The organism is Actinophytocola gossypii (genome assembly GCF_025165815.1).
Taxonomy (GTDB): domain Bacteria; phylum Actinomycetota; class Actinomycetes; order Mycobacteriales; family Pseudonocardiaceae; genus Actinophytocola; species Actinophytocola gossypii.
Genome location: NZ_JAFFZE010000023.1, coordinates 115,343 through 169,906, shown reverse-complemented (window position 1 = coordinate 169,906; position 54,564 = coordinate 115,343). Strand labels below are relative to the sequence as shown.

General features: G+C 71.4%; 62 protein-coding genes and 1 riboswitch (2 of these 63 only partly in view). Of the genes, 29 read left to right on the top strand and 33 right to left on the bottom strand.

All coding sequences use genetic code 11. The features are described 5' to 3' along the window. Nucleotides 1-163, bottom strand: the start of a protein-coding gene (locus JT362_RS29010) for a PaaI family thioesterase (RefSeq protein ID WP_375546577.1). The gene continues 194 nt to the left of window position 1, outside the view; 163 of the gene's 357 nt are visible here — the first part of the coding sequence; the start codon lies at nt 161-163; its stop codon lies off the left edge, out of view. A 217-nt stretch (nt 164-380) separates the two neighbouring features. Here JT362_RS29010 and polA point away from each other — a divergent pair, with 217 nt between their 5' ends. Genes polA through JT362_RS28990 form a run of 4 tightly spaced genes read left to right on the top strand, consistent with a single transcriptional unit; the run spans nt 381 to nt 4,512 of the window. Then, on the top strand, nt 381-3,035 hold the full coding sequence (gene polA, locus JT362_RS29005) for a DNA polymerase I (RefSeq protein WP_375546576.1): 2,655 nt from the start codon (nt 381-383) through the stop codon (nt 3,033-3,035). Then, a complete protein-coding gene (locus tag JT362_RS29000; RefSeq protein WP_260195018.1) occupies nt 3,022-3,453 on the top strand; it encodes a helix-turn-helix transcriptional regulator in 432 nt (143 codons plus the stop codon). Before polA ends, JT362_RS29000 begins: the two co-directional genes overlap by 14 nt. Nucleotides 3,454-3,486: 33 nt before the next feature. Beyond that, nucleotides 3,487-3,927, top strand: a complete 441-nt coding sequence (locus JT362_RS28995; protein WP_260195017.1) for a VOC family protein — start codon at nt 3,487-3,489, stop codon at nt 3,925-3,927. Nucleotides 3,928-3,969: 42 nt separating this feature from the next. After that, nucleotides 3,970-4,512: a Rossmann-fold NAD(P)-binding domain-containing protein gene (locus JT362_RS28990; protein ID WP_260195016.1), complete on the top strand. Its 543-nt coding sequence runs from the start codon at nt 3,970-3,972 to the stop codon at nt 4,510-4,512. Nucleotides 4,513-4,518: 6 nt separating this feature from the next. On the opposite strand, the gene JT362_RS28985 is transcribed toward JT362_RS28990, so the two are convergent. The 4 genes from JT362_RS28985 to JT362_RS28970 form a co-directional block, all read right to left on the bottom strand. Next, the gene (locus JT362_RS28985) at nt 4,519-5,751 is read right to left on the bottom strand and encodes a sialidase family protein (RefSeq protein ID WP_260195015.1); all 1,233 of its coding nucleotides are present in this window, start codon (nt 5,749-5,751) and stop codon (nt 4,519-4,521) included. Then, nucleotides 5,744-6,238 (bottom strand): SigE family RNA polymerase sigma factor, encoded by a 495-nt coding sequence (locus tag JT362_RS28980; protein ID WP_260195014.1) that lies wholly within the window; start codon nt 6,236-6,238, stop codon nt 5,744-5,746. Before JT362_RS28980 ends, JT362_RS28985 begins: the two co-directional genes overlap by 8 nt. 62 nt (nt 6,239-6,300) lie before the next feature. Beyond that, nucleotides 6,301-7,236, bottom strand: a complete 936-nt coding sequence (locus JT362_RS28975) for a GNAT family N-acetyltransferase (RefSeq protein ID WP_260195013.1) — start codon at nt 7,234-7,236, stop codon at nt 6,301-6,303. Next, entirely contained in the window at nt 7,221-8,090 is an 870-nt protein-coding gene (locus JT362_RS28970) for a class I SAM-dependent methyltransferase (protein ID WP_260195012.1), read from the bottom strand. Before JT362_RS28970 ends, JT362_RS28975 begins: the two co-directional genes overlap by 16 nt. A gap of 230 nt (nt 8,091-8,320) precedes the next feature. Between JT362_RS28970 and rpsA the strand changes: the two genes are divergently transcribed. Then, nucleotides 8,321-9,823: a 30S ribosomal protein S1 gene (gene rpsA, locus JT362_RS28965; protein ID WP_260195011.1), complete on the top strand. Its 1,503-nt coding sequence runs from the start codon at nt 8,321-8,323 to the stop codon at nt 9,821-9,823. A gap of 276 nt (nt 9,824-10,099) precedes the next feature. On the opposite strand, the gene JT362_RS28960 is transcribed toward rpsA, so the two are convergent. Beyond that, nucleotides 10,100-10,324, bottom strand: a complete 225-nt coding sequence (locus JT362_RS28960; RefSeq protein ID WP_260195010.1) for a hypothetical protein — start codon at nt 10,322-10,324, stop codon at nt 10,100-10,102. A 140-nt stretch (nt 10,325-10,464) separates the two neighbouring features. On the opposite strand from JT362_RS28960, the gene coaE reads away from it, so the two are divergent. Further along, nucleotides 10,465-11,658 carry a dephospho-CoA kinase gene (coaE, locus tag JT362_RS28955; RefSeq protein WP_260195009.1) on the top strand — a complete coding sequence of 398 codons (1,194 nt, stop codon included), beginning with the start codon at nt 10,465-10,467 and terminating at the stop codon, nt 11,656-11,658. On the opposite strand, the gene moaA is transcribed toward coaE, so the two are convergent. The 7 genes from moaA to JT362_RS28920 all read right to left on the bottom strand — a co-directional run bounded on the left by moaA (nt 11,655) and on the right by JT362_RS28920 (nt 17,760). Then, the gene (gene moaA, locus JT362_RS28950; protein WP_260195008.1) at nt 11,655-12,680 is read right to left on the bottom strand and encodes a GTP 3',8-cyclase MoaA; all 1,026 of its coding nucleotides are present in this window, start codon (nt 12,678-12,680) and stop codon (nt 11,655-11,657) included. The genes coaE and moaA overlap by 4 nt on opposite strands. A gap of 86 nt (nt 12,681-12,766) precedes the next feature. Beyond that, nucleotides 12,767-13,408 (bottom strand): response regulator, encoded by a 642-nt coding sequence (locus JT362_RS28945; RefSeq protein WP_260195007.1) that lies wholly within the window; start codon nt 13,406-13,408, stop codon nt 12,767-12,769. Further along, nucleotides 13,405-14,697, bottom strand: a complete 1,293-nt coding sequence (locus JT362_RS28940) for a sensor histidine kinase (protein WP_260195006.1) — start codon at nt 14,695-14,697, stop codon at nt 13,405-13,407. Before JT362_RS28940 ends, JT362_RS28945 begins: the two co-directional genes overlap by 4 nt. Nucleotides 14,698-14,838: 141 nt before the next feature. After that, a complete protein-coding gene (locus tag JT362_RS28935; RefSeq protein ID WP_260195005.1) occupies nt 14,839-15,579 on the bottom strand; it encodes an ABC transporter permease in 741 nt (246 codons plus the stop codon). Further along, the gene (locus JT362_RS28930) at nt 15,576-16,490 is read right to left on the bottom strand and encodes an ABC transporter ATP-binding protein (protein ID WP_260195004.1); all 915 of its coding nucleotides are present in this window, start codon (nt 16,488-16,490) and stop codon (nt 15,576-15,578) included. Before JT362_RS28930 ends, JT362_RS28935 begins: the two co-directional genes overlap by 4 nt. Nucleotides 16,491-16,598: 108 nt before the next feature. Beyond that, nucleotides 16,599-17,129 carry a ribonuclease FAU-1 family protein gene (locus JT362_RS28925; RefSeq protein ID WP_260195003.1) on the bottom strand — a complete coding sequence of 177 codons (531 nt, stop codon included), beginning with the start codon at nt 17,127-17,129 and terminating at the stop codon, nt 16,599-16,601. Between the two features lie 118 nt (nt 17,130-17,247). Then, nucleotides 17,248-17,760 carry a ribonuclease FAU-1 family protein gene (locus JT362_RS28920; protein ID WP_260195002.1) on the bottom strand — a complete coding sequence of 171 codons (513 nt, stop codon included), beginning with the start codon at nt 17,758-17,760 and terminating at the stop codon, nt 17,248-17,250. 35 nt (nt 17,761-17,795) lie between these two features. Between JT362_RS28920 and JT362_RS28915 the strand changes: the two genes are divergently transcribed. The 5 genes from JT362_RS28915 to JT362_RS28895 are packed head-to-tail and all read left to right on the top strand — an operon-like array spanning nt 17,796 to nt 23,899. Next, entirely contained in the window at nt 17,796-18,893 is a 1,098-nt protein-coding gene (locus JT362_RS28915; protein ID WP_260195001.1) for a DUF5685 family protein, read from the top strand. A gap of 52 nt (nt 18,894-18,945) precedes the next feature. Next, nucleotides 18,946-21,087: an excinuclease ABC subunit UvrB gene (gene uvrB / locus JT362_RS28910; protein ID WP_260195095.1), complete on the top strand. Its 2,142-nt coding sequence runs from the start codon at nt 18,946-18,948 to the stop codon at nt 21,085-21,087. Nucleotides 21,088-21,118: 31 nt separating this feature from the next. Then, nucleotides 21,119-21,391 (top strand): type II toxin-antitoxin system VapB family antitoxin, encoded by a 273-nt coding sequence (locus JT362_RS28905; RefSeq protein ID WP_260195000.1) that lies wholly within the window; start codon nt 21,119-21,121, stop codon nt 21,389-21,391. Beyond that, nucleotides 21,388-21,780 carry a type II toxin-antitoxin system VapC family toxin gene (locus JT362_RS28900; protein ID WP_260194999.1) on the top strand — a complete coding sequence of 131 codons (393 nt, stop codon included), beginning with the start codon at nt 21,388-21,390 and terminating at the stop codon, nt 21,778-21,780. Before JT362_RS28905 ends, JT362_RS28900 begins: the two co-directional genes overlap by 4 nt. 49 nt (nt 21,781-21,829) lie before the next feature. Next, entirely contained in the window at nt 21,830-23,899 is a 2,070-nt protein-coding gene (locus JT362_RS28895; RefSeq protein WP_260194998.1) for a hypothetical protein, read from the top strand. Between the two features lie 18 nt (nt 23,900-23,917). On the opposite strand, the gene JT362_RS28890 is transcribed toward JT362_RS28895, so the two are convergent. The 3 genes from JT362_RS28890 to JT362_RS28880 form a co-directional block, all read right to left on the bottom strand. Beyond that, entirely contained in the window at nt 23,918-24,538 is a 621-nt protein-coding gene (locus JT362_RS28890; RefSeq protein ID WP_260194997.1) for a TetR/AcrR family transcriptional regulator, read from the bottom strand. Next, a complete protein-coding gene (locus JT362_RS28885; protein ID WP_260194996.1) occupies nt 24,510-26,072 on the bottom strand; it encodes an MFS transporter in 1,563 nt (520 codons plus the stop codon). Before JT362_RS28885 ends, JT362_RS28890 begins: the two co-directional genes overlap by 29 nt. A 166-nt stretch (nt 26,073-26,238) precedes the next feature. After that, nucleotides 26,239-26,406 (bottom strand): hypothetical protein, encoded by a 168-nt coding sequence (locus JT362_RS28880; RefSeq protein ID WP_260194995.1) that lies wholly within the window; start codon nt 26,404-26,406, stop codon nt 26,239-26,241. 173 nt (nt 26,407-26,579) lie between these two features. Between JT362_RS28880 and JT362_RS28875 the strand changes: the two genes are divergently transcribed. The 9 genes from JT362_RS28875 to gcvP all read left to right on the top strand — a co-directional run bounded on the left by JT362_RS28875 (nt 26,580) and on the right by gcvP (nt 36,091). After that, nucleotides 26,580-27,410, top strand: a complete 831-nt coding sequence (locus JT362_RS28875) for a crotonase/enoyl-CoA hydratase family protein (protein ID WP_260194994.1) — start codon at nt 26,580-26,582, stop codon at nt 27,408-27,410. 14 nt (nt 27,411-27,424) lie between these two features. Further along, a complete protein-coding gene (locus tag JT362_RS28870; protein ID WP_260194993.1) occupies nt 27,425-29,119 on the top strand; it encodes an AMP-binding protein in 1,695 nt (564 codons plus the stop codon). 52 nt (nt 29,120-29,171) lie between these two features. Next, nucleotides 29,172-29,810 (top strand): cardiolipin synthase ClsA, encoded by a 639-nt coding sequence (gene clsA / locus JT362_RS28865; RefSeq protein ID WP_260194992.1) that lies wholly within the window; start codon nt 29,172-29,174, stop codon nt 29,808-29,810. Between the two features lie 11 nt (nt 29,811-29,821). Further along, complete coding sequence (gcvH, locus tag JT362_RS28860; protein WP_260194991.1) at nt 29,822-30,205, top strand: glycine cleavage system protein GcvH; 384 nt, start codon at nt 29,822-29,824, stop codon at nt 30,203-30,205. An 81-nt stretch (nt 30,206-30,286) separates the two neighbouring features. After that, on the top strand, nt 30,287-30,733 hold the full coding sequence (garA, locus tag JT362_RS28855; RefSeq protein WP_260194990.1) for a glycogen accumulation regulator GarA: 447 nt from the start codon (nt 30,287-30,289) through the stop codon (nt 30,731-30,733). A gap of 21 nt (nt 30,734-30,754) precedes the next feature. Next, nucleotides 30,755-31,462 (top strand): transcriptional regulator FtsR, encoded by a 708-nt coding sequence (gene ftsR / locus JT362_RS28850; protein WP_260194989.1) that lies wholly within the window; start codon nt 30,755-30,757, stop codon nt 31,460-31,462. A gap of 169 nt (nt 31,463-31,631) precedes the next feature. Beyond that, the gene (locus JT362_RS28845) at nt 31,632-32,105 is read left to right on the top strand and encodes a bifunctional nuclease family protein (protein ID WP_260194988.1); all 474 of its coding nucleotides are present in this window, start codon (nt 31,632-31,634) and stop codon (nt 32,103-32,105) included. Nucleotides 32,106-32,380: 275 nt separating this feature from the next. Continuing rightward, on the top strand, nt 32,381-32,947 hold the full coding sequence (locus JT362_RS28840; RefSeq protein WP_260194987.1) for a MerR family transcriptional regulator: 567 nt from the start codon (nt 32,381-32,383) through the stop codon (nt 32,945-32,947). A 19-nt stretch (nt 32,948-32,966) separates the two neighbouring features. Further along, nucleotides 32,967-33,069: riboswitch (glycine riboswitch) on the top strand. A gap of 148 nt (nt 33,070-33,217) precedes the next feature. After that, nucleotides 33,218-36,091, top strand: a complete 2,874-nt coding sequence (gene gcvP / locus JT362_RS28835; protein ID WP_260194986.1) for an aminomethyl-transferring glycine dehydrogenase — start codon at nt 33,218-33,220, stop codon at nt 36,089-36,091. A 22-nt stretch (nt 36,092-36,113) separates the two neighbouring features. Here the strand turns inward: gcvP and JT362_RS28830 are convergent, their stop codons facing one another. Next, nucleotides 36,114-36,461, bottom strand: a complete 348-nt coding sequence (locus JT362_RS28830; RefSeq protein ID WP_260194985.1) for an ArsR/SmtB family transcription factor — start codon at nt 36,459-36,461, stop codon at nt 36,114-36,116. A gap of 53 nt (nt 36,462-36,514) precedes the next feature. Here JT362_RS28830 and JT362_RS28825 point away from each other — a divergent pair, with 53 nt between their 5' ends. Beyond that, nucleotides 36,515-37,264: an SDR family NAD(P)-dependent oxidoreductase gene (locus JT362_RS28825; RefSeq protein ID WP_260194984.1), complete on the top strand. Its 750-nt coding sequence runs from the start codon at nt 36,515-36,517 to the stop codon at nt 37,262-37,264. Between the two features lie 275 nt (nt 37,265-37,539). On the opposite strand, the gene JT362_RS28820 is transcribed toward JT362_RS28825, so the two are convergent. After that, nucleotides 37,540-37,818, bottom strand: coding sequence for a hypothetical protein (locus JT362_RS28820; protein ID WP_260194983.1), 279 nt, complete (start codon nt 37,816-37,818; stop codon nt 37,540-37,542). 4 nt (nt 37,819-37,822) lie between these two features. Next, a complete protein-coding gene (locus tag JT362_RS28815) occupies nt 37,823-38,116 on the bottom strand; it encodes a hypothetical protein (RefSeq protein WP_260194982.1) in 294 nt (97 codons plus the stop codon). A 119-nt stretch (nt 38,117-38,235) separates the two neighbouring features. On the opposite strand from JT362_RS28815, the gene JT362_RS28810 reads away from it, so the two are divergent. Together JT362_RS28810 and JT362_RS28805 are read left to right on the top strand one after the other, a co-directional pair. After that, nucleotides 38,236-39,036, top strand: a complete 801-nt coding sequence (locus JT362_RS28810; protein WP_260194981.1) for a helix-turn-helix domain-containing protein — start codon at nt 38,236-38,238, stop codon at nt 39,034-39,036. Further along, entirely contained in the window at nt 39,033-39,254 is a 222-nt protein-coding gene (locus tag JT362_RS28805) for a DUF397 domain-containing protein (protein WP_260194980.1), read from the top strand. The genes JT362_RS28810 and JT362_RS28805 overlap by 4 nt, the downstream gene beginning before the upstream one ends. 1 nt (nt 39,255) lies before the next feature. Here the strand turns inward: JT362_RS28805 and JT362_RS28800 are convergent, their stop codons facing one another. The 10 genes from JT362_RS28800 to JT362_RS28755 form a co-directional block, all read right to left on the bottom strand. Beyond that, nucleotides 39,256-40,485 carry a cytochrome P450 gene (locus JT362_RS28800; protein WP_260194979.1) on the bottom strand — a complete coding sequence of 410 codons (1,230 nt, stop codon included), beginning with the start codon at nt 40,483-40,485 and terminating at the stop codon, nt 39,256-39,258. Between the two features lie 100 nt (nt 40,486-40,585). Further along, nucleotides 40,586-41,164 carry an SMI1/KNR4 family protein gene (locus JT362_RS28795; RefSeq protein ID WP_260194978.1) on the bottom strand — a complete coding sequence of 193 codons (579 nt, stop codon included), beginning with the start codon at nt 41,162-41,164 and terminating at the stop codon, nt 40,586-40,588. After that, nucleotides 41,161-41,757, bottom strand: a complete 597-nt coding sequence (locus JT362_RS28790) for an LURP-one-related family protein (protein WP_260194977.1) — start codon at nt 41,755-41,757, stop codon at nt 41,161-41,163. Before JT362_RS28790 ends, JT362_RS28795 begins: the two co-directional genes overlap by 4 nt. Before the next feature lie 60 nt (nt 41,758-41,817). Next, nucleotides 41,818-42,294, bottom strand: coding sequence for a SecDF P1 head subdomain-containing protein (locus JT362_RS28785; RefSeq protein ID WP_260194976.1), 477 nt, complete (start codon nt 42,292-42,294; stop codon nt 41,818-41,820). Continuing rightward, complete coding sequence (locus JT362_RS28780; protein WP_260194975.1) at nt 42,294-43,127, bottom strand: 3-methyladenine DNA glycosylase; 834 nt, start codon at nt 43,125-43,127, stop codon at nt 42,294-42,296. Before JT362_RS28780 ends, JT362_RS28785 begins: the two co-directional genes overlap by 1 nt. Before the next feature lie 22 nt (nt 43,128-43,149). After that, entirely contained in the window at nt 43,150-43,581 is a 432-nt protein-coding gene (locus JT362_RS28775) for a DUF5946 family protein (protein ID WP_260194974.1), read from the bottom strand. Nucleotides 43,582-43,959: 378 nt separating this feature from the next. Then, the gene (locus tag JT362_RS28770; RefSeq protein ID WP_260194973.1) at nt 43,960-45,009 is read right to left on the bottom strand and encodes a hemolysin family protein; all 1,050 of its coding nucleotides are present in this window, start codon (nt 45,007-45,009) and stop codon (nt 43,960-43,962) included. Further along, entirely contained in the window at nt 45,006-46,334 is a 1,329-nt protein-coding gene (locus JT362_RS28765) for a hemolysin family protein (protein ID WP_260194972.1), read from the bottom strand. Before JT362_RS28765 ends, JT362_RS28770 begins: the two co-directional genes overlap by 4 nt. Nucleotides 46,335-46,348: 14 nt before the next feature. Beyond that, entirely contained in the window at nt 46,349-46,912 is a 564-nt protein-coding gene (locus JT362_RS28760; RefSeq protein WP_260194971.1) for a TIGR03086 family metal-binding protein, read from the bottom strand. Nucleotides 46,913-46,927: 15 nt separating this feature from the next. Beyond that, the gene (locus JT362_RS28755) at nt 46,928-47,503 is read right to left on the bottom strand and encodes a TetR/AcrR family transcriptional regulator (RefSeq protein WP_260194970.1); all 576 of its coding nucleotides are present in this window, start codon (nt 47,501-47,503) and stop codon (nt 46,928-46,930) included. A gap of 120 nt (nt 47,504-47,623) precedes the next feature. On the opposite strand from JT362_RS28755, the gene JT362_RS28750 reads away from it, so the two are divergent. Genes JT362_RS28750 through egtD form a run of 4 tightly spaced genes read left to right on the top strand, consistent with a single transcriptional unit; the run spans nt 47,624 to nt 51,947 of the window. Continuing rightward, nucleotides 47,624-48,844, top strand: a complete 1,221-nt coding sequence (locus tag JT362_RS28750; RefSeq protein ID WP_260194969.1) for a glutamate-cysteine ligase family protein — start codon at nt 47,624-47,626, stop codon at nt 48,842-48,844. Further along, nucleotides 48,841-50,193 (top strand): ergothioneine biosynthesis protein EgtB, encoded by a 1,353-nt coding sequence (gene egtB, locus JT362_RS28745; protein WP_260194968.1) that lies wholly within the window; start codon nt 48,841-48,843, stop codon nt 50,191-50,193. The genes JT362_RS28750 and egtB overlap by 4 nt, the downstream gene beginning before the upstream one ends. A gap of 42 nt (nt 50,194-50,235) precedes the next feature. Then, nucleotides 50,236-50,985 (top strand): ergothioneine biosynthesis protein EgtC, encoded by a 750-nt coding sequence (gene egtC, locus JT362_RS28740; protein WP_260194967.1) that lies wholly within the window; start codon nt 50,236-50,238, stop codon nt 50,983-50,985. Further along, nucleotides 50,982-51,947: an L-histidine N(alpha)-methyltransferase gene (egtD, locus tag JT362_RS28735; RefSeq protein WP_260194966.1), complete on the top strand. Its 966-nt coding sequence runs from the start codon at nt 50,982-50,984 to the stop codon at nt 51,945-51,947. Before egtC ends, egtD begins: the two co-directional genes overlap by 4 nt. Here the strand turns inward: egtD and JT362_RS28730 are convergent. From JT362_RS28730 to JT362_RS28715, 4 genes are read right to left on the bottom strand one after another with little or no spacing between them, the layout of a single operon-like run. Continuing rightward, entirely contained in the window at nt 51,922-52,170 is a 249-nt protein-coding gene (locus tag JT362_RS28730) for a hypothetical protein (protein ID WP_260194965.1), read from the bottom strand. The genes egtD and JT362_RS28730 overlap by 26 nt on opposite strands. Nucleotides 52,171-52,189: 19 nt before the next feature. Continuing rightward, on the bottom strand, nt 52,190-52,825 hold the full coding sequence (locus tag JT362_RS28725) for a DUF4232 domain-containing protein (RefSeq protein ID WP_260194964.1): 636 nt from the start codon (nt 52,823-52,825) through the stop codon (nt 52,190-52,192). Between the two features lie 17 nt (nt 52,826-52,842). Then, nucleotides 52,843-53,034, bottom strand: a complete 192-nt coding sequence (locus JT362_RS28720) for a DUF397 domain-containing protein (protein ID WP_260194963.1) — start codon at nt 53,032-53,034, stop codon at nt 52,843-52,845. A gap of 14 nt (nt 53,035-53,048) precedes the next feature. Further along, nucleotides 53,049-53,885, bottom strand: a complete 837-nt coding sequence (locus JT362_RS28715) for a helix-turn-helix domain-containing protein (RefSeq protein ID WP_260194962.1) — start codon at nt 53,883-53,885, stop codon at nt 53,049-53,051. A gap of 110 nt (nt 53,886-53,995) precedes the next feature. Here JT362_RS28715 and JT362_RS28710 point away from each other — a divergent pair, with 110 nt between their 5' ends. Together JT362_RS28710 and JT362_RS28705 are read left to right on the top strand one after the other, a co-directional pair. Beyond that, nucleotides 53,996-54,382: a hypothetical protein gene (locus JT362_RS28710; protein WP_260194961.1), complete on the top strand. Its 387-nt coding sequence runs from the start codon at nt 53,996-53,998 to the stop codon at nt 54,380-54,382. Beyond that, nucleotides 54,379-54,564, top strand: the 5' portion of a protein-coding gene (locus tag JT362_RS28705) for a hypothetical protein (RefSeq protein WP_260194960.1). Its footprint extends 69 nt past the window's final position; only the first 186 of its 255 coding nucleotides appear in the window; the start codon lies at nt 54,379-54,381; its stop codon lies beyond the right edge, outside the window. The genes JT362_RS28710 and JT362_RS28705 overlap by 4 nt, the downstream gene beginning before the upstream one ends.

The window sequence follows — 54,564 nt, the reverse complement described above, 5'->3', positions numbered from 1 at the left end:
CCCGGTCCTCGCCGGCGTTCAGCGCCGCGGCGATCGAGCCGGCGGTCTCCGCGAGGGTCGCGTTCGCACCGCCGTGCAGCAGGCCGTACGGCTGTAGGTTCCCGGCCACCGGCATGGTGGCGACCACCCGTTTGGGGTCCCACTCGGTGATCTCGATGCCCATCCGCGCCGGCAGCCACTGGTCGGCCAGGTCGTGGCGGATCCCGGGCATACCCGGGGGGAACGTACTCTCGGGGGTACTCGACACACTGTCTCCTCGGCCGGTGCTCGTCACCAGTGTCGGTGCTCCACCCTAGACTCGCCCTGTGCCTGAGACGCCCGACACTCGAAACGCTTCCACCGGCCATGAGCAGCGGCTACTGCTCATCGACGGCCACTCCATGGCCTACCGGGCCTTCTACGCCCTCAAGGAAGCGAACCTGGTCACCAAGACCGGGCAGCACACCGAGGCTGTCTACGGCTTCACGTCGATGCTCATCAACCTGCTGCGCGACGAGCGGCCGACCCACCTCGCGGTCTGCTTCGACGTCTCCCGCAAGACCTTCCGCAGTGAGACCTACGCCGAGTACAAGGCCAACCGCGGCCCGTCCCCGGACGAGTTCAAGGGCCAGATCAGCCTGATCGAGGACGTCCTCGACGTGCTGGCCATCACCAAGCTCGCGTACGAGGGCTACGAGGCCGACGACCTGATCGCCACCCTCACCACGCTGGCCACCGCGGAGGGTTTCTCGGTGGTCATCTGCACCGGCGACCGGGACGCGTTCCAGCTGGTCGACGAGCACGTCACGGTCATCTACCCGACCCGGGGCGTGTCCGAGGTGAAGCGGATGGACCCGGCGGCGGTGCTGGAGAAGACCGGTGTCGCCGCGAACCGGTACGCCGACTTCGCCGCGCTGCGCGGCGACCCGTCGGACAACCTGCCCAAGATCCCCGGGGTGGGGGAGAAGACCGTGGCCAAGTGGATCAACCAGTTCGGCTCGCTGAACGAGCTGGTCGACCGGGTCGACGAGGTCAAGGGCAAGGCGGGCGACGCGCTCCGCGAGAACGTCGCCAACGTCCTGATGAACCGCCAGCTCACCGAGCTGGTGCGGGACGTGCCGCTCGGCGTCCAGCCGGACGACCTCGCGGTCCGGACGTGGGACCGGGACGCGGTGCACCGGCTGTTCGACGAGCTGGAGTTCCGCGTGCTGCGCGACCGGCTGTTCGCCGACCTCAGCACCGCCGAACCGGAGGCCGAGCACGGCTTCGAGGTCACCGGCGGCGCGCTGGAGCCCGGTGCGGTGGCGGCCTGGCTGCGCGAGCACGCCCCCGCCGGCACGCGCGTCGGCCTGTCCTTCCGGGACGTCTCCACCGGCGTCGCGGGGGAGTCGGTGGAGCTGCGGTCGGTCGCGTTCTCGCTGGCCGACGGGACCGGCGCGTTCGTCGACGTCACCCAGGTCACCGAGGACGACGAGAACGCCCTGGCCGCCTGGCTCGCCGACCCCGAGGTGCCCAAGCTCGCCTACGACGTCAAGCGGTCGCTGCACGCGCTGCGCCACCGCGGCTGGACGCTCGGCGGCCTGGTCACCGACACCCACCTGGCCGCCTACCTGGTGCGCCCGGGGCAGCGCTCGTTCGCGCTCGACGACCTCGTGCTGCGGTACCTCAAGCGGGAGCTGCGGGTCGAGCAGCAGCCGGAGGAGCGGCAGCTGTCCCTGCTGGACGGCGAGGACGGCGACGCGGCCCAGGTCGCCGAGGCCGAGATCGTGCGGGCGCGGGCCATCGCCGAGCTGGCCGACGCGCTGGACACCGCGCTGGACAACACCGGCGGGTCGTCGCTGCTGGCCGAGATCGAGCTGCCGCTGCTGGCTGTGCTGGCCGAGCTGGAGGCCGTCGGCATCGCGGTCGACACCGCGAAGCTGGCCTCGCTGGAGGCGCACTTCGGCGCCCGGGTGAAGAACGCCGAGCAGGAGGCGTTCGCGGTCATCGGCAAGGAGATCAACCTCGGCTCGCCCAAGCAGCTCCAGGTGGTGCTGTTCGACGAGCTGAAGATGCCGAAGACCAAGCGCACCAAGACCGGCTACACCACCGACGCCGACTCGCTCAAGACCCTGCACGAGGAGACCGAGCACCCGTTCCTGGCGCACCTGCTCGACCACCGCGACGCCAGCCGGCTCAAGGTCACCGTCGAGGGCCTGATCAAGTCGGTGTCCGACGACGACCGGATCCACACCACCTACAGCCAGACCATCGCGGCCACCGGCCGGCTGTCGTCCACCGAGCCGAACCTGCAGAACGTGCCGATCCGCACCGACGAGGGCCGCACGATCCGCGACACGTTCGTCGTCGGCGACGGCTACGCCGACCTGATGACCGCGGACTACAGCCAGATCGAGATGCGGATCATGGCGCACCTGTCGGCGGACGAGGCGCTGATCGAGGCGTTCCAGTCCGGGTTCGACTTCCACGCCGCCACCGCCGCGCGGGTGTTCTCCGTCGAGCCGACCGAGGTCACCGGCGGGCAGCGGGCCAAGATCAAGGCGATGAACTACGGCCTGGCCTACGGGCTGTCCGCGTACGGGCTGTCCCAGCAGCTGCGGATCTCCACCGACGAGGCCAAGGGCCTGATGGAGGAGTACTTCGCCCGGTTCGGCGGCGTGCGCGACTACCTGCACGAGGTCGTCGCGCAGGCCCGCAAGGACGGCTACACGTCCACGATCTTCGGCCGCCGCCGCTACCTGCCCGACCTCACCAGCGACAACCGGCAGCGGCGCGAGATGGCCGAGCGGATGGCGCTGAACGCGCCGATCCAGGGCAGCGCGGCGGACATCATCAAGGTCGCCATGCTCAACGTCGACCGCGAGCTCAAGGCCGCCGGCCTGCGCACCAGGATGCTGCTCCAGGTGCACGACGAACTCGTGCTCGAGGTCGCCGACGGCGAGCGGGAGGCGGCGGAGGCGTTGGTGCGCAAGGGAATGGGCGGCGCGTACGAACTGGACGTGCCGCTGGACGTGTCGGTCGGCTTCGGCCACTCCTGGAACGATGCCGCCCACTGAGGTCCACCTGCGGCGAGCGCGCGACCTGATGGACGCGCGCTACGCCGAGCCGCTCGACCTCGACGCCCTCGCGGCCGCCGCCGGGTTCTCGCGCTACCACTTCGCCCGCGAGTTCCGGGCGGCGTTCGGCGAGACCCCCGGCGGCTACCTGACCCGCAGACGGGTCGAGCGGGCCAAGGACCTGCTCGCCTCGGCGAACCTGACGGTGACCGAGATCTGCGTGGTCGTCGGCTTCTCCAGCCTCGGGTCGTTCTCCCGGCGGTTCCGCGAGCTGGTCGGCTGCGCGCCGAGCGAGTACCGGCGGCGGGTGGTCGCGCGGGGCGGCCCGCCGCGGATCCCCGGCTGCATCGCGATGGCCTGGTCCCGCCCGGTGCCCCCAGCAATCGCGGACAAGCGTTCCGGCGAGCCGGGCTCGTAGGTTGGTGTCCCCACACCGAACAGGGAGGACACCGTGATCACCAGACTCAGCCACCACACCGTCTACGTGCTCGACCAGGACCGCGCCAAGGAGTTCTACATCGACAAGCTCGGCTTCGAGCTGCGCAACGACGTCAGCATGGCGGGCGACGGCTTCGAGGGCGCCGGCCAGGGCTTCCGCTGGCTCACCGTCAGCCCGCCCGAGCAGCCGGACGTCGAGTTCGTCCTCGCCGACTGCCGGATGGGCCACTCGCCGGAGAACGCCGACGAGATCCGGGCGCTCGTCGCCAAGGGCGCGCTCGGGACCGGCGTGCTCGCCACCGACGACTGCCACAAGACCTACCGGGAGCTCAGCGAGCGCGGCGTGGTGTTCCTGTCCGAGCCGGCCGAGCGGCCGTACGGGATCGAGGCCACCTTCCGCGACGACTCGGGGAACTGGTACAGCCTGTCGCAGAGCGTGAATCCCGGCGAATAGGACGCGAGACCGGTAGTCTGGACTCCGACTATCGGAGGTCGGATGACCGGACAGCGAGCCCTCATCCTCGGCGGTACCGGAATGCTGGCGGGTTGTGCCGAGACCCTCGTCGCCGACGGTTGGCACGTCGTGCTGCCCAGCCGCCGCCCCACCCCCGTCGGCGACGGCAACGGTGAGCGTCGCGCGGCCGTCTGGGTCAAGGCCGACTGGTTCGATCCGGTCGCGCTGGCCCGGGACGCCGGCGCGGCCCTCGGCGGCCCCGCCGACCTGCTGGTGGCCTGGGTGCACCGCGAGATGCGCGCGGCCGTGCTGCGCGCGGTGGCGCCGCTGCTGTCGCCCGGCGCGCCGGTGGTCGAGGTGCACGGCAGCGCGTCCGCCAACCCGGTCGGCGGCTGCCCGGAGCCGGTGCTCGCCGACCACCCGACCCAACAGGTCGTGCTCGGCTTCGTCCGGCACGCCGGCCGCACCCGCTGGCTCAACCACCAGGAGATCGCCGACGGCGTGCTCGACGGCGTCCGTCGCGCCCTGGCCGGCAGGTCCCCCTCGGTGCACCAGGTCGGCGAGTTCCGCCCGGTGCACCGCTGAGCCGGCTCACTCCAGCGGGATCTCGTACCGCCGCCACTCCAGCCCGTCGGTGGACAACTCGTACCCCCGCTCGGTGATCGCGATGTACCCCAGCCGACTCCAGCTCACCACGGCGCCCCGGGGTTCGCGCGGCACCATCGTGCGTCCGCCGTCGGCGCTGGTGTAGGCCTCGTCCGGCGCGCTGACGATCAGGGTGCCGTCCGCCGCCGCGATGAGGGTGCCGAAGTAGCCGGCGAGGTCCTTGTGTTTGCTGCGGGACCAGGTCTGCTCCCAGGTCCGGCCGCCGTCGTCGCTGCGGTAGATGCCGAGCAGGCCGGGCTCCCCGGAGCCGGCTTCGGCATGCACCGAGGCGTACAGGACGCCGTCGCGAGATACGACCCACCACTGGCCCCGCTCGGTCGCCGGAAAGATCACCGGGCTGGTCGTCCACGTCCGGCCGTCGTCGGCGCTCACCGCCAGCGCCCACCCCTCGGCGCCGGGCGGCTGGCCGACGACCCACCAGTAGCCGTCGGCCGTGGGGACCGCGCCGGGAACCACGTTCCGCAACGGTGGGGGATCGGCGAGGACCGCCGAGGTGCCGGAGCCCGGGCGCACGACGGCGAAGGTCGAGGTGCGGCAGTCCCAGGGCCGAGGGCAGCCGGGTTGTAACTCGGCCCCTTCGGGAATCGCCGGCACGACGTCGGTCACCGTCGCCGGCACCGGCACGTGCCGCCAGGTGCGCCCGCCGTCGTCGCTGTACATGCGGGTCTTCTCGGGGCCACCGATGCCGAAGGTGTCCCAGTCGAGGGCTATCTCGTCCGGTCCCAGCACCATGAAATGCGTCAGGTGGCCGAGCTCCGCCGCCGGTTCGGGCTTCGGGATGGTCCCGATCTCCTCCCAGGTGGTGAGGTCGTCGGAGGCGAGCAGGGTGGCCTCGTTGGGTGGTTTCCCGTCCGGACTGAGGGCGCGTACGGCGTATCCGTGGCCGCCGTCGGTGAACCGCACCCGGTTGATGAACGGGACACTGGAGGATCCGCCGACGGTCGGTGGGGACGTGCCGGTCGGCGGTATCGGCTCGAGCTGGCGCAGGACCGGCACCGCCACGCTGACGACCACCACCGCCACGATCGCGCCGATCACGGTGCGTCGGCGGATGCGCCGATCACGGTGCCGCCGCGCCACGCTGTCGACGTCCGGCATCGGCATGGCGGCGCGCAGCTCGTCGCGCAGGGCCGCGAGCCCGCGGTCGAGGTCAGGCATGGTCCACCTCCGATTCCCGAAGCTGCTCGGCGAGTGCGGCCCTGGCCCGGGACAGCCGGGACTTCACCGTCCCGACCGGGACGTCCAGGATCGACGCGACCTCGTCGACGGGCAGGTCCGCCAGGTAGTGCAGGACGACCGCGGCCTGGTGCTCGCGGCCGAGCGCGCGGATCGCGGCGTGCAGGTCGAGGTGCTCGCCGGTCGGTTCCGGCGGCGGGTCGGGGTCGGCGTGGCCGCGGCGCAGGATCCGGTCGAGCATCGCGCGGCGGCGCCACCGCCGGCGGGCGAGGTTGACGACCACCGTGCGGATCCACGCCTCCGGGCTGTCCGCGCGCAGCACCCGGTGCCGCCGCCCGTAGGCCACGACGAACGCCTCCTGGGTGATCTCCTCCGCCTCGCCAAGGTCGCCGGTCAGCGCGTACGCGGTCAGCACCAGGCTGCGGTAGCTACCCTGGTAGAGGCCCGCGAACCAGTCCCCAGTCGTCACTGCTCGCTCCCGTCCGGCTCGACTCACCACACAAGAGTCACGAGCCCGCCGCCAGGTTCCACTCAGCGCAGCGCGCCCGCCGGCCGCAGCTCCCAGAGCGTCCACAGTGGACGGTAACCCTGCCTGGCCCAGAACACCGACGCCAGCGGGTTCGGCGGGTTGTAGTACAGGAACGTGCCGGTCGCGCCGGCCGCCGCCAGCTCCCGGTGCGCGACCGCCGCCAGCGCGCGCCCGATCCCCGCGCCGCGCGCCTCGGCCAGCACCGACACGCAGTTCACGTACCCCCACCGCCCCGCCGGCAGCCGGGCCCCGGCGGCCGAGCCGGGTTGCACGTCCAGCAGCCGGCAGTGCGCGAGCCCGACCACCACCCCGTCCCGCTCGGCGAGCCACACCGGGTCGCCCCGCTCCAGGTTCCTGGCCAGCGTGGCCCGCTTGACCGCCCGCGCGTCCGGGCGCGCGATCGCGGCGCCCACCAGCGCGGAGTACGCCAGCTCGGCCAGCTCCAGCTCGAGCACCACCTCGAGGTCCCGCCCGGTCGCCCGCCGCACCGCGAGCCCGTCGGGTCCGCCGGGCGGTGCCGGCTCCCGCCGCACCGCGAGGGCCGTCAGCGGCGTGAACCCGTGCGCCAGCAACGCCCGGACCGCCTCGGCGTCCCGGCTCGGCCAGATCACCAGGCAGGCGGAGTCGGGCCCGGGCGTCACCCGGTCGAGGACCCGGCGCCACTCGCGCAGCAAGGCGTCCATGCCAACGCCGCCCGCGGCGCCCAGCAGCGGGTGCAGCTCCCACACGTCCAGCGCCGACCACAGGCTGGGCGCGCTCCCCGGCTCGCACCGCTCCCGCACGAGCACGCCGGCCACCCGGTCCCCGTCCGCCAGCGCGGCGGTCAGCACGTCACCGTCCGGCGGCGACTCGGCCGGCGGCAGCTCCGGATCCAGCCGCTCGAACCGCCCCGCCTGGGCCGTCAGCAAAGCCCCCGAGGTGCTCACGGGACGCGGCACCGGAAGATCACCGTGCCGGGGAACAGCGCGCCGCGCAGCGGGCTCCACTGGCCCCACGTCTCGGTGAGCCCGTCCGGCCACTCCGGCTCCACCAGGTCGACGATCGCCAGCCCGGCGCCGGTCAGCGCGCGCACGAAGTCACCGAGCGTGCGGTGGTACTCCACATAGGTCGCCCGGCCGTCCGCGTCGACCTCGACGTACGGCGTGCGGTCGAAGTACGAGCCGGTCACCCGCAGCCCGTTCGGCCCTGGATCGTCCGGGAAGATCCAGCGCATCGGGTGCGTCACCGCGAACACCCACGACCCGCCCGGCCGCAGCACCCGCGCCACCTCGCCGAACACCGCGTCCAACGACGACACGAACGGCACCGCGCCGAACGCCGAGCAGGCGACGTCGAACGACCCGTCCGCGAACGGCAGCCGCTCGGCGTTGGCCCGCACCAGCGGCACCTCGATCCCGGTCGCCTCACCCGCCGCGGCCGCGTAGCGCAGCATCCCGGCCGACAGGTCCAGCCCGACCACCCGCGCACCCTCGGCCGCCAGCCACCGCGCGCACGGCGCCGACCCGCAGCCGACCTCGAGCACGTCGCGCCCGGCGACGTCGCCGAGCAGGCGCGCGTCGGCCTCGCGCAGCGCCTCCGGGCACCACACGAAGTCGGCCACGCCGAGGAACTCGCCGTGCTCGGCGTGGTAGTCGTCGGCGTCGGCGTCCCACCACGCGCTGTTGGCCGCGACCGACTCCGCCGACGACGCCGGCCGCCGCTCGCTGCCCACCGTGCCCAGCAGCTGTTCCGCCGTGCGGACCGGTGGTGTGTCCGGCTGACCGGATGATGACCCGGATGATGACAGCGACATGCGTTCCCCCTCGTGCGCGTGCGTGCTGATCCGCGACCCAGGTTTGCCCGGCCGACGTGCGGCCACGTAGGATACCGAGGCGCAGTGGTGTAGCGCTGCCGTCTGTCCATCGTGCTGGGAATCAGGGTCGGTCGCGCGGCGTTCTATGCCGTAGCGCACGAGCACGCATTACAGACAACTGCAGACACTGCCCATCTTCTCAACCAATCCGTACCGGAGCCACCTAGCCAATGTCCACCGACACCACCACTGTCCCGGCTGACACTGCGCCAAAGCAGCAGCAGATCGCCATCAACGACGTCGGGACGGGTGAGGACTTCCTCGCCGCCATCGACAAGACCATCAAGTATTTCAACGATGGCGACATCGTCGAGGGCACCATCGTGAAGGTCGATCGGGACGAGGTCCTGCTCGACATCGGCTACAAGACCGAGGGGGTCATCCCCTCTCGTGAGTTGTCGATCAAGCATGACGTCGATCCCAACGAGGTCGTCCAGGTCGGTGATGAGGTCGAGGCCCTGGTTCTCCAGAAGGAGGACAAGGAGGGCCGGCTGATCCTGTCCAAGAAGCGCGCTCAGTACGAGCGGGCGTGGGGCACGATCGAGGCGCTCAAGGAGAGCGACGAGCCGGTCAAGGGCACGGTCATCGAGGTCGTCAAGGGCGGCCTGATCCTGGACATCGGCCTGCGCGGCTTCCTGCCGGCGTCGCTGGTCGAGATGCGCCGCGTGCGCGACCTGCAGCCGTACGTGGGCCGCGAGCTCGAGGCGAAGATCATCGAGCTGGACAAGAACCGCAACAACGTGGTCCTGTCCCGCCGCGCCTGGCTGGAGCAGACCCAGTCCGAGGTGCGCAGCGAGTTCCTCAACCAGCTGCAGCGCGGCCAGGTCCGCAAGGGCGTCGTGTCCTCGATCGTCAACTTCGGCGCGTTCGTGGACCTCGGCGGCGTCGACGGTCTGGTGCACGTCTCGGAGCTGTCCTGGAAGCACATCGACCACCCGTCCGAGGTCGTCGAGGTGGGCCAGGAGGTCACCGTCGAGGTGCTCGACGTCGACATGGAGCGCGAGCGCGTGTCCCTGTCGCTGAAGGCCACCCAGGAAGACCCGTGGCGCCAGTTCGCCCGGACCCACGCGATCGGCCAGATCGTGCCGGGCAAGGTCACCAAGCTGGTGCCGTTCGGCGCGTTCGTCCGGGTGGACGAGGGCATCGAGGGCCTGGTGCACATCTCCGAGCTGGCCGAGCGCCACGTGGAGATCCCGGAGCAGGTCGTGCAGGTCGGCAACGACGTGATGGTCAAGGTCATCGACATCGACCTGGAGCGTCGCCGCATCTCGCTGTCGCTGAAGCAGGCGAACGAGGGCTTCACCACGGAGACCGAGTTCGACCCGACCCAGTACGGCATGGCCGCCGAGTACGACGCCGAGGGGAACTACATCTACCCCGAGGGCTTCGACCCGGACACCCAGGAGTGGCAGGAAGGCTTCGACAAGCAGCGCGAGGAGTGGGAGCGCCAGTACGCCGAGGCGCACACCCGCTACGAGCAGCACATGAAGCAGGTCGCCAAGGCCGCCGAAGCTGAGGCGAACGCCGAGGCCGAGGGCGTCCCCGAGGCCGGCGAGGCAGCCAGCGACTACTCGTCGTCCGGCGGCGGTGACACCCAGAAGAAGACCGGTGGCACCCTCGCCAGCGACGAGCAACTCGCCGCCCTCCGCGAGAAGCTCTCCGGCGGCATCTGAGTTCCACCCCGAGTTCGAGGGCCCCGCCGTCACCGGCGGGGCCCTCGCCATGTCCACACCCCCCGCGAGTCGTACGTTCTCGTCCCGCGAGTCGTACGTTCCCGTCCGGCGAGTCGTACGTTCCCGTTGCGCGAGTCGTACGTTCCCGGAAGGTACGACTCGCGGGACCGGAAGGTACGACTCGCGGGACCGGAAGGTACGACTCGCGGGTCCGGAAGGTACGACTCGCGGGCTTCGCGAGTCCTACGTTGCCGCGCGTGGCGGGGGGTCGGGGCGTCAGCTGATGGCGGGCGCCCAGGCGCGGTCGGCGGCCGCGGCGGCTGCGCGGCGGCGGAGGCCGGCCAGGCTGTGCTTCGCCGTCGGTACGAGGATCGTTGTCCACCAGTTGCGGCGGTACTCCGCCAACGCCTCCGCGACGGCGCGGTACTCCAGGCAGTGCCGTAGCCCGGGCGCGCCTAGCCGGTGCCTCCCCGGGCCCTGCTGCCTGCCGCGTCGTCGCATGGTTCCTCCATGTGGGTGACGGTTGGCGGTCACGGTAAGGGATCGACCAGCCGATTCCGCGTAACCCGGCACGCGTGTCACCAGCGCCCGCGTAACAGGTTGGCCACGGCCCCAGGAGATCAACCTGCCAGAATGACCACATGCTGCGCGTAGGCCTGACCGGCGGAATCGGCTCCGGAAAATCCACTGTGTCCGGTCGGCTCGCCGAGCACGGGGCCGTCGTCATCGACGCGGACCGGATCGCGCGGGAGGTCGTCGAGCCCGGCACCCCCGGCCTCGCCCAACTGGCCGACGCCTTCGGCTCCGGCATCCTCGACCGGTCCGGCTCACTCGATCGGGCCGCCCTCGCCACCGTCGTGTTCGCCGACGACGCCGCCCGCCAACGCCTCAACGGCATCGTGCACCCGCTGATCGGGGAGCGCACCGCCGAGCTGATGAACGCCGCCCCCGCCGACGCCATCGTCGTGCACGACGTCCCGCTGCTCGTCGAGAACGGCCTCGCCCCGGCCTACCACCTGGTCATCGTCGTCGACGCACCGGTCGACACCCGCGTCGAGCGGGTCACCCGGGACCGCGGCATGTCCGAGGCCGACACCCGCGCCCGGATCGCCGCCCAGGCCACCGAGCAAGCCCGCCGCGCCGTCGCCGACGTCTGGCTCGACAACGGCGGCCCGGTCGACCAGGTGCTCGCCGACGTCGACGCGCTCTGGGCCGACCGGCTCGTCCGCTACGAGGCCAACATCCGCCTCGGCCAGTACAACCGCTCCGGCGGCCCCCGCCTCGTCCCGCCCGACCCCACCTGGCCCACCCAGGCCGACCGCCTCGCCGCCCGGGTCCGCACCGCGATCGGCGACCTCGACGCCCGCGTCGACCACATCGGCTCCACCGCCGTCCCCGGCCTGCCCGCCAAGGACGTCGTCGACCTGCAGCTCACCGTCGACTCCATGGACCAGGCCGACAACCTCGCCGACGCCCTCGCCCAGGCCGGCTTCCCCCGCCACCCGCGCATCGACCGGGACAACCCCAAGCCCTACGCGCCCGACCCCGCCCAGTGGCCCAAGCGCCTGCACCTGTCGGCCGACCCCGGCCGGCTCGTCAACCTGCACGTCCGGGCCGAGGGCAGTCCCGGTTGGCGGCTCGCCCTGCTGATCCCGGCCTGGCTCCGCGCCGACGAGTCCGCCCGCGCCGAGTACCGCGCCCTCAAGGAACACCTGGCCGACCGGTTCGGCGCCGACGACGACATCGACCGCTACGTCGAGGCCAAGGAGCCCTGGTTCGACCAGGCCGCCACCCGCGCCGAAGACTGGGCGCAGCGCACCGGCTGGACGCCCTAACCGCCCCGGGTGTGCATCTCCAGGTGGGGGTTCGACCGCAGCGCGTCCACCGGCACGAACGGCATCCGGTCCCGCTCCGCCAGCCGGTCGACCGCGCCCTGATCGGTCCGCGCCGACCAGATCCCGCCGATCAGCTCGCGCAGCTCGTCGAACGACGCGCCGTCACGCAGCGGGTCGCGCAGGTTCGTGCCCTCCATCGCGTACAGGCACCGGAACCACATGCCGTCCGCGGTCAGCCGGCTGCGGTCACAGGTCGCGCAGAACGGCTGCGTGGTCGACGAGACGATCCCGAACGTCGTCCCGTCCGGCAGCGCGAACCGGTCCGCCGGCGCGGCGTCGGTGTTCCGCAGCGGAGTGATCTCGCCGTAGTGGTCGCGCAGCGTGGCCAGCATGTCCGCCCGCGACAGCACCAGGTCCGGTGACCACGTGGTGGCCCCGCCGACGTCCATGTACTCGATGAACCGCACCTCGGCCGGCACCGTCCGGCCGTACTCGATCAGGTCGACCAGCTCGTCGTCGTTCACCCCGCGCATCGCCACCGTGTCGATCTTGGTGCCGGTGAAGCCGGCCGGCGCGACCGACGCGATCCCGGCCAGCACCCGAGGGTGCGTGCTCCGCTGGGACAGCGTCTTGGACCGGTCCGCCCGCAGCGTGTCCAGGCTGACCGTGACCCGGCCGAGCCCGGCCGCCCGCAACGCCGCAACGTGGTCGGCGAGCAGCACCCCGTTGGTGGTCATCGCCAGGTCACGCAGCCCCGGCTTGCCGGCCAGCATGCCGACCAGCGTCGGCACGTCGTGGCGCAGCAGCGGCTCGCCACCGGTGATCCGCACCTTGTCCACGCCTAGCGACATGAACACGTCGACCAGCGCGGAGATCTCCTCGAAGCTCAGCAGGTCCTTGCGGGGCAGCCAGACGTACTCCGCCTCCGGCATGCAGTACCGGCACCGCAGGTTGCACCTGTCGGTGACCGAGATCCGCAGGTTCCGCAACGGCCGGCGGAAGCGGTCCAAGGTGGCTGACACGCCGCCCAACGTATACAAAAGACCGGAATGCCGCCACAAAGCGATAAGCGCGCTTTATCAGCGGGTCAACGAAATGTATCCCCAGGTCAGCGCCGTGGCGTCAGGTAACCGCGCTCGAACGCGGTGGCCACCGCGGCCGCGCGGTCGTTGACCCCGAGCTTGGCGTACACGTGCAGCAGGTGGGTCTTCACCGTCGCCTCGCTGATGAACAGCCGCTCGGCCGCCTCCCGGTTCGTCGAGCCGCGCGCGATCAGTTCCAGCACCTCCAGCTCCCGCTGCGACAACGGCTCGGCCGCCGGCTTGCGCATCTGCCCCATCAGCCGGGTCGCGACCGCGGGGGAGAGCGCCGCCTGCCCGCGCGCCGCCGCGCGCACCGCCCGCACCAGCTCCTCCCGCGGCGCGTCCTTCAGCATGAACCCGGTCGCGCCGGCCTCGATCGCCGGCAGCACGTCGCTGTCGGTGTCGTAGGTCGTCAGCACCAGCACCCGGGACTCGACCCCGCGCCGGCTCAACTCCCTGATCGCGGTCACCCCGTCGACCTCGGGCATCCGCAGATCCATCAGGATCACGTCCGGCCGCAACCGCTCGCCGACCGCGATCGCCTCGGCCCCGTCCGCGGCCTCCCCGACCACCTCGAACAGCGGATCGGCGGCGAACATCCCCCGCAACCCGTCCCGCACGATCGGGTGATCATCGACGATCAGCACCCTGACCGGCGTCTCGCTCATGTCGCACCTTCCGCCGGGATCGCCGGCACCGTCGCGGACACCGCGGTTCCGGCGCCCGGCTCGGACTCGATCTCCAGCCGGCCGGCCAGCCGCCGGACCCGCTGCCGCATGCCGGTCAGCCCGAACCCGCCCGCCCCGCCCGTCGCGGTGCCGTTGATCCGCCCGCCGTTCGGCTCGAACCCGACGCCGTCGTCGCGTACGTCGAGGGTCACCAGGTCCTCCATGTACGACAGGGTGAGGCCGACGCGACTCGCCCGCGCGTGCTTGGCGATGTTGGCCAGCGCCTCCTGCGCGGTCCGCAGCAGCGTGACCTCGACCTCCGGGTGCATCGGCCGGGCGTCGCCGGTCGTGGTGAGCACCGCCGGCACGTCGTGCACGGCCGCCCACTTCCGCGCGATCTCGCCGATCGCCTCCGGCAGCCGGGCCGTCTCCAGGGCCGCCGGCTCCACGGCGTGCACCGTACGCCGCGCCTCGGCGAGGCTCTCCCTGGCCAGCGTCGACGCGGTGTCGACGTGCCGCTGCCAGACGTCCGACCGGTCGCGCACCTGCTCCGCGGCCTGCAGCTGGGTGAGGATTCCGGCGAGTCCCTGGGCCAGCGTGTCGTGGATCTCCCTGGCCATCCGCTGCCGCTCGTCGAGCACCCCCGCCTCGCGGGCCTGCACGAGCAGTTGTGCGTGCAGGCCCGCGTTCTCCTCCAGCGCGGCCGCCAGCTTGACGTTGGCCTTGTGCAGCTCGGCGAGCGCCTGCTTCTGCCGGTCGTTGCGGTGCTCGGACATCTCGGCGAAGTAGAAGAACGAGCTGGCCAAAACCGACGTGACCGCGCCGACGGCCAGCCAGGCCCCCCACATGTTCTCGACGCTGACGTTGACGACTCCGCCCAGGTACCCCTGCGACGTGACCATCGCCGTGCCGACCACGCCGACGTAGCGCCAGCGGCCGTCCAGGTACTGGAACGCCTGGGGGTAGCCGACGAAGGCGAGGAAGCCGAACCATGGCGCGATGGCCACCAGGCTGCCGATCAGCACCAGCAGACCCGTGTAGTACAGGCCCATCAGCGGGCGATTCGAGTGCCACTCCGGATGGAGCGTGTGGAACCAGAACAGCCAGAGCGCGACCACGATCGAGAGACCGAGCACCGCCGGCAGGTGCACCGGCGCGTCCCAGATCGGCTGCAGCAACGTGATGACGACGCTGACCGTCAGCAGGACGTACGGAAGTGCCTTGAAGACCGCGGTCTCCTTGCGCTCCCAGCGGTCGAACTCCGCCCGCAGCTCGGCCTCGATGCTCATGGCAGTTCCGCCTCGCCGGATTTTTCCCTGTTGGTCGCGTTGGGGAGTGCGGGTTCGGCCTGGTCGCGCACTTGTGGCTGGGTTGCGTCACGTTCCCCTGAGGTGACGGTTGCGGAGGTTGACAGAAAGTGCCTCACGACCCTATTCCCAGCGGAAGTACCGTGCGGCCAGGGCGCCGGCCACGATCGTCCACCCCAGCATGACGGCGACGTGCAGCAGTTGCGGCCAGTGACCGGCTGTGGCGTCCTGCAATGATTGCACGCCCGCGCCGAGCGGCGTGAAGTCGCTGATCCGCCGCAGCACCTCCGGCATCTGCTCCCTCGGCAGCCACAGCCCGGCGAAGAACACCACCGGGAAGAACAGGATCGAACCGATGGCCGCCGCGCCCTTGGCGGTCGGCGCCAGCGAGCCGATCAGCAGGCCCAGGGTCAGCATCGCCAGCAGGCACAGCACGTACATCAGCAGGTAGACGGCAAGGTTGTCGGGCAGCGCGACGTCGAACCCGAGCCGGGCGACGGCGAGGATCAGCAGCGCCGAGCCGACCGACAGGGTCACCGCCATGGCCAGCTGCGCGCCGAGCAGCGCCGACGGCCGCACCGGCGTGGTCGCCATCCGGCGCAGGATGCCCTTCTCCCGGTAGGCGGCGAACAGCTGCGGCAGCATGTTGAGCGAGAGCAGGCCGACCGCCATGGTGATGACGATCGGCGCGTACAGGTCGATGACCCGCAGCCCGCCGATGTCCGGGTTCGGCTCCCGGAACGGGGGCACGAACCCCAGGATGACCAGCAGCAGCGACGGGAAGGCGAGCACGAAGAACACCGCGGTCGGTTCCCGGAAGAACAGCTTCGTCTCGGTCGCGGTGAGCCGGTACAGGACGTTCACGATGTCTCCTCGAGGGTGCGGCCGGTCAGGGCGACGAAGGCGTCGTCCAGCGTGGTCTGCTCGACCCGCAGGTCGGCGGCGATGACCTGGTTCCTGGCGAGCACGGTGGTGACCGCGTGCAGCACGTTCCCGGTGCCGGTCACCACCAGCTGCGTGCCGGCCCGCTCGACGCCGGTCACCTCGGGCAGCTCGGTCAGCAGCGCGTGGTCGAGCGGGGCCGAGGGCTTGAACCGGAGCCGCTGCGTGTCGTTCACGGTGGCGACGAGTCCCGCCGGGCTGTCGACCGCGACGACCCGGCCCGCGTCGATCAGCGCGAGCCGGTCGCAGAGCCGTTCCGCCTCTTCCATGAAGTGCGTGACCAGCAGGACCGTCACCCCGCGATCGCGGATGCTCTCGATCAGCTCCCAGGTGTCGCGGCGGGCCTGCGGGTCCAGGCCCGTGGTCAGCTCGTCGAGCACGGCCACCTCGGGGTCGCCGACCAGCGCCAGCGCGATCGACAGCCGCTGCTTCTGCCCGCCGGAGAGCCGGCGGAACTGGGTGCCGAGTTTGTCCTCCAGGCGGAGCATCTCGATCAGCCGTCGCCAGTCGGCCGGGGCGCGGTAGAAGGAGCTGTAGAGCTCCATCACCTCGCGCACCGTGAGCTTCTCCGGCAGCTCGCTGGCCTGCAGCTGGGCGCCGAGCCGTTGGGTGAGTTCGCCGCGGTCACGCTGCGGGTCGATGCCGCACACCCGGATCGAGCCGCCGTCCGGCCGGCGCAGACCCTCGACGCACTCGACGGTCGTGGTCTTGCCGGCGCCGTTCGGGCCCAGGATGCCGAAGATCTCCCCGGGTTCCACCGCGAACGACACGCCGCCGACGGCGGTGTGTGTCCCGTACCGTTTGACGAGGTCGGTCACCTCGATGATTGCCATGCCCCGAGCCTGCCGCCGGCCGGGGTGCCGGCGAATCGACTGGCCGGACAGGGTTCGCCACGGCTCCGGTGGGGCCGTGAATCAGCCGATCGGTTGACCCCCGGTCGGCTATCGGGCTCCGTACGGCGGCCAGACGTCGAAGATGTGCTTGTGCGCGAGCCAGGCGGACAGGTCGTGGCGCAGCCGGCTGAACTCCTCGAGCGTCTTGTGCACCGTGCAGAGCGCCAGGTCGGCGTCCCCGACGAGCAGCACCCGGCCGGCGACGGCGGCGGCGAACTCCTCGCAGCGCACGATCCGCGCCGTGGTGCCACCGGGCGCGGCGAGACCGAGCAGCAGGTCGGTGGTCTTCCAGTAGCGGCCGTCGCTGCTCGCCCGCACCGCGGTCAGCACGCTGGGGTTGGGCTTGGCGTGGCGGGACCGGGGGCGCTGGTGGGTGAGCCGAAGGTTCAGCTCGGGCAACAGCCAGGTGACCTCGGCGTCGTGGAACGGGTCCTCCGGGGTCGGGCACTCGGTGCGCAGTCCCCAGCGCTCGACGCGGCACGTGCGCAGGCGCCGGGTGGTGCCGGTGGAGACGTAGTTCCGCGACGACGTGAAGGTGTCGACGATGTCGACGAGTTGGGGGTTCAGCGCCGTGCCCACGCGTCCGAAGAGTAGTCGCCGACGTGCGTTGTGTGAGGGCTGGGTTCGATTCGTTATGTCACGAATCGTGTGCGCAGCGGTACCGATCAGGTCAACAAACCCCCCGATCAGCTGTTACCTATTGACGCACGTCGGTCCAGGTCAACGTGACCTTGAACACGGCCGCGATCCACGCCTCCACGTCGTACCCGGCGGCGGCGATCCCGTCGACCGCCGCGAACGTCCGCTCGAACGCGCGCCGCGCGGCGGCGTCGTCGATCAGCCCGGCCGAGCGGGCCTCGAGCACCTCGTCGGTGTCGAGCACCCGCAGGTCCACCCGGTCGCGCACGAGCACGTCCAGGTAGAGGTCGACGCTGCGCCAGACCGCCCCGGTCTCGATGTCGGCGACGTCGATGTACACGTCGTGATCGAGCGTCTGGCCGGGGTGCGCGGCCCAGCGGCCGACCTTGAGCCCGAGCTCCGGCAGCAGCCACGTGCGGAAGTAGGCGATGTTCGGGTGCCCGTCGAGCGGCCGCGCCAGGTACAGGCCGAAGTCGGTGCGTCGGTAGTGGTCGACGGCCCGGACGAAGCCCTTGGGATCGGTGTTGGTCATGCCGTCGACGTCGTAGAGCTCGATCTTGGGCGAATGCACCCGCCCAGCCTGTCACGTCGCTAGCCTTGCCCCTCGTGTTCGGGATCATCAGGCCATGTCGGCACCGGCTGTCGGAGCGGCTGCGGACGTCGTGGTGGGCACACCTGTGCGGGCTGTGTCTGACCCTGCGCGACGACCACGGCCAGTTCGCCCGCGCGGCGACCAACTACGACGGGCTGATCATCTCGGCCCTGGTCGAGGCGCAGTCGCCGGCCGGCTCGCCGAGGCGGGTGGCCGGCCCCTGCCCGCTGCGCGGCATGCGCACCGCCCCGGTGTCGGTCGGCGAGGGAGCCCGGCTGGCCGCCGCCGCGTCCCTGGTCCTGGCGTCGGCGAAGGTCCGTGACCACGTCGACGACCGCGACGGCGTGTTCGGCCGCCGGCCGGTCGCGGGGGCCGCGCGGGTGGTGGCGGACCGCTGGGCGCGCCAGGGTGGCGTCTCGGCGCACTCGGTCGGCTTCGACACCACGCCGCTGGTGGACGCGGTCGGCCGGCAGGCCTCGGTCGAGTCCTCGGTGGGTCCCGGCGACTCGGTGCTGGTGGTGACCGAGCCGACGGAGTCGGCGACTTCGGCGGCGTGCGCGCACACCGCGGTGCTGGCCGGACGCCCTGGCAACGTCGAGCCGCTGGGTGAGGTCGGCCGGCTGTTCGGGCGGGTCGTGCACCTGGTGGACGCCGTCGAGGACCTGGCGGAGGACACCGGCACCGGCGCGTGGAACCCGCTGACCGCGACCGGGACCACGCTCACCGAAGCCCGCCGGCTCTGCGACGACGCGGTGCTCGGCGTGCGGCTCGCGTTGCGGGAGTGCGTGTTCACCGACGCCGCGCTCGTGCACGCGCTGCTGGTGCACGAACTGGAACAGGCGGTGGTCCGGGCGTTCGCGCACGCAGGTAGCCGGAAGCGGGGCCGGTCCGCGGGCCGGGAGGTCCGGGACGGTGACGGCGGCTGCCTGTGGCTGCCCAGGTTCCGGATCCCGGCACGCGAACGGAACGCGGCGGCCGGCTGCGGGATCGCGATGTGGCAGTGCTGCACCTGCCAGTTCTGCTGCCGCGACCCGTTCCCCGGGCCGTGGTCCGGCAGGCCCCGCGAGTCGTGCGGCGACTGCTGCGAGTGCTGTGACTGTTGCGACTGCTGACCTGGGCGAACGCGTTCTGTCGGTGGTCGGGCGTAGCCTCGTGTCCGTGGCAATGGTGACGGCGAACTCCGAGTTCCGGCCCATCGGTGACATCCCCCGCACCGAGGGCAGGTTCCGCATGGTCAGCGACTACGACCCGGCCGGCGACCAGCCGGCGGCGATCGACGAGCTCGAGCGGCGGATCAAGGCAGGCGAGAAGGACGTCGTGCTGCTCGGCGCCACCGGCACCGGCAAGTCCGCGACCACCGCCTGGCTGATCGAGCGGCTGCAGCGGCCGACGCTGCTGATCGCGCCGAACAAGACCCTCGCCGCCCAGCTGGCCAACGAGCTGCGCGGGTTCTTCCCGCACAACGCGGTCGAGTACTTCGTCAGCTACTACGACTACTACCAGCCAGAGGCATACGTCCCGCAGACCGACACCTACATCGAGAAGGACTCCTCGATCAACGAGGACGTCGAGCGGCTGCGGCACTCGTCCACCTGGAGCCTGCTGTCCCGGCGGGACGTGATCGTGGTCGCGTCGGTGTCCTGCATCTACGGCCTCGGCAGCCCGCAGGAGTACCTCGACCGCACGATCGCCCTGCAGGTCGGTCAGGAGGTCGAGCGGGACACGCTGCTGCGCGCGCTGGTCGACACCCAGTACACCCGCAACGACGTGGCGTTCAGCCGAGGCACGTTCCGGGTGCGCGGCGACACGGTGGAGATCATCCCGGCCTACGAGGAACTGGCGGTCCGGATCGAGTTCTTCGGCGACGAGGTCGAGGCGCTGTACTACCTGCACCCGCTCACCGGCGAGATCGTCAAGCAGGTCGACACCCTGCGCATCTCGCCGGCCACCCACTACGTCGCCGGTCCGGAGCGGATGGAACGCGCGATCGGCGGCATCGAGTCCGAGCTGGAACAGCAGCTGGCGAAGCTGGAGAAGCAGGGCAAGCTGCTGGAGGCGCAGCGGCTGCGCATGCGCACCAGCTACGACATCGAGATGATGCGCCAGGTCGGGTTCTGTTCGGGCATCGAGAACTACTCCCGGCACATCGACTGGCGCGACGCCGGCACCGCGCCGGCGACGCTGCTCGACTACTTCCCCGAGGACTTCCTGCTGGTCATCGACGAGTCGCACGTGACGGTGCCCCAGGTCGGCGGCATGTACGAGGGCGACATGTCGCGGAAGCGGACGCTCGTCGACCACGGCTTCCGCCTGCCGTCCGCGATGGACAACCGCCCGCTGACCTGGGAGGAGTTCCAGGACCGCATCGGCCAGACGGTGTACCTGTCGGCGACGCCCGGCCCGTACGAGATGGGCCAGACCGGCGGCGAGTTCGTCGAGCAGGTCATCCGCCCGACCGGACTGGTCGACCCCGAGGTCATCGTCAAGCCCACCGAGGGTCAGATCGACGACCTGGTGCACGAGATCCGCGTCCGCGCCGAGCGCGACGAGCGCGTCCTGGTCACCACACTGACCAAGAAGATGGCCGAGGACCTCACCGACTACCTGCTTGAGCTGGGCATCCGCGTCCGCTACCTGCACTCCGAAGTCGATACCCTGCGTCGCGTCGAGCTCCTGCGCCAGCTCCGCCTCGGCGAGTTCGATGTGCTGGTCGGCATCAACCTGCTGCGCGAGGGTCTCGACCTGCCCGAGGTCTCCCTGGTGGCGATCCTCGATGCCGACAAGGAGGGCTTCCTCCGCTCCGGCACGAGCCTGGTGCAGACGATCGGCCGCGCCGCCCGGAACGTGTCGGGCCAGGTCCACATGTACGCCGACCGCATCACCGACTCCATGCGGCACGCCATCGACGAGACGAACCGCAGGCGCGCCAAGCAGATCGCGTACAACGAGGAACGCGGCCTCGATCCGCAGCCGCTGCGCAAGAAGATCGCCGACATCCTCGACCGCGTCTACGACGAGGCGGGCGACTCCGACACCGAGGCCGTCCCCGTGGGCGGTTCCGGCCGCAACGCCTCCCGCGGCCGCCGCGCAGCGGGGGAACCGGGCGGCCGCTCGTCCGGCGTGTACGTCAAGGAGAACGTCGGCGCCATGGCCCGCTCCGAACTGGCCGACCTGGTCCAACAGCTCACCGACCAGATGATGAATGCCGCCCGCGACCTCCAGTTCGAACTCGCCGCCCGCCTCCGCGACGAGATCGCCGACCTCAAGAAGGAACTCCGCGGCATGGACGCGGCCGGAGTGAAGTAGCGGATTACACCATCTTGGGTAGAATTACACCATGGCGATGAACATCAAGGACCCGGAGGCCGAACGGCTGGCCACCGAGGTCGCGGCACTGACCGGCGAGAGCAAGACCGCCGCGGTGCGCTCGGCCCTCCAGGAACGTCACGACCGCCTCGTCGCGGAACGCGATGCCAAGAAGAGGGGCGACGAGTTCGTCCGCTTCCTCCGCGAGGAGATCTGGCCGCACATTCCGCCGGAGGTTCGTGGCAAGCCGATAACCAAGGCCGAACGCGAGGAGATCCTCGGCTACGGGCCGGACGGCGTATGATTCTCGATACCTCCGCGATCGTCGCGGCAATGGTTGACGAACCGGACAGCGAGCGCGTTCAGAAAGCGATCGGCGAAGCCGCCGTGTGCCGGATCGGATCTCCGACACTCGTCGAGACGACGATGGTGCTCACCGGGAAGGTCGGAGACTTCGGTCGGTCGTTACTGGCGAATTTCCTCCAGTCGCGGAGGGTGGACATCCTCTCGTTCGGCGACGCCCACTGGCACGTCGCGCAGAGCGCCTTCGCCCGGTACGGGAAGGGCCGCCATCCTGCGGCGCTGAACTTCGGGGACTGCCTTACGTATGCGACCGCCTACGTCGCGGGCGAACCGCTGTTGTGCCTCGGTAAGGACTTCGTGCAGACCGACCTGGAACTCGTTCGCACCTGACCTGCCGGTTCGACGCGTGCCGCCTGGTGCGGTCGGCTAGAAATAGCGCATGGTGTCGTACTCGCGGAACACGCCGGCCACCAGGACGGCGCCGGCCGCCGCGGCGGTCGTGGTGGTCGCCGCGTTCCTGGTCGGGGCCGGGGCGGTGGGGGCCTCGTCGGTGCTGACCTCGGCGTGGCTCCGGGTTCTGCTGGCGGTGGTGCTGGTCGTGGCCGGCTGGGCGGTGACCCGCGCGGGGCGGTACCCCGACGACCCGCTGCCGCTGGCCCTCGGTCACCGGCTCGTGCTCGGCGTCGGCACGTCGTTCGCCGTGCTCGGGGCGTACCTTCTCGGGCTCGCACTGCTCACCGCGGCGGTGCCGTCGTCGCCGGTGGCCGTGGTTCTGCTGGTGTACGGCGTTCCCGCGGTCGCGTTGCTCGCCGCGGTGTCGACCGGGACGCGGGCGTGGGCGGCCGGCGCGGGCGCGATCCTGCCGATGCTGGCGGTGCTGCTGCTCGTGACCGCCGAGGTCGACGCCGGCACGGTGTCGGTCACGATGCTGGTGGTGGCCGTGTTGCTGGTGGCGATCGTGGTGCGTGCGCCCGCCGCGTCGCCGTGGTCGCGGGTCGCGTCGGCGGCGTCGGCGATGGCGGCGTCCTTCGCGTTCGGGTCCGGTGCGTCACCGTTCGGCTCGCTGGGCACCACGCAACTCGGCGGCGCGGCCGGTGACGGTGCGAGCGGCGGCCTGACCGGCGGCGCGCAGGCCGTCGTGGTCGCGGGGGCGCTGGCGGTGGCCGTGGTGGTGCTGGTGCTGGCGGTGCCACGGCGTGACCTGGCGGCCGGCGTGCTGGCGGCGTCGCTGTTCACCGTGCCGCCGGTGCTGCTGCTGACCGACCCCATGTCCGAGTGGTCCACCGCTACCCAGGTCGCCCTGGTCGCGGTCCCGACGGCGACCGCCCTGGTGGCCCTGGCGGCGATCCGGTCGTACCGGTTCCGCCGCGCACTCGCCGCGACCGTACGAGCCGCGCCGACACAACGGCCGGGCCAGGACCCGTCCGACACCGCGCACCCCGCCACCGACGCCGGCCCGGCGGACACCGTGCGCTCGGCCACCGACGCCGACCCGGCCGACGCCGCGCGTCCGCCCACAACAACCGACGTCGGCCACCCACCCCCCATCCCCTCCGACGCGGCCTCCGCCGCCGCCTGTGCGGTGGTCGTCGCGGCCGCCGCGGTGGCGTTCGTCGTGGTGGCGTTGCCCGTGTTCGGGTGGGAGGCGCGGCTGCAGGGGGTGGTCACGCTGCTCGTGCTGGTCGGCGCGAGCGCGCTCGCGTACTGGCTCCCGCGCGGCACTCCTGGCGCGGCGGCGGCGGTCGTCGCCTTGCTGGGGTTGGCGCTGACGTCGCCGTGGATCCGGCTGCTCACCGGCGGGCGGATCGAGCTGAATACCACCGATCGCGTGCTCACCGGCGTCGTGGACCTCGTCGTGGCCGGTGTGCTCGCCTGGCTGCTCGTTCGGCGGCATCCTCGGCCCGGCGTGTACGCGGCGGCGGCCTACGTGCTCGCCGCTTCGGCCGCCGCCTGTCTCGGCTCGCTGCTGTTCGACCCCGGTCACTTCCCCAGCGAGTGGGCGCTGGTCGCGGTGCTCACGCTCCCGCTGCTCCTGCTCGCGATCCCGGCCGCCGTGGTCGCGTTCGGGCCGCACGCCGCGATCGGGCAGGCGGTCGGCGCCGTCGCCATCGCCGCCGCCGGGTTCCTCCCGATGAAGGTCATGGTCGGCGAGTTCGGCGGCGGCGCCCACGGGTACGCGCTGCAGCTGTCCCTCTCACCGCTGACGCCGACCGACTGGCTGATGACCTCCACCGCCCTGCGTGACGTCACCGGCCCCGCGCTGGTCGCGGTGATCGCCACGGTGCTGGTGGCGTTCGTGCTGGTGGCGTCGCTGGCCAGGCGGCCGTCGGCGCCGCTCGCGGCCGCGGTCGCGCTGCTGCTCCTGTCGGCGGTGCAGGCGTCGATGCTGACCGCCCTCGCGGAGTGGTCGGCCGACGAGGCCGAGGTGCTGGGCTGGGCGCTCGGCGCCGGGGCGCTCGTCGCCGCACTGACGGCGGTCGCCGCGGCCCGCACCGCTACCCGACCCTGACCGCGGCCTGCCGCATCCCTACAGCATGATCCCCGACTCGAGTTGGTCGAGTGCCGCGTTGATGTGCGCGACGAAGTCGCCTTCCTGGTGCTTGTACCAGTCGAGCACGGCGATGAGCAGCACCCCGAACAGGGCGCCGACCGCGTTCCGGACCTCCGCGTCGGTCGGCTCGCGGCCGACGCGTTCGGCGCTCAGTGCCGTCATCGTGTCCAGGCCCGCGGTGATGTTGGTCAGCGACGCCGCCCACAGCTCGCGCACCGACAGGGTCAGCAGGCCGCGCCCGCGCTCGGTGTCCAGCTGGGACTCCGTGAGCTCGTGGAACGACTCGATCAGCGCCCGGCGCCAGGCCTCCACCAGGCTCAGCTCCGGCGGCTGCACGCGGAACGCGGCGAAGATCATCGGGTCGACCAGGTCGGTGGTGACCAGCTCCTCCTTGGTGGGGAAGTACCGGAACACCGTGCTCGCCGACACCTCCGCGGCCTCGGCGATCTGCTCGACCGTCGTCGCCGCGTAGCCCTGCTCGCGGAACAGGCGGATCGCGTGCTGCTGGATGGCGGCCTTGGTCCTGGCCTTCTTCCGCTCACGCAACCCGCCCGTCTTCCGCACCTGTTCAGCGCTGGGTTGGGAAGCCGACCTCATGGTCCGATTCTGCGTGCTCGGCCTCCACCGCGGCGACCCGGGGGGCACGCGCCGGCAGGAACAGCAACGTCAACACCACCCCGACCACGGCCACCGCCGCCGACACCCACAGCATCCGGTCCAGCCCGTCCACGAACGCGCTCCGCACGTCGAGCAGCAGCTGCGCCGAACCGAGCCGGTCGGCCGCGGCGACGCCGGCGTACACGCTCTCCCGAACGGCGTCGGCCGCCCGCCCCGGCAGCCCGGTGAGGTCGAGCCCGTCGGCGTAGCCCGCGTTCAGCACGCTGCCGAGGATCGCCGCGGACAGCGGGCTGCCGAGCTTCTGCACGGCCTGCATCAGCGCGGAGGCCACCCCGGAGCGTTCGGCGTCGATCGTGGCCAGCGCCGCCGACGACGCGGTCGCCAGCGCGAGACCCGCGCCGAGCCCGCCGAGCGCGATCCAGGCCGCCGCCAGCCCGTAGCCGCTGGTCGCCGACGTGGCGGTGGCCAGGACGAGCGCGGCCCCGAGGATCGCGAAACCCGCGGTGACCGTGACCTTCGCGCCCAGCCGGTCGGCCACCCGGTCCGCCAGCCCGGCCCCGACCATCATCCCGCCGAGCAGCGGCAGCAGCCGGATCCCGCTGCCCATCGCGTCGGTGCCGAGCACGGCCTGGAAGTACTGCGGCGTGGCGAACATCAGCCCGAAGAAGGCGAAGATCCCCAGCCCGGCGAGGATCGTCCCCCAGGTGAACCTGGCCGAGGCGAACAGCGAGAGGTCGACGAGCGTGCGGCCGGGGGAGCGGCGGCCCAGCGCGCGCTCCCAGAGCCCGAAGGCCACCAGCAGCGCAAGTCCGCCGAGCATGCCGCCGAGCGCCCCGGCCGACCCCCAGCCGTCCTGCCCGGCCTTGACCAGCCCGAACGTCAGCACGCCGAGCCCGATGCTCGACGTGGCCACGCCGACCGGGTCCAGCGCCGGGCGGGTCTCGCTGCGCGACTCCGGCAGCAGCACGATCACCGCGACCAGCGCGAGCGCGATGATCGGCAGGTTCATCAGGAAGACCCAGCCCCACCAGAAGTTCGACAGCAGCCAGCCGCCGACGATCGGCCCGAGCGGCAGGGCGACGAAGTTGGCGGTGGCCCAGATGCCGACCGCGCGCGGCCGTTCCTCGGGCGTGAACATCACCGTGAGCCCGCTGAGCACGAGCGGCACGACCAGCGCCGCCCCGAACCCGAGCACCGCCTGCGCGGCGATGAACATCCCGGGTGACGTCGACGCGGCGGCCAGCACCGATCCGCCCGCGTACACGACGAGCGCGACCAGCAGCATCCGCTTCCGCCCGAACCGGTCGCCGAGCAGCCCGCCGGGCAGGACGCCCGCGGCGAGCACGAGCGTGTAGGCGGAGACGAACCACTGCAACTCGGCGGCGGTTGCGTCCAGCGCGGACGCGAGCGTCGGCAACGCGACGCTGAGGATCGTCGCGGGCAACGCGACGGCGAGAACGACGAGGCTGAGCGCGCCGAGCGCCCACCACCGCCGCGGATCCGATCCAGACATGAAGGCTTACCCCCATTCGCTAGTGAACTAGAAAATGAGAGTAGACCGTCAGTTTGAAGTTGACTAGCGTGACCGCCCTTACAAATCGGACTCGCGGGACGGGAAGGTACGACTCGCGCAACGGGAAGGTACGACTCGCGGGACGGGAAGGTACGACTCGCGGGGGTCAGTCGGCTCGGTAGCGGTGTCTGGTGGGGGGCTTCGGGGGTTCGGGGGTGGTGGGGGTGGCGGATGGGGTTGTTGACGGGGGTGGGGTGTGCGGGTCCGTCCGCTGGGCCATCTCGCGCAGCAGTTCGTCGAAGATCGGCGTCGACATCACGTTGTCGTGAGTCATGCGCCCCTCCTTGTCCGTGGGAAACGGACGGTAACGCCCGCTCGCGCCCAGACTGCCAAACCGGCACCGCCACGAACGGGCGAACTCTTCGGAGCCGTGGGACATACTGCGCGTGAGAACCCGTCGGTCCGTGGAGTGGCCTGACGGACACCGTGTGGGTGAGGATGGGGCGCATGACCGCAATGGACGATCTTGTCTCACTCCGCGTCGACGTCGCGGACGGCGTCGCCGAGGTGACCCTCCTCGGGCCGGGGAAGGGCAACGCCATGGGGCCGGACTTCTGGCGGGAGCTTCCGCTGGTCTTCCGCGCCCTCGACGCCGACCCGGCCGTGCGCGCGGTCGTCCTCACCGGCAGCGGTCCGCACTTCTCCTACGGCCTCGACCTCCCGGCCATGGCCCCCACCTGGGCACCCCTGCTCGCCGACCGAGCCCTCGCCCGCCCGCGCACCGACTTCCTGGACAAGATCCGCGACCTGCAGAACTCCGTCAGCAGCCTCGCGGAATGCCGCAAACCGGTCATCGCCGCGATCGCCGGCTGGTGCATCGGCGGCGCGCTCGACGTCGTCGCCGCGGCCGACATCCGGCTGGCCAGCGCCGACGCGAAGTTCAGCCTCCGCGAGGTCAAGGTCGCGATCGTCGCCGACCTCGGCAGCCTGCACCGGCTCGCCGGGGTCGTCGGTGAGGGGCACCTCCGCGAGCTGGCCCTCACCGGCCGGGACATCGACGCCGCCCGGGCCGAACGCATCGGGCTCGTCAACGACGTCCACCCCGACCGGGACGCCGTGCTCGCCGCCGCCCGCGCGCTGGCCGCCGAGATCGCGGCCAACCCGCCGCTGGTCGTGCAGGGCGTCAAGGACGTACTCGGCCAGCAGCGCGAGCAGCGCGTCGCGGAAGGTCTGCGCTACGTGGCGACGTGGAACGCGGCGTTCCTCCCCAGCGAGGACGTCGGCGAGGCCATCCAGGCGTTCGTCGAGCGCCGCGCACCGAAGTTCCAGGGCGAGTGAGGAGTCAGAACACCGTGACCAGCGCGACCGACACGTTCCGGGCAGCCAGGGACTTCCTGCTCGAGCACCGCGAGGACTACCTGCGGGCCAGCGCGGAGTTCGAGTGGCCCAACCTCACCGAGTTCAACTGGGCGCTCGACTGGTTCGACGTCGTCGCCGCCCAGGAGCCGACCGCGAGCCGGCCCGCGCTGTGGATCGTCGAGGAGGACGGGACCGAGGCGCGCTGGACCTTCGCCGACCTGTCCCGGCGCTCCAGCCAGGTCGCCAACTGGCTGCGCACCAACGGGGTCCGCCGCGGCGACCGGCTGATCCTGATGCTCGGCAACCAGGGCGAGCTGTGGGAGACGATCCTCGCCGCGATGAAGCTCGGCGTCGTGCTGATCCCGGCGTCCACCCTGCTCGGCCCGGCGGACCTGCGCGACCGCGTCGACCGCGGCCGGGCCGCGCACGTCGTGGTGCGCGACCAGGACGCGCCGAAGTTCGCCGACGTGCCGGGCGGGTACACGAAGATCGCGGTCGGGTCACGGGTGGACGGCTGGCTGTCCTTCGCCGACTCCGACGGCGCCGCCGCCGACTTCGTCCCCGACGGCACCACCAACGCCGACGACACCCTGCTGCTCTACTTCACCTCCGGCACCACCGCCCAGCCCAAGCTGGTCCGGCACACGCACGTCTCCTACCCGGTCGGCCATCTGTCCACCATGTACTGGATCGGCCTCGAACCCGGCGACGTGCACCTCAACATCTCCTCGCCCGGCTGGGCGAAACACGCGTGGAGCAACGTGTTCGCCCCCTGGAACGCGGAGGCGACCGTCTTCATCCACAACTACACCCGCTTCGACGCCGTCGCGCTGATGTCCCAGATGGACCGCTGCGGGGTGACCTCGTTCTGCGCGCCGCCGACCGTCTGGCGGATGCTGATCCAGGCCGACCTCGCCCAGCTGCGCACCCCGCCGGCGAAGGTCGTCGGCGCGGGGGAGCCGCTCAACCCCGAGGTGATCGAGCGGGTTTCCGAGGCATGGAAGGTCACGATCCGGGACGGTTTCGGGCAGACCGAGACCTCGGTGCAGGTGGCGAACACCCCAGGCCAGCCGGTCAAGCCGGGCTCGATGGGCCGCGCCCTGCCCGGGTTCGGCATCGCGCTGCTCGACGCGAACGGCGTGCCGAGCGACGAGGGTGAGATCTGCGTCGACCTGTCCCGCCGCCCGGTCGGCCTGATGACCGGCTACGCCGACGACGAGGGGCGCACCGCCGAGGCCATGCGCGGCGGCTTCTACCACACCGGCGACGTCGGCTCCCGCGACGCGGACGGCTACATCACCTACGTCGGCCGCGCGGACGACGTGTTCAAGGCCTCCGACTACCGCATCTCCCCGTTCGAGCTGGAGAGCGTGCTGATCGAGCACGACGCGGTGGCCGAGGCCGCCGTGGTCCCGTCGCCGGACCCGATCCGGCTCGCGGTGCCCAAGGCCTACGTCGTGCTGGCCGCCGGCCACGAGCCGAACGCCGAGACCGCGCGCTCGATCCTGGCCTTCGCCCGTGAACACCTCGCCCCGTACAAGCGGATTCGCCGCCTCGAGTTCGCCGACCTGCCGAAGACCATCTCCGGCAAGATCCGCCGCGTCGAGCTGCGCGGCCGGGAGGACGAGGTCCACGCCGATCCCTCGGCCCCCGTCCCCGGCGAATACCGTGACGACGACCTCCGCTGAAGTGCGCTGAAGGCCCCCTCCATCGCACTGGCGGACGGCTAGTCTCGCGGGCATGGTGGAGGAGCGTGTGCGGCCGGCGGCGACCGACGACGTCGAGGAACTGCCCGACCGGCTGTGGACCGTCCCCAACCTGCTGAGCGTCATCCGGCTCGCGCTGGTCCCGGTGTTCCTCTGGCTGCTGCTCGGCCCGAAGGCCGACGGCTGGGCGCTCGCGATCCTGGTCTACGCCGGCGTCTCCGACTGGGCCGACGGCAAGATCGCCCGCCTGTTCGACCAGACCAGCCGCTACGGCGCCGTGCTCGACCCCGCCGCCGACCGGCTCTACACGCTGGCCACGGTGGTCGCGTTCGTCGTGCGCGACATCATCCCGTGGTGGATCGCGGCGATCCTCGTCGGCCGGGACCTGATGGTCGGCGTGTGCATCTGGCTGCTCGGCCGGCGTGGGTTCGGCACCCCGGAGGTCACCTACATCGGCAAGGCGGCCACCTTCAACCTGCTCTACGCCATGCCCCTGCTGCTGCTCGCCCAGGGCGGCTCGGACTTCGCCACCATCGCCCGCCCGGTCGCCTACGCCTTCGCCATCTGGGGCGGCGCCCTGTTCGTCTGGTCCGGCCTGCTCTACCTGGTCCAGACGCGCGCCGCGTTGGGATCTGCATCTAAGCTCACCGCCGACACATCGGGCAGAGCGTGAAGGACGGACCAGTGACGACGCCGGAGGACCTCAAGTACACCGAAGAGCACGAGTGGCTGGCCGCCCAGGCCGAGACCGTGCGCCTCGGCATCACCGACTACGCGCAGGGCCAGCTCGGCGACGTCGTCTTCGTCGAACTGCCCGAGGTCGGGCGCACGGTGAACGCCGGCGACCCGATCGGCGAGGTCGAGTCGACCAAGAGCGTCTCGGAGATCTTCGCGCCGGTCGCGGGGGAGATCACCGCCGTCAACAACGCCCTGGACGACACCCCCGAGCTGATCAACAGCGAGCCGTACGGCGAGGGCTGGATCGTCGAGCTGACCCCCAGCGACCCGAACGCGCTCGACGCCCTGCTCGACGCGAAGGCCTACCAGGAGCTGACCCAGAACGACTGACGGGGAGTCACCGTCCAGCCTGCTGATCGCGCACGGTACGTTTGCACCGTAGGAGTCAGCACCAGCAGGAGGAGAGCTCAGGTGAGCACCAACGACGGGCCCGGCGTCCCGCCGGAGCAGTCTCCGGAGCGGACCTCGGTCTTCCGGGCAGACTTCCTCGCCGAGTCGGAGCAGAGCGCCCCCGCGCCGGAGCCGGCGGTCGCCGGCGTCGACGCGCTGCCGGCCGGATCGGCGCTGCTGGTGGTCAAGCGCGGCCCCAACGCGGGCTCGCGCTTCCTGCTCGACCGGGACACCACCAGCGCCGGCCGACACCCGGACAGTGACATCTTCCTCGACGACGTCACCGTCTCCCGCCGGCACGCGGAGTTCCGGCGCGAGGGCGGCGAGTTCGTCGTCATCGACGTCGGCAGCCTGAACGGCACCTACGTCAACCGGGAGCCGGTCGACCAGGCCGTCCTCGCGGGCGGCGACGAGGTGCAGATCGGCAAGTTCCGTCTGGTCTTCCTGACCGGCCCGAACGCCTCCTGAGACCTTCGGGGGGAGTCGGGCGTGACGGCTGCGGGTCGGCCACGGGGTGAGGGGCTGAGCATCGGAGCCGTGCTCGGCCGGCTTCGTTCCGAGTTCCCGGACGTCACCATCTCCAAGATCCGCTTCCTCGAGTCGGAAGGCCTGGTCCGGCCGGCCCGCACGGCGTCCGGCTACCGCCAGTTCACCCAGGCCGACGTGGCCAGGCTGCGGTTCGTCCTGGCCGCGCAGCGCGACCACTACCTCCCGCTGAAGGTGATCCGGGAGCAGCTCGACGCCGCCGACCGAGGCGAGTCCGAGCCGCCGGCCCGGCCGGCCCTGACCTGCGTGCCGAGCCCGACCGAGTTCGCCGACGAGCCCGCTCGCCGGCTCACCCGCGAGGAGCTGCTCGACCAGGCCGACATCGACGCGGCCACCCTCGCCGAGCTCGAACAGTACGGGCTGGTCCGCCCTGGCCCGGACGGCTTCTACGACACCGACTCCGCCGAGGTCGCGCGGACGGCCAAGGAGTTCGCCGGCTACGGCATCGAGCCCCGCCACCTGCGCGCGTTCCGGGCCGCGGCGGACCGCGAGGTCGGCCTGCTCGAGCAGGTCCTCGCGCCGATGGTCCGCCAGCACGGCGAGGACGCCAGGCGCCGCGCGGACGAGGCGGCCCACGAGCTGGCGTCGCTGTCGGTAGGGCTGCACACGCTGCTCGTGAAGGCCGGATTGCGCCGGATTCCGGGGCGGTAAGGTGTCGGTCAGCCGTCTGGTCCGTAACGAGGTGTTTTCGCATCGTGACGCGGATCGCTACCGGATTGCACGAGCATCGGGACCGGATGGCGGGTAGCGTCGAGGCCAGCGATGAGCGATGCTCGAAGGTGGGGTGTCCTCGCTGAGCGAGCGAAGGGAGGCGAACCCGATGAGCGAGATGCGCGTCGTGGGCGTGCGGGTGGAACTACCCGCGAACCAACCGATCCTGCTGCTGCGCGAGACCGACGGTGAGCGCTACCTCCCCATCTGGATCGGCTCGGTGGAGGCCACCGCGATCGCCCTGGAACAGCAGGGTGTCCGACCGGCCCGTCCGTTGACCCACGACCTGCTCAAGGACGTGATCGGAGCACTCGGTCGCGACCTGGAGCAGGTCCGCATCACCGACCTGCGGGAAGGCACCTTCTTCGCGGAGCTGGTGTTCGACGGCGACGTGCGGGTCTCGGCCAGGCCGAGCGACTCGGTGGCCCTGGCGCTGCGCATCGGCGTGCCGATCCACGCCGAGGACTCCGTCCTGCAGGAAGCCGGCCTGATCATCCCGGACGAGCAGGAGGACGAGGTCGAGAAGTTCCGCGAGTTCCTCGACTCGGTCTCCCCAGAAGACTTCCGCGGCGCCGACACATAGCCGCCTCCCCGGATTTTTATGCGGTGGTTGCGTTCCGGCGCTGGTGGTGGACCCAGCGTGGGTAGTGGTCGCGTTGCGTCACGGTCCCCTGGGGTTCTGTTGGTCCGGTGAGCGGCTTTCCTTCAGTTCAGGTGGTTGGTGAGCGGCGTCCCCGCGCGTCGCGTTGACCACCACCCCCGCCCGACCTACCGTCGAAGCTGAGCGAATCGCGAGGGTGTCATTTACTCCCCGACCCTCGCGGGTTACTCGCGGGCAGTTGGAGAGCGGAGGCAGGCGTGGTCGAGGAAGGTCCCGTCGAGGCCGTCACCGGTGAGCAGGGAGAGCTCTTCCCTGACGAGTCGGCGCCCGACGAGCTTGTCGGCTACCGCGGCACCGCCGCGTGTCAGATCGCCGGCATCACCTACCGCCAGCTGGACTACTGGGCCCGCACCGGGCTGGTCGCACCGAGCATCCGCAGCGCGCACGGTTCGGGCTCGCAGCGGCTGTACTCGTTCAAGGACATCCTGGTGCTCAAGGTGGTCAAGCGGCTGCTGGACACCGGGGTCTCGCTGCAGAACATCCGGGTCGCGGTCGACCACCTGCGCCGTCGCGGCGTCCGGGACCTGGCCAGGATCACCCTGTTCAGCGACGGCACCACGGTCTACGAGTGCACCTCACCAGAGGAGATCGTCGACCTGCTGCAGGGCGGCCAGGGCGTGTTCGGCATCGCCGTCTCCGGCGCCATGCAGGAGATCAACGGGACGATCCACGAGTTCCCGGCGGAGCGCGCCGACGGCGGTGTGGTCGAACCGGTCACCGAGGACGAACTGACCGCGCGCCGCAAGGCACGCAACGCGGGGTAAGCTCACGCACGAACGTCGCTGATCCCGCGCGGGAGAGACCGAGCCGCTGGCGACGGCACGCTCGGCGCCGAAGGAGCAACTCCTCCCCGGAACCTCTCAGGCACCCGAACCGCACGGGCGAGACGCCTCTGGAAAGCGGGTGGGAATCCACCCCGCCGAAGGTGAAAGTCCACCTCGCGTGGACGAAGCTCTCAGGCGCGCGCGGTAGCGTGCGGGGACAGAGGGGGAGGGCCGGAAACCGCTCTGCCCACACCCTCCCGGAGGCGACCCATGGACCGCATCCCCCTCGCCGCGCTCGAGGACGGCACCCAGTTCGCCGACCGGCACATCGGCCCCCGCCCGGCCGAGCTGGCCAGGATGCTCGACGTCATCGGCGTCGGCTCCCTCGAGGAACTGGCCGACCAGGCCGTCCCGTCCGCCATCCGCGACGACGACACCGCGATGAACCTGCCGCCGGCCGTCCCCGAGCACGCCTCGCTGGCCGAGCTGCGCGAGCTGGCCGGGCGCAACCAGGTGCACACCCAGATGATCGGCCTCGGCTACTACGGCACCCTGACCCCGCCGGTCATCCGCCGCAACGTGCTGGAGAGCCCCGCCTGGTACACCGCGTACACCCCGTACCAGCCGGAGATCTCGCAGGGCAGGCTCGAGGCCCTGCTGAACTTCCAGACCATGGTCGCCGACCTGACCGGCATGGAGCTGGCGAACGCGTCCATGCTCGACGAGTCCACCGCCGCCGCCGAGGCGATGACGCTGGTCCGCCGGGGCGGCAAGGCCAAGTCGAACCGGTTCCTGGTCGACGCCGACACCTTCCCGCAGACGATCGCCGTGATCGAGACCCGCGCCGAGCCGCTCGGCATCGAGGTCGAGGTCGCCGACCTGTCCGCCGGCCTGCCCGACGGCGACTTCTTCGGCGTGCTGCTGTCCTACCCCGGCGCGTCCGGCGCGGTCCGCGACCACGAGGCCCTGGTCGCCGCCGCGCACGAGCGGGGTGCCCAGGTCGTGGTCGCCGCCGACATCCTCGCGCTGACCCTGCTGCGCCCGCCCGGCGAGCTCGGCGCCGACGTCGTCGCCGGCAGCACGCAGCGCTTCGGCGTGCCGATGGGCTTCGGCGGCCCGCACGCCGGCTACCTCGCCGTCCGCAAGGGCCTGGAGCGCCAGCTGCCCGGTCGCCTGGTCGGGGTGAGCGTCGACGCCGACGGCAACCGCGCGTACCGGCTCGCGCTGCAGACCCGTGAGCAGCACATCCGCCGCGAGAAGGCCACCAGCAACATCTGCACCGCCCAGGTCCTGCTCGCGATCGTGGCGTCGATGTACGCCGTCTACCACGGCCCCGACGGCCTGCGCGCGATCGGCACCCGCACCCACCGGATGGCCGCCGTGCTCGCCGCCGGCCTGCGCGCCGGGGGAGTGACGGTCGTGCACGAGCACTTCTTCGACACCCTCACCGTCGAGGTTCCGGGTCGCGCCGCCGAGGTCGTGGCGAACGCGCGGGACCGGGGCATCAACATCCGCCAGGTCTCCGCCGACCGCGTGTCCCTGGCCTGCGACGAGACCACCACCCGTGCGCACGTGAAGAAGCTCTGGGCCGCGTTCGGGATCCCGGACGGCACCGACGTCGACGAGCTGGACGCGTCCACACCGGACGCCTTCCCGTCCACACTGGAGCGCACGTCGGAGTACCTGACGCACCCGGTGTTCGCCACCCACCGCTCGGAGACCGCGCTGCTGCGCTACCTGCGGGCACTGTCCGACAAGGACGTCGCCCTCGACCGCAGCATGATCCCGCTCGGCTCGTGCACCATGAAGCTCAACTCCACGGCCGAGATGGAGCCCATCACCTGGCCCGCGTTCGCCGAGCTGCACCCGTTCGCCCCGGCGTCCGACGCGACCGGCATCCTGCGCGTGGTGTCCGACCTGGAGGGTTGGCTGGCCGAGGTCACCGGCTACGACGCCGTCAGCCTGCAGCCGAACGCCGGCAGCCAGGGCGAGTTCGCCGGCCTGCTCGCGATCCGCGCCTACCACCGCGACCGCGGCGAGGGCGCCCGCAACGTCTGCCTGATCCCCGCGAGCGCGCACGGCACGAACGCCGCCAGCGCCGCGATGGCCGGCATGAAGGTCGTCGTGGTTCGCTGTGACGACAACGGAAACGTCGACCTCGACCACCTGCGCTCCACTGTGGACGAGCACCGGGACGACCTGTCCTGCATCATGATCACCTACCCGTCCACACACGGTGTCTACGAGGACACCGTCCGCGACGTGTGTGCTCTGGTGCACGACGCGGGCGGCCAGGTCTACGTGGACGGCGCGAACCTGAACGCCCTGATCGGCCTGGCGCGCTTCGGCAAGTTCGGCGCCGACGTGTCGCACCTGAACCTGCACAAGACGTTCTGCATCCCGCACGGCGGCGGTGGCCCCGGCGTCGGCCCGATCGGGGTCCGCGAGCACCTGGCCCCGTTCCTGCCCAACCACCCGCTCCAGCCGGCCGCGGGCCCGAAGACCGGCGTGGGCCCCATCAGCGCAGCGCCGTGGGGGAGCGCGTCGATCCTCCCCATCTCCTGGGCGTACGTCCGCATGATGGGCGCCCCCGGACTCCGCCGAGCCACCATGACCGCGGTGGCCGCCGCGAACTACGTCGCCGCCCGCCTCGCCGACCACTACCCGGTCCTCTACACCGGCGCCCGCGGCCGCGTCGCCCACGAGTGCATCCTGGACCTGCGCGGCATCACCAAGTCCACCGGCGTCACCGTCGACGACGTCGCCAAGCGCCTCGCGGACTACGGCCTGCACGCCCCTACGATGTCGTTCCCGGTGGCCGGCACCCTGATGGTCGAGCCGACCGAGAGCGAGGACCTGGCCGAGCTGGACCGCTTCTGCGACGCGATGATCGCGATCCGCCGCGAGATCGACCGCGTGGGAGCCGGTGACTGGCCCGCAGACGACAACCCCCTGGTCGGCGCCCCGCACACGGCCGAGTCGATCGCCGGCAAGTGGGACCACGCGTACAGCCGCGAGGAGGCCGTGTACCCGACCGGCTCGGCCGGCCCGAAGGTCTGGCCCCCGGTCCGCCGCATCGACGGCGCGAAGGGCGACCGCAACCTGGTCTGCTCCTGCCCGCCGATCGAGGCGTACCAGTCCTGACCCGCTCCGGGCGCCGGCGTCGCTAGGAAGCGCCGGCGCCCAGTTCCACCTGCCGCCCGACGTCGTCCGCGTGGGCCGCGGCCAGCACCACGTCGAGCAGCCCGGGAAACCGCGCCTCGACATCGTCCCGGCGCAGCGTGACGTAACACCGCGTGCCCTCCTGGCGGGTGCGGGTGATCCCGGCGTCCCGCAGGACTCGCAGGTGATGGCTGAGGGTCGACTTCGCCACCGGCGCCCGCAGTTCGCCCCAGCCGCGTTCCCGGCCGTCGGACAGCACCCGGACCACCCCGACCCTGATGGGGTCGCTCAGCGCCGTCAGCACCGAGACGAGGGTCAGCTCGGTGACGTCCGGATGCCGCGCCTGCCTCATGCCGCCCATGTTACCTTGTTCGATGTTCTACGATCATCGAACAAGGGGTGCCCATGGCTGAGTTCGCCGACCGCGTCGTGGTCGTCACCGGAGCGGGTTCCGGCATCGGCCGCGCCGCCACGATCGCCTTCGCCCGCGCGGGCGCGCGCGTCCTGGGCGTCGGTCGTCGTCGGGAAGCGCTGGACGCCACCGCCGGCCAGTGCCCGGGCATCGCCGTGCTGGCCGCGGACCTCCGTGCCGACGGCGCGCCGGAGGCCGTCGTCCGAGCGGCCGTCGACAGGTGGGGAGCGGTGGACGTCCTGGTGAACAACGCCGGCGCCACCGCTGTCATGCCGCTGGCCGAGGCGAGCGCGTCCCGCATCGACGAGCTGTTCAGCCTCAACGTGACCGCCCCCAGCCTGCTCGCCGCGGCCGCGCTGCCGCACCTGCGCCGGACCCGCGGTTCGATCGTGAACGTGTCCAGTACGTACGGGCACCGCCCCCTGCCCAACGCCGCGCACTACGCCGCCAGCAAGAGCGCCCTGGAACACCTCACCCGAAGCTGGGCCCTGGAACTGGCCCCCGACCGGATCAGGGTCAACGCACTGGCCCCCGGCCCCACCGAGAGCGAAGCCCTCACCGCCGCCGGACTGTCCGCCGCCGTGGTCGACCAGATCAAGCAGGAGGAAGCAGACAAGATCCCCCTGGGCCGCCGCGGCGAACCCGAAGAGGTGGCCACCTGGATCCTGCACCTCGCCGATCCGGCGTCCACCTGGCTCACCGGCCAGACCCTCACCCTCGACGGCGGCCTCGAACTGGTCTGAACCGTCCAGATGACCACGGCAATACCGTCCAGATGACCACCAACCAACCGAGGCCCGGCCCGGCAGCTCGATCAGCTCGCGAACCAGCGTCGTCTTGCCGGTCTGCCTGGCTCCGCCGAGCAGCACGACGCGAAACGAGCTGAGCAGGTGCACCACCCTGGACGCGGCGTTCCGCTGCACGAGAGGATGCACGGAGCGTGCCTATTCGACAAAACGCGGTGAATCTAGCCCGCAATACGCGAACGACGTATCCAGCACTTTGCGCCCAAGGAAGATCAGGGTCCTGCCGATCGACGCGCTGTGGCGCCTGGCTCCCCGACCTGCGGAGCGATCAGGCGGTCGTACGGGATGCCGTCGCCGTACTTGGCGAGGACTTTGCAGATGACCTTGATGCGTCCTGGGCGCATCGGCTCGATGCCGTTGACGACGTTGCGCAGGGTGCCTTCGGGGATGGTGTCCTCGCCGATCGCGCTGCATTCCTTGGCCAGGCGGGCGATCGACCAGTTGTGGTCCTCGAGCCAGGTGCGGATCAGGTCGCGCTTGATCTTGGGCATGTGATCACTTCGCGAGCTGGGAGAGTGGGGCGCATTCCTCGTCCCAGTACCAGATGATGTCCTCCATCGCGAGGGAGTGGTAGGTGTCGTAGGACCCGTGCTCGTCGGGGGCGACCAGGCAGGCGGAGTACCAGCCGTTGTCGTGGAATCCGTTCCTGAGGTAGGCGAGCAGCCAGGGGCGCAGGGCGGTGGTCAGCTCCGTTTCGGTGCCCTTGACGTCCTCGGTGGTGACAGTCGTGTTGAGGAAGGGGTTACGCCCGACCATGAGCAACACGTACTTGTACTCCTTCGTGTTCATGGTCATGGATCATGCGGTGAGTGACGTAGCATGCGCACTACGTCAACGGTGGTTGTGCTGAGCCGGGCGAGAACGTGACTTTTGTGACCCTTGGGGGCGAGATGGTGCCTGGTGGCGATGTGGAGCGGCAGCTGATCGCCGAGGAAGTACGTGCGCTGCGGGACAAGCGCGGCCTCACCCAGGACGAGTTGGCCAGACGGATCGGGTTCAGCCAGTCCACGGTGAAGAACATCGAGACCGGCTACCGCGTGCCGACCCGCGAACAGGCGACCCTCCTGGACGAAGCCCTCGACACGGCGGGCAGCCTGGGGCGCTTGGAAGCCCGGATCCGCGCCGCCCCGATCGCCCCGGGGTTCCGCCCGTTCGTGGCAGCCGAGGCCGAAGCGCGCACGCTAAAGACGTTCGAGCACACACTCGTCCCTGGCCTGCTGCAGACCGAGGACTACGCCAGGACTCTGGTCGAGGGATACCCAGGCCTGACAAGGGACGAGGTGGCCGCGCGTGTGACGGCGAAGATGGGCCGCCAGGTCGTACTGGATACCGAAGAGCCACCATGGCTGTGGGCGGTCATCGACGAGCAGGTGCTACATCGAGAAGTCGGCGGCCCCGAGGTGATGGCAGCGCAACTGCTGAAGTTGGCCGAGTTCGCCCGACGGCCCCGTATCACCATTCAGGTGCTCTCCGCCGCACGGGCACACGCCGGGCTCGTTGGCGCCTTCGTCATCGCGGAGCTGGCCAGACAGCCGACGGTGGCATATTTGGAGAGCGTGCTGGGAGGCCAGACGGTGCAGGACCCGGCAATGGTGGAGACGATGGCGGTAGTCTTCGACACGATCCGGACGGACGCGTTCTCCGGCGGCGAGTCCCTGGATCTCATCGAGGAGGGTACGCGGCAGTGGAAGCAACGGATCGCGTCGTGAAGTGGCGCAAGTCCAGCCGCAGTGGAGGCAACGGCGGCAACTGCGTGGAGGTCGGGCTGAGCTGGCGTAAGTCGAGCTTCACGGGAGGCAACGGCACCGACTGCGTGGAGGTTGCCCAGTCCGTCGATGCGGTTCTGGTGCGGGACACCAAGGATCGGGCCGGTGGCATGTTGGAGTTCAGTCCGACCACCTGGCGCAGGTTCCTGAGCACGAACTGACCTACCAACTCACCTTCAGCGACTCCAGGCCGCGGAAGAAGTAGCTCGCGATGTAGGTCGGCTCGTACCCGTCGGCCAGGCTCAGCTCGGGTAACCGCTCGAACAGCGTCTGCACGGCGACCCTGATCTCGGCCCGCGCCAGCGGCGCGCCGGGGCAGACGTGCAGGCCGCTGCCGAACGCCACGTGATCGTGGACGTTCGGCCGGTCCAGTCGCACCGCGTCCGGGTCGGGGAACACGGTCTCGTCCCGGTTCGCCGAGCCGAACAGCAGGAGCAGCACCGATCCCTGGGGCAACACCGCGCCACCCAGCTCGACCTCGCGCGTGGTGATCCGGAACAGCCCACGGTGCGGCGCGTCCCGCCGCAGGGCCTCCTCGATCACCTTCATGATCGTCCGGGTCGGGTCGTCGGCGATCCTGGTCCGGACGTCCGGGTTCCGCAGCGCGACGAGAACCGTCGCCGTGATCGCGTCGCGGGTGGTGTCGAAACCGGCCACTCGGGCGCCGGCGCGGATGATGTTGTGCACGTAGTCGTCGGACAGGGCGGGCAGCCCGTTGGCGCCGTGCACGAGCGTGGAGATCAGGTCGTCGCGCGGGTGCGCGCGGCGGTCGTCGATGTGCGCCTGCAGGTAGCGGGTGTAGTCACCCATTCCGCGCGCGGCCTCGATCCGGGCGTCGAGCGGCGCGAGCGGGTTCCACAGCAGGTTGACGTGGTCGGTCCAGGTCTGGATCCGGTCGTTGTCCTCCGGCGGGAAGCCGATCAGCGCGTTGATGATCGTCTGCACGTAGGGGATGGCGTACTCACCGACCAGGTCGGCGGTCCCGCCGCCGAACCCGTCGACGAGTTCGGCCGCGCGCTCTCGCATCAGCGGGACCAGCGAACGCACGCGGGCGCCGCTGATCCCGGCTTCGAACAGCGCGCGGTTCCGCCGGTGCCCCGGTCCGTCCTCGTTCACGATCATCGGGGTCTCCGGCACGTCGCCGGCCTTCAGCTCGGCCACGACCTCCGGCGGGTTGTCGTAGATCCTGGGCAGCGCCACCACGGAGGAGAACGTGTCCGGGTCGTCGAGCACCGTGCGCACGTCGGCGTTGCGGCTCACCAGGTACGCGCCGATCGACGGGCTCAGCGTCACCGGCCGTTCCCTGGCCGCCCGGTAGAACAGGTGCGGGTCCTGCCGGTCCGGGCCGACCATGGGGTTGAAGTCGAACGTGTCCTGGCCGGCTACCGTCATCAGCCCGTCCTTCGGAGTCCACTGTGTACCAGTCCGCTCGGAAGCTACCGGGCGAACAGGGCACACCAGCCCTCCTGGCACGAACCGGCCGCGTTCTGGCTCAGGCCCAGTGGAGCGTGCCGTCGTCGACGACCTTCGGGTGAGCACCGTGGACGGGCGTGCCGTGTTCGAGCGCGTCGGCGATCTCCGCCAGCATGGTGGCGACGTCGGGCCACACCGGGTCCTCGGTGGCGAACTCGGTCTCGTACCACCGCATGACGCAGCCGTGCTCCTGGCCGGGCCGCAGGTCGACGAACAGCAGGTCACCGCCGGTGTCGCCGCCGATGGGCACCCACATCGGCAGCCAGTTCCAACACGGGGAGCCCGCCGGCTCGGCCGCGAGGGCAGCGTCGTCGGGCCCCGCGACGTCCAGCATCATCGAGCGCCGGTCCACCGCCTCGATGATCGAGTACGGCGTGTGCCCGTTCAGCAGCCGGGCGGCCAACGGGCTGGTCGTCCCGCACGATCGGCGCCACCACGCGACCAGGTCGTCGGGCAAAGGTCCGCCCACCAACGACGTTATGCGCGCCATCTCGTCCGTGCGCGCCGGTCCGCCGAGGTGCTCCTCGGTGGTCGGCGCGTTGATCCGCAACCACGCCTCGATGCGGTCCCAACCGCTGTCCACGTCGGGTCGCGTCATCGCGACTGCAGTGCGTCCAGGGCGACGGCCATGCTGGCGGCGACGCGGAAGTCGATGCGCTGGTCGTGCACGGTGACCGTGTACTTGTCCCGGATCGCCCGGCGCCGCTCGCTGGACAGCACCGGCTGGCCGGTCTCGTTGTCGACGAAGTCGAAGTGGAAGACGAACGGGACCCAGATGTCGCCCAGGTACGGGATGGCCGACCAGATCCGCCGCAGAATGGCGATGACCTTGTTGCGCTCCTGCCCGACCGCGTCGAAACCGGGGCCGGACAGGTGCCACGTCGAGTTCAACAGGCTCTTGGCGAAGTCCTTGCGGAAGTACCCGAGCGGCGTGCCGTTCTCGTCGGTCACGTCGTGCTCGGCGTGCACGTCGAGCCGCTGCCTGGCCTGGAAACCGAACAGCCGGTGGTTGCGGGACTGGTCGGTGAAGAAGTCGACCTGCTCACGCAGCTTCATCCGCTTCTGCTCCGCGAAGGCGAGCAGCTGGCCCTCGCTGCCGTCCGGGTTCGCCGCGTGGATCTCGTACCGGTTGACCATGACGGTGATCCTCTGCCGGATGAAGAACCTGGGCAGGTACTGCGGAGATGTCATGCCGGCCAGTCTGCCGCAGCGCCCTCACCGACGTGTCACGAACCGTTGATCGGACGGGCGTCAGCGGCCGGTGATCTTGTTCAGCAGGGCTTGCGCCTCGGTCTGGGTGTAGTCGCCGGAGATGACGACCTCCCCGCCGAGGATGCCCTGGGCGATCTGCGGCGCCGACGCGATCTCGCCGTCCACGACCATCGCCACCCGCTCGCCGACGTGGGCCTCGGTCCACTCGCCGAACACCTCGCCGTCGTCCTCGGTCAGTTTGATCAGCAGGCCCCAGTTGCCTTGCTGTGACTGGACTTCCGCGTGTTCGAGGCGGGTGACCGTCAGGAACGGCTCGTCGAGGAACAGGGTGACGCCCTCGGGGTCGGGCAGGTCGGTGGGCGTCTCGGTGGGGGAGACCCGGGCCAGCTCGATCGGCACCGCCAGGTCGAACGCGCCCTTCGGCGCCTCGGTGCGGTCCGGGCGGCCGCCCACGCGTTCGGTGGTGCAGCCCGCCAGCACCAGCAGCACCACCAGCACACCCCAGACCTGCCGCATCAACCCTCCAAGAGCTCCGCGCACAACGAGACCAGCCGCGCCCGCAGCGGCGCCGCGCGCTCGCTGAACGCCGCCTGCCGGCGCGCGTACTCCGCCCGCCCGGCCGCCGTCTCGATCTCCACCGGAGCGTAGCCCAGCGCCCGCAGGTCGTAGGGGCTCGCGCACATGTCCAGCTCCCGGATGTCGTGCGCCAGCTCGAAACAGTCCGCCACCAGCTCCGACGGGGTGAACGGGTCGAGCTTGTACGCCCACTTGTACAGATCCATCCCGACGTGCAGGCAGCCCGGCTGCTCGAACGCCACCTGGTCCGCCCGCGTCAGCTCGGTCGCGTTCAACGGCCGGGCCGCGGGCGTGAAGAACCGGAACGCGTCGAAGTGCGTGCACCGCACCGGCAGCGACTCCACCACCCGGTCGGTCTCGTCGACCCCCAGCCGCAGCGGCCACGCCTCGTGCCGGACCGCGTCGGTTCGGTAGACCATCGCCCACTCGTGCAGGCCGAAGCACCCGAACCGGGGCGCCCGTGCCGCCGTCGCGGTCAGCAGCGTGTGGATGAACTCGACCGACTCCCGCCGCGCGTCCGGCAGCGGTCCGAGCGTCACCCCGTCCGGCACCTTCCGGTACGCGGGCCAGCGCAGGTACTCCTCGGCTCCGTCCAGCACCACCCCCGGCCCGGGATGCCAGCGCAGCAGCTTCGACGGGCGGTACGAGTAGTACGAGAACAGGAAGTCCAGCACCGGGTGCGCCTCGCCCCTGGCACGCCGCTCGCGCAGCGGTTCGGTCCACCGCCGCACCCGCTCGACGTGCGCGTCCCGCCGCGCCTGCCAGTCCTCCATCCCCAGCACCGTACGTGGACGGTCAGGCGGTGACCCGCTCGGCCGCGACGGACTTCGCCCAGGCGTGCATCCGTTCCTCGTAACCGGAAGCCGGGAACGTGCCGTCGACCGAGACGTCCTCGATCGTCACCGTCGGCGGCGCCGACCGGGCCGGTACCGAGTCGGCCGCCGGCCACGGGCGCGCGCCGCGCCGGTTCGAGCGCACCCACCGGGTCTGGAGGTCCTGGATCGCCGTCAGTCCGCCGGCCAGGAACGTGTTGACGACCTGCCACTGCCCACCGACCGCCGAGACCGTGGTGGCCGACGGGTGCTGCAGCTGGAAGCAGGCGACGTTCAGCCCGTGGAACCGTCCCCACGGCTGCCGGCGTTCGTGGTCGAGCGCCAGCAGGGCACCGAACAGCTCGGTACAGCTCCCCAGCCGGCCGCTCGCGCCGCACTCCTCGCACGCGATCATGCTCCCGACCATACGCGCCAGAGATGCACGCACCGCGCCATGACCGGAACGGGACGGCCCGCCCGTCGGTCTGGTCGACCGTGCCCGCAAGGTGCAGGTCGAGTTCGGGGCAGTGGAACAGCCACGTCCCGGTCGCTCCCGAGTGGCCGACGAGCGTGACCGTGAAGAACATGGTTCCCAGTCCGTAGCGCAGGACGGGGACGTTGCGCAGCCGGTTCCGTCGTTCGGTGAGCAGTTCCGGCGAGCGGAAGAGCCCGCCGGCGAGCAGTGCTCACTGGAACGTGAGCAGATCGCCGGTCAGGGCGACCTGGCCTCGGCGATTCTGATAGAGCACTAACAGAATCGCGGACAGTCGACCAACAGATCTGCCGAGACCCTTCACGTCGACGGGTCCGTGTGGGTCGCGTCCCGGACCGTGCCGACGTACTCCTCGACCAGGTCCTCCAGCGCCACCACGCCCAGCACGGTGCGGTCCTCGGCCACCGCCTTCGCCACGTGGCTGCGGGCGCGGCGTAGGGCGGCCAGTGCCTCGTCCAGCCGCGAGTCAGCGGGGATCTCCGGCAGGCCGCGTATTCGGTGGTACGGGACCGGCGTGCTCGGGTCCGCGTCCGCCTGGTCGAGAACGTCCTTCACGTGCAGGTACCCGTTCAGGCGGCCGTTCGGCATGCGTACCGGGTAGCGGGAGAAGCCGGTCCTGGCCACCGCCGCTTCGACGTCGCCCACCGTCGGGGGGTGGGGCACGGTCTGCACCCGTTCCAGTGGCACCAGCACGTCGGCCACCGTCCGCTCCGCCGACGACAACGTCTGGGTGAGCCGCCGGTGCTCGGCCTGGTCCAGCAGACCCTCGGCCCGCGAGTCGGCGATCAGGGTCGCCAGCTCCTCCGGCGTGTGCGCGCTCTCGATCTCGTCCTTCGGCTCGACCCTGAGCAGGCGCAGGACGCCGTTCGCGGCCAGGTTGAGCAGGCTGATCACCGGGCGGACCACGGTGACCCAGCCGACCAGTACGGGGGTCAGCCACACCGCGGTGCGCTCCGGGGCGGCGATCGCGATGTTCTTGGTGACCATCTCGCCCAGCACGATGTGCAGGATCGACACGAACACCAGCGCGACCGCGAACGCCACCGCGTGCAGCACCGCCGCGGGCAGCCCCAGCGGGTGCAGCGCCAGTTCCAGGAAGTGCGCCACCGTCGGCTCGCCGAGCGCGCCAAGGCCGATCGTGCACAGGGTGATGCCCAGCTGCGCGCCGGCCATCATCAGCGACGTGTTCTCGGCGGCGCGGATCACCACCCGCGCCCGGTCCACGCCGCTCTCGACCAGCGCCTCCAGCCGGTCGCGGCGCGCCGACACGATCGCGAACTCGGCGCCGACGAAGAACGCGTTCGCGGCCAGCAGGAGCACCGCGATCGGGATCGCCACCCCACCGCTCATACCGGCGTCACCACCTCGGGGATCTTCGCCACCCGCAGCTCGGCCACCCGGTGCCGGTCCATCCGCATCACGGTGATCCGCCAGCCCTCCACCCGGACCTCGTCGTTGACCTCGGGGATGCGGCCGAGCCGGGTCAGCACCAGACCCGCGAGGGTCTCGTAGTCGCCCTCCGGCATCCGGAACCCGGTCGCGTCGGCCAGTTCGTCGTCGCGCAGCAGGCCGGACACCATCCAGCTGTCCCGGCCGAGCGGGCGAACCGGGTTGACCTCGCCGCGGTCGTGTTCGTCGCGGACGTCGCCGACGATCTCCTCGACCAGGTCCTCCAGGGTGACCAGGCCGGCCGTGCCGCCGTACTCGTCGACGACCACCGCCAGTTGAAGACCGGAGCTGCGCAGCCGGTCCAGCAGCACGTCGCCGTCCAGGCTCTCCGGGACCGTCTGCACCGGGCGCATCAGGGTGTTCACCTTCGTCGTGGCGCGGCGAGCCGCCGGCACGTTGAACGCCTGCTTGACGTGCACGACGCCGCGCACCACGTCCAGGTCGCCCTCGTGCACCGGGAAGCGGGAGACACCAGTGCGCCTGGTCAGCTCGATCAGGTCGGTCACCGTCGCGTCGGTCGGCAGCGACTCCACCTGCACGCGCGGGGTCATCAGCTCCGCCGCGGTCCGCTCACCGAAGCGCAGCGACCGGTTCAGCAGCGCCGCCGTGCCCTCGTCGATCGTGCCGTGCTCGGCGCTGGTGCGGACCAGCGAGCCGAGTTCCTGCGGTGACCGGGCCGACGCCAGCTCGTCGGCCGGCTCCACGCCCAGGCGGCGCACCAGCCAGTTCGCCCAGGCGTTCAGCAGCGCGATGAACCAGCGCAGCACCGCCGAGAACCGCACCTGCCAGCCCGCGACCATCCGCGCGGTGGGCAGCGGCCGCGCGATCGCCAGGTTCTTCGGCACCAGCTCGCCGAACAGCATGCTGATCACGTTCGCCAGCAGCAGCGCCACGACCAGCGCGACCGGCACCGCGGCCGACGCGGGCACGGACAACGCCGACAGCACGGGCGCTACCCAGCCGGCGATGATCGGCTCGGCGATGTATCCCATGGTCAGCGTGGTGATCGTAATGCCGACCTGCGCGCCGGACAGCTGGAACGACAACGTCTGGTGCGCCCGGTGCACGTGCCTGGACCGGGCGTCGCCGACCCGCCGCAGGTCGCTGTCGACCTGGCTGCGCTCCAGCGCGGTCAGCGAGAACTCGGCCGCGACGAACACCGCGGTGCCGAGTGTCAGCGCGACGACCGCCAGGACACCGAGAACCTCGAGGAGCACGTCGGTCATCGTGGGTCAGCGGGTCATGGTCGGCGGCCGAGCGCGGCCACCAGCCGGTCCTGCGGCTCGGCGTCGTCCGGCACCGGGACCGGGGCGGCGAAGATGCCGCTGCCTTGCATGGCGTCGAGCTGCGGCTCGATGTAGGCGAGCAGTGCGGTGGCCAGCTCGTCGCCCATGCCGGCGTCCGAGCCGAGCGCCGTCGCCAGGTCCCAGCCGTGCACGGCGAGGTCGATGGTCATCTGCCAGCCGTACTCGCGGGCCTCGGTGTCGCCGAAGCTCAGGTGCACGGTCCGGTCCAGCGCGCCTGGCTCCAGCCACGCGGCGCGGGCGGCCTGGGACGCGGCGGTCCAGGTGCCGATCGGGTCGTCGTTCAGCACGTCGCCGTCGAACTTGTCCCCGACCTCGGCGATCGTCCGGCCCGCCAGCAGGTCCGGCACCCACAGCTGCTCGCCGACGATGTGGTTGACCAGCTCCTTCACGTCCCAGTCGGTGCACGGGGTGGGGGAGTCCCAGTCGCTGATCCCCACCTTGTGCACCGCCCGGTCGAACACGTCCATGGCGTGGCCGTGCGAATCGAGAAGATCCATGGGTCCAGGATGCGCCTACGACCGCGGTCCCGCGCGCCGCACCGACGACTCGACGAGGTCGAGCACGGGTTCCAGGTCGTCCGCGGGCAGACCCATGGCCAGGTGCGACACCAGGCCTTCGAGCACCAGCTCCAGGTACGCCGTGAGCACGCTCACGTCGATGTCGTCGCGCAGGTTGCCGGCCTCGCGCTGGCGCAGCAGGCGTTGCCGGGTGGCGACGGTGAGCCGCTCGGACCGCTCGGCCCAGCGGGCGCGGAACTCCGGGTCGGTGCGCAGCCTGCGGGACAGCTCCAGCCGGCTGCCCAGCCAGTCGGCGCCGTCGGGGGTGGCCAGCAGGTCGCGCATCACCTGCACCAGGCCCTCCCGGGCGACCACGTCGGCCATCCGGTGCGCGTCGTCCTCGGCGAGGGCGAGGAACAGCGACTCCTTGTCCCGGAAGTGGTGGAAGATCGCGCCCCGGGACAGGCCGGTAGCCTCCTCCAGCCGGCGGACCGTCGCGCCCTCGTACCCGTGCCGGGCGAAACACACGCGCGCGCCGTCGAGGATCTGGTGGCGACGCGCGTCGAGGTGGTCCTGGCTGACCCGTGGCATCAGATGATCGTCCCAGCCGCCGGTCGTCTATGCAATCCGTACGTACGGTCTGCATTCTCCGGCACGCGATTGTCGGTGGGCGCGGGTAGCGTCGATCGCGACCTGAGGGGAGGCGCGACCATGCCCGCTTTGTCCCAGTCCCCAAGCAATCCGCGGATCATCGAGTCGGCCAGGCGCCGGCTGCGGGACCGCGTGGAGGCCGAGGCCTACGTCGCCTCGGTCTGCTTCAAGCACGGCCCGCCACGGCTCACCGGGGTCGAACTGGAGTGGATCGTGCACCACGCCGACGACCCCCGCCGGCCGCTCGACGCGCGGCGGCTGGCCGACGCCCTGGGGCCGCACACCCCGCGCACGCTGAACCCCGAAAGCCCAGAAGTCCCCCTTCCGGCCGGCTCGCCGCTCTCCCTCGAACCCGGCGGCCAGGTCGAGATCTCCACCCTTCCCCAGCCCACGCTCCGCCGGCTCGTCGACGCCGTCCAGGCCGACCTGGCGTACCTCACCGGGCTGCTCTCCGATGCCGGACTCGTCCTCGGCGACCACGCCACCGACCGGCACCGTCCGCCGCGTCGCCTGCTGAACACCCCGCGCTACGTCGCCATGGAGCGGGTGTTCGAGCCGATCGGCCCGCACGGACGCACGATGATGTGTGCCACCGCCGGCCTGCAGGTCTGCCTGGACACCGGCGAACCCGACACGGCCGCCGCCCGCTGGACCGCGGTGTCCGCGCTCGGGCCGGTGCTGGTGGCCGCGTTCGCCAACTCACCCGGCGACGGCTGGGCCTCGGCGCGGATGCGGGCCGTCCTCGGCACCGACCCGCCACGCAGCTCGCCGTCCCGGATCGTCGCCGACCCGGCCGCCGACTGGGCGCGGCGCGTGCTCGACACACCCGTCCTGTGCGTCCGCGACGACGGCGACGACTGGGCCACCCCCGGCGTGACCTTCGCCGACTGGCTCGCCGGCGCGCTGCCGAGCGGCCCGACCGCCGACGACCTCGACTACCACCTGTCCACGATGTTCCCGCCGGTCCGTCCGCACGGGTACCTGGAGGTGCGCTACCTCGACGCCCAGCCCGGCGACGCCTGGCTCACGCCGGTCGCGCTGCTCCTCGCGCTGCTGTCCACCCCGCGCACGGTCGACGCCGTGCTCGACGCCTGCCTGCCGGTCGGCGACCGGTGGCTGCCCGCGGCCCGCGACGGCCTGGCCGACCGCGCGCTCGCCACCGCCGCCGCGGCCGTCCTCGACCTGGGCGCCCGCGCCCTGCCCGGCCTGGGCCTCGGTCACGACCTGACCGGGGCAGTCCTCGCCGACCTCGACCGCCTCCACGAGAGGAGCGTCCGATGACCACCACCGAGCAACTCCGCACCCGGGTGGCCGACGAGCTGGACCGGGCGCGGGCCCGCAGCGTCGCGCTCACCGACGCCGTGGACGACGGCGACCTTGTGCGCCAGCACTCGAAGCTGATGTCGCCGCTGGTCTGGGACCTCGCGCACATCGGCAACCAGGAGGAACTCTGGCTGGTCCGCGACGTCGGCGGCCGCGAGCCGGTCCGCCACGACATCGACGACCTGTACGACGCGTTCCAGCACCCTCGGGCCGACCGCCCGGCGCTGCCGCTGCTGTCGCCGACGGAGGCCCGCGGCTACGTCCGCGAGGTCCGGGACAAGGTCCTCGACGTGCTCGACCGCAGCCCGCTGGAGGGCCGCCGGCTGGAGGCGGGGGGCTTCGCGTTCGGCATGATCGTCCAGCACGAGCAGCAGCACGACGAGACCATGCTCGCCACCCACCAGCTGCGCAGGGGCGCCCCGGTGCTGCACGCGCCGCCCCCGCCGCCCGGCCGCGCCCTGCCGACCGCCGAGGTGCTGATCCCGGCCGGCCCGTTCACCATGGGCACCTCGATCGACCCGTGGGCGCTGGACAACGAACGCCCGGCCCACGACGTGCACGTCGACGCGTTCGTCATCGACGCCGCGCCGGTCACCAACGCCGCGTACCAGGCGTTCGTCGACGGCGGCGGCTACGACGACCCGCGCTGGTGGTCGCCGGAGGGTTGGGCGTACCGGGTCAAGGCCGACCTCACCGCGCCCCGGTTCTGGCTGCGCGACGGCGACCGCTGGCTGCGGCGGCGGTTCGGCGTGGTGGAGCCGATCCCGCCGGACGAACCGGTGGTGCACGTGTGCTTCCACGAGGCGGCGGCGTACGCGGCGTGGGCCGGCAAACGGTTGCCGACCGAGCCGGAGTGGGAGAAGGCCGCCCGCTTCGACCCGGCGACCGGCCGGTCCCGCCGGTTCCCGTGGGGCGACGAGGATCCCGGGCCGGAGCACGCGAACCTCGGCCAGCGGCACCTGTCGCCCGCGCCGGTCGGCGCCTACCCGGCGGGAGCGTCGCCGGCCGGCGTGCACCAGCTCGTCGGCGACGTCTGGGAGTGGCTGGACACGGGCTTCCACGGCTACCCGGGCTTCGAGGCGTTCCCGTACCGGGAGTACTCGGAGGTCTTCTTCGGCGGCGACTACCGGATGCTGCGCGGCGGCTCGTTCGGCACCGACCCGGTGGCGGCGCGGGCCACGTTCCGCAACTGGGACCACCCGATCCGCCGCCAGATCTTCGCCGGCTTCCGCTGCGCGCGGGACGTGTCGATCGCGGAGCGGAGCCAAGGAGCGGTCACCGTCGCGACGAGGGAAGACGGTGACTGAGCGGATGAGCGAAGCGACCAATGTGGCGGAGCGGACGTAGGCGTGTGCCGACACCTCGCCTACCTCGGGGAGCCGGTTCCACTGGCCGACCTGCTGCTCAACCCCGGGCACTCGCTGCTGTGCCAGTCCTGGGCGCCCCGCGACATGCGCGGCGGCGGCACGGTGAACGCCGACGGCTTCGGCATCGGCTGGTACACCGGCTCCTCCGCCGAGCCGGCCCTGCTCCGCCGCGCGGTTCCGATGTGGACCGACACCGCACTGCCCCGCCTGGCGACCGAGGTGTCGTCGGGCGGGGTGCTCGCGGCGGTCCGCTCGGCCACCGTCGGCATGCCCGTGGTGGAGACCGCCGCCGCGCCGTTCGCCAGGGGCCCGTGGCTGTTCAGCCACAACGGCGTGGTGCGCGGCTGGCCGTCGTCGGTGGTCCCGCTCGCGTCGACGCTGCCGGTGGAGTCGCTGCTGACCATGGACGCGCCGACCGACTCCGCGCTGCTCTGGGCGCTGCTGCGGCACCGCCTCGACGCCGGGGACAAGCCGGCCGACGCGGTGTCGTCGCTCGTCCTCGCCGTCGAGGCGGCCGCGCCCGGCTCCCGGCTGAACCTGCTGCTGACCGACGGCCACACGGTCGTCGGCACCGCCTGGACCCACGCGCTCTGGGTACGCCGCTCGCCGGAAGGCGTCGCCGTCGCCTCCGAGCCCTACGACGACCACCCGTCCTGGCGCGAGGTCCCCGACCGTCACCTCGTCGTCACTACCTCGTCCACAGTGGACATCACGCCGATCGGAGAACCGTGACCTTCGACCTGACCGTGCACCTGACTCCCGACGACATCGTCCGCGGCCTGCGCTCCGATGTCCGAACAGGACTGACCGGGGCGCCGAAGACCTTGCCGCCCAAGTGGTTCTACGACGCCCGGGGCAGCGAACTGTTCGAGCGGATCACCCGCCTGCCCGAGTACTACCCGACCAGGGCCGAGCGCGAGATCCTGGCCGAGCGCGCCGAGGAGATCGCCGCGCTGACCGGCGCCCGCACCGTGGTCGAACTGGGCTCCGGATCGTCCGAGAAGACCAGGCTCCTGCTCGACGCGGTTCGGCCGACCCTGCGCGAGATCGTCACCCTCGACGTGTCCGAGACCGCGCTCGCCGACGCCGCCGCCACCCTCGCCGCCGCCTACGACCCGGTGGTCGTGCACGGCGTCGTCGGCGACTTCACCCAACACCTGGCCCTGCTACCCGGCTCCGCGCCACGCCTGGTCGCGTTCCTCGGCGGCACGCTCGGCAACCTGGTGCCCGACGAACGCGCGAAGTTCCTGGCGTCGATCCGCGACACCCTCGACGACGGCGAGTGGTTGCTGCTGGGTACGGATCTGGTGAAGGACCCGCACGTCCTGGTCCGCGCCTACGACGACGCGGCGGGTGTGACCGCGGAGTTCAACCGCAACGTCCTGCACGTGCTGAACCGCGAACTGGCCGCGAACTTCGACCCGACCGCGTTCGAGCACGTGGCCCTGTGGGACTACGAACAGGAGTGGGTCGAGATGCGCCTCCGCGCGACCAGGGCGATGGAGGTGCGGGTCCCGGTCGTCGGCCTGACGGTGTCGTTCGCCGAAGGGGAGGAGCTGCGCACCGAGGTCTCCGCCAAGTTCCGCCGCGACCGGGTAGCCGCCGAACTCGCCGACGCCGGCTTCGCCCTCCGCGAGTGGTGGACCGACGCGGAGTCCCGCTTCGGCGTCACCCTCGCCCAGGCAACAGGCTAGCCAGGTCGACCTGGTAGTGCGTCGTGCCGGCGAGTACGTGCAGGGTGTCCCCGCGTCCGGCGATCGTGCGGAGCCTTCCCCGGCCGAGCAGTCCGCTCAGCTGGTCCTGTCGGCGCACGACGAACCGGCCGTCGTCGGTGAGGTAGCCGGCGGAGACCAGGACGTCACCGTCGGCCACCGGCTCGAACGTGGCGTGCCGGCGGAGTGCGAACTCCCGAGCCAACCCCTGCCTCCTCGGCTGTCTAGGTGCGGTCCCGGGGGTCGTTCGACGGCGGTGCGGTCGGGTTCGGGGCCTCGCCCGGGCGGTCGGTCCGCTCCTGGTCGAGACGCTGCCACGGGCCGAGGCCGATCGTGTCGGTGTTGCCCAGGTCGATGGTGGTCGGGTGCAGGGGCACCTGGTGCCAGTCCGTTCCCTGGCTCAGGGCGACGTCGAGGGCGACCGCGGTGGTGGCCGGGACGGTCGCGTCCGTGACCAGGTTCCGCCACACCAGGCCGGCCCACGCGGACTCGCCCGGCGCGAGGGTCACCGGCGTCGGCGGGACGTCCAGCGCCGGCACGGTCGCGACGGCCGAGGACCCGTGCGTCACCCGCACGGCCAGCGGGTCCTCCTGCTCACCGTCGAACAGGCGCAGGCTCGGGTAGCCGTCGACGGTGACCGGCTCGGCGCCGCAGTTGACGATCTCGACGTTCAGCACCCGCACGCCCATGGCGGCGTCGGCCCCGCCCAACGAGAACGCCACGCCGTCGGCGGTGCACTCGGCGGCAGCGGGCGGCTCCGAACTGGGCGCGGCGGCGCGTGGCGGAAGCGCCCGCGGGGCCTGCCCGGTACAACCGGCGAGAACCGCCGCGACCAGGACTCCCCACAACACCCGCCGCACGCCTGGATCCTAGAGGGTCACCGCAGGCGGTCGGCCTGCACAGCTCGGAGCAGCGCCGCGAGGTCGGCGGTGAGCACGGGGCCGGTGGCGTTCTTGCTGTCGCGCACGGCCGCCCAGGTGGGGCCCTGAGCCAGCTCCACACAGTTCTCACCGCCACCACTGCGGGTCGACCTGCGCCAGCGTGCATCGGTGGGGACAGGGTCGTGCATGTTTCCGCGCCCTCCTACAACTCGGCGATCCGACGGTCGAGCAGTGCCATTGTCTCGCGCGGGCTCAGTGCCGCAGCCATCAAATGGTCGAAAGTCAACGTGTAGACGCCAACGTGCTCGCGGCCGAGGTAGTCCGAGCCGCTCAGGCCCTCCAGGTAGACCACGCCATGCCGACCTTCGATCAACGTGGTGATCGAGAACGACACACCGTGCGAGGCATGCGCGCCACCGGCGAACGGGACGACCTGGATGGTGATGTTCGGCAGCTCGGCGATCTTCCGCACGTGCTCGAGCTGAGCGCGCAGCGTCGCCCGTCCACCGACCTCCCGGTGCAACGCTTCCTCGCCCACCGCGACCCACAGCCGGGGGCGGTCGGCGGCCATGATCCGCTCGACCCGCTTGGCTCGGTCCTCGGCCATCCGGTCGACTTCGGTCGCCGCGACCTTCACGGCTTGGGCCAGGGTCGCCCGCGCGTAGTCGACCGTCTGCACGGTGCCCGGAAACGTGTCGCCGTTCCACACCCGCACCTCCTTCGCGGCGTGGAAGAGGTGTACGTACTTCGCGGCCCAGCCAGGAACCCTGTTCGGCGGCAGCTTGCGCCGCGCCTCGGTGGCGAGGCTCCGCAGCGCGTCGACCCGCGTGTCGTCGATGTCGAGCAGGGCGACGACTTTGGCCAGGTCCTTGTCGCTGATCGGCATGTCGCCCTGCTCGATCTTCGACAGCTTCCCGGAGTACCACCCCAGCGCCTCGGTGGCCGCACCCGAGGTGACGTTCCTGGTCTCCCGCGCCGCCCGCAGCTCGGCGCCGATCAGGATCCGCTGGACAACCGGGCCGGGATCGGGGTTCGTCATGCCGCACGTCCTCACTCGATCAGTTGGTCTTCGTCGCTGCGCTGTCGCGCGCCGTGAAATGCACGTTAACGTAAACCGCAGAAACCCGCACTTTACCGAAGGAGACGAGGTTGGCCGGGGTCCTGCCCCTCGACGAGCTGCTCACCGAGCTCCGGTTGCGCCGCTGGACGCTCTACCGCTGGGGCCGTGCCGACGACCCGGACCTGGTGGCGGCGACGTTCGACTGGGGCTCGTACGCGGACGTCCTGGTGCTCCGCCGCGACGAGACCGCGAGCGGTCACCGCGTCCCCATGTTCGAGGGCACCGACCCACTGCGCCCGGTGGCGGTGACCTTCCAGTACCACGCCGACGCCCTCTGGACCCTCCGGGCGATGCTCGCCCTGCCCCCACCCGACACCCCCGGCGCACCGGTCGACGTCCAGACGCCCCACCGGCTCTGCGGCATCCCGGACGGCCTGCCGCGCCCGCTCGTGATCAGACCACTGTGGACGAGATGACACCCGACAAGATGGAGGAACCCGTGTACGGCCAGCTGTTCACCCTGGTCAGCGCCGACGACCCGACCCTGGTCTTCGCCTGGGGCATGCAGGTCAGCGAGCCGGACAGGCGCACCGCCGTCGTCTGGCGCCGCGAGCCAGACGGCCAGGACATCCTCGGCCTGCACGCCTCGGCGGACGCC

Coding starts and splice junctions, on each gene's coding strand:
- polA (WP_375546576.1), top strand. CDS start 381: ATGGCCTACCGGGCCTTCTACGCCCTCAAGGAAGCGAACCTGGTCACC.
- JT362_RS29000 (WP_260195018.1), top strand. CDS start 3,022: ATGCCGCCCACTGAGGTCCACCTGCGGCGAGCGCGCGACCTGATGGAC.
- JT362_RS28990 (WP_260195016.1), top strand. CDS start 3,970: ATGACCGGACAGCGAGCCCTCATCCTCGGCGGTACCGGAATGCTGGCG.
- JT362_RS28985 (WP_260195015.1), bottom strand. CDS start 5,751: ATGCCTGACCTCGACCGCGGGCTCGCGGCCCTGCGCGACGAGCTGCGC.
- JT362_RS28970 (WP_260195012.1), bottom strand. CDS start 8,090: ATGTCGCTGTCATCATCCGGGTCATCATCCGGTCAGCCGGACACACCA.
- rpsA (WP_260195011.1), top strand. CDS start 8,321: ATGTCCACCGACACCACCACTGTCCCGGCTGACACTGCGCCAAAGCAG.
- JT362_RS28960 (WP_260195010.1), bottom strand. CDS start 10,324: ATGCGACGACGCGGCAGGCAGCAGGGCCCGGGGAGGCACCGGCTAGGC.
- coaE (WP_260195009.1), top strand. CDS start 10,465: ATGCTGCGCGTAGGCCTGACCGGCGGAATCGGCTCCGGAAAATCCACT.
- JT362_RS28945 (WP_260195007.1), bottom strand. CDS start 13,408: ATGAGCGAGACGCCGGTCAGGGTGCTGATCGTCGATGATCACCCGATC.
- JT362_RS28940 (WP_260195006.1), bottom strand. CDS start 14,697: ATGAGCATCGAGGCCGAGCTGCGGGCGGAGTTCGACCGCTGGGAGCGC.
- JT362_RS28930 (WP_260195004.1), bottom strand. CDS start 16,490: ATGGCAATCATCGAGGTGACCGACCTCGTCAAACGGTACGGGACACAC.
- uvrB (WP_260195095.1), top strand. CDS start 18,946: ATGGTGACGGCGAACTCCGAGTTCCGGCCCATCGGTGACATCCCCCGC.
- JT362_RS28905 (WP_260195000.1), top strand. CDS start 21,119: ATGGCGATGAACATCAAGGACCCGGAGGCCGAACGGCTGGCCACCGAG.
- JT362_RS28900 (WP_260194999.1), top strand. CDS start 21,388: ATGATTCTCGATACCTCCGCGATCGTCGCGGCAATGGTTGACGAACCG.
- JT362_RS28895 (WP_260194998.1), top strand. CDS start 21,830: ATGGTGTCGTACTCGCGGAACACGCCGGCCACCAGGACGGCGCCGGCC.
- JT362_RS28890 (WP_260194997.1), bottom strand. CDS start 24,538: ATGAGGTCGGCTTCCCAACCCAGCGCTGAACAGGTGCGGAAGACGGGC.
- JT362_RS28885 (WP_260194996.1), bottom strand. CDS start 26,072: ATGTCTGGATCGGATCCGCGGCGGTGGTGGGCGCTCGGCGCGCTCAGC.
- JT362_RS28880 (WP_260194995.1), bottom strand. CDS start 26,406: ATGACTCACGACAACGTGATGTCGACGCCGATCTTCGACGAACTGCTG.
- JT362_RS28875 (WP_260194994.1), top strand. CDS start 26,580: ATGACCGCAATGGACGATCTTGTCTCACTCCGCGTCGACGTCGCGGAC.
- clsA (WP_260194992.1), top strand. CDS start 29,172: ATGGTGGAGGAGCGTGTGCGGCCGGCGGCGACCGACGACGTCGAGGAA.
- JT362_RS28845 (WP_260194988.1), top strand. CDS start 31,632: ATGAGCGAGATGCGCGTCGTGGGCGTGCGGGTGGAACTACCCGCGAAC.
- gcvP (WP_260194986.1), top strand. CDS start 33,218: ATGGACCGCATCCCCCTCGCCGCGCTCGAGGACGGCACCCAGTTCGCC.
- JT362_RS28830 (WP_260194985.1), bottom strand. CDS start 36,461: ATGAGGCAGGCGCGGCATCCGGACGTCACCGAGCTGACCCTCGTCTCG.
- JT362_RS28825 (WP_260194984.1), top strand. CDS start 36,515: ATGGCTGAGTTCGCCGACCGCGTCGTGGTCGTCACCGGAGCGGGTTCC.
- JT362_RS28820 (WP_260194983.1), bottom strand. CDS start 37,818: ATGCCCAAGATCAAGCGCGACCTGATCCGCACCTGGCTCGAGGACCAC.
- JT362_RS28815 (WP_260194982.1), bottom strand. CDS start 38,116: ATGAACACGAAGGAGTACAAGTACGTGTTGCTCATGGTCGGGCGTAAC.
- JT362_RS28800 (WP_260194979.1), bottom strand. CDS start 40,485: ATGACGGTAGCCGGCCAGGACACGTTCGACTTCAACCCCATGGTCGGC.
- JT362_RS28795 (WP_260194978.1), bottom strand. CDS start 41,164: ATGACGCGACCCGACGTGGACAGCGGTTGGGACCGCATCGAGGCGTGG.
- JT362_RS28790 (WP_260194977.1), bottom strand. CDS start 41,757: ATGACATCTCCGCAGTACCTGCCCAGGTTCTTCATCCGGCAGAGGATC.
- JT362_RS28785 (WP_260194976.1), bottom strand. CDS start 42,294: ATGCGGCAGGTCTGGGGTGTGCTGGTGGTGCTGCTGGTGCTGGCGGGC.
- JT362_RS28780 (WP_260194975.1), bottom strand. CDS start 43,127: ATGGAGGACTGGCAGGCGCGGCGGGACGCGCACGTCGAGCGGGTGCGG.
- JT362_RS28775 (WP_260194974.1), bottom strand. CDS start 43,581: ATGATCGCGTGCGAGGAGTGCGGCGCGAGCGGCCGGCTGGGGAGCTGT.
- JT362_RS28770 (WP_260194973.1), bottom strand. CDS start 45,009: ATGAGCGGTGGGGTGGCGATCCCGATCGCGGTGCTCCTGCTGGCCGCG.
- JT362_RS28765 (WP_260194972.1), bottom strand. CDS start 46,334: ATGACCGACGTGCTCCTCGAGGTTCTCGGTGTCCTGGCGGTCGTCGCG.
- JT362_RS28760 (WP_260194971.1), bottom strand. CDS start 46,912: ATGGATCTTCTCGATTCGCACGGCCACGCCATGGACGTGTTCGACCGG.
- JT362_RS28755 (WP_260194970.1), bottom strand. CDS start 47,503: ATGCCACGGGTCAGCCAGGACCACCTCGACGCGCGTCGCCACCAGATC.
- JT362_RS28750 (WP_260194969.1), top strand. CDS start 47,624: ATGCCCGCTTTGTCCCAGTCCCCAAGCAATCCGCGGATCATCGAGTCG.
- egtB (WP_260194968.1), top strand. CDS start 48,841: ATGACCACCACCGAGCAACTCCGCACCCGGGTGGCCGACGAGCTGGAC.
- JT362_RS28720 (WP_260194963.1), bottom strand. CDS start 53,034: ATGCACGACCCTGTCCCCACCGATGCACGCTGGCGCAGGTCGACCCGC.
- JT362_RS28715 (WP_260194962.1), bottom strand. CDS start 53,885: ATGACGAACCCCGATCCCGGCCCGGTTGTCCAGCGGATCCTGATCGGC.